The following is a 54,149-nucleotide window of genomic DNA, read 5'->3' as shown; positions in this document are numbered from 1 at the left end:
GGCGATGACCGGCGACGAGCCGGAAGCGGCCTTCGCGCCGGCCCGTTCGAATTGCAGCGCAGGCAGGCCCACGCACGTGTCCTTGAAATCCAGGCGGGCCAGCTCACGCGCGTCGCTCAGGCGCACCGCGCGAAACGCCAGGGGCGTATCCACAAATTTGCTGACTTCCGGCACGTACTGCAGGTAACCGTGGGCGTCCTTGGCGTGCGTGGCCGGTTGCAGCACGACGACGTCGCGGCCCGGAGGGATAGCCAGGTAGGCCACATCGCCCGCCACATCCAGCAGCTTGCCCGGGCCGAGGTTCATGGCCTTGAGCGGCGCGTGCCGGATCATCACGGTTTCGTTCCAGGCGGAATTCACGCGCGTCCATCCGGGCAGGCGGGCGTCCTCGAACCGCGTGCCGTGGGTCCGGTCGCGGTCTGGCTTGTCGGAGATGGGTAGACGCTGCGCGCGCAGTGCACCGTTGACCACTTGCAGATGCGCGAGCACGGTGCTGGCGCTGGAACTGGTGAAGAATGCCAGCACCGCGTCGGTTTCCAGAATGGCGACGGGACCAGGGCAGAAGAACGCGCGGGCTTGCGGCACATTGCTGCCCGGAAAGAGCAGGGCGCCGACGTCCGCGCCGCACAGGCTTTTGCCCTGGAACGTGATGGTGGTGGCGCGCGTCGTCTGGCGCTGGCCGGTATTCCAGTCGCTGCGGCTGCCGGCTGCCACGTCGACGACAAGGCCGTGATTGTCATAGACCACCGCGGCGCCCGAGGGCGCGGCCAGCAGGCTGAGCAGAAACACGAGGGCGCGGCGGCTCGTCATGGGCGGACTCAGAGGATGGCGGGAGGGGTGAATATATACCGCTGAAGCCGCGCCGGTCCGGTTCAGCGTTCGGCCAGCCCGTCGACGTGGATCTGCGCCTGTCCCTGCGGACAATGCTCCACGCGTGCCCGCACCCGGTATACGCGGCGCAGCGTGTCGGGCGTTACCACATCGCCTGGCAGCCCTTCGGCCTCGATCGCGCCCGCGTGCAGCAGCAACGCGTGGTCCGCGTGGCGCAGCGCGATGTTCAGGTCGTGCAGCACCACCAGCGTAATGAGACGGTGCAGGCGCGTCTGGCGGCGCAGCACGTCCATCACGTGGAACTGATAATTCAGATCAAGCGCGGACAGCGGTTCGTCGAGCAGCAAGAGGCGCGGGCGCCGCACCAGCGCCTGGGCCAGCGAGGCAAGCTGCTTCTGTCCGCCTGACAGTTCGTCCAGATGGCGGCTGGCCAGGTGCGCAATGCCCAGCTCGGTGATGACCGCCATGGCGTCCTCCATCAGCGCGTGCCCGGGTTGCCCGTGCCTTCCGGAACGCGCCGCCACCAGCACCGATTCGAAGACGGTCATGTGCACGCCCTTGGGCAGGGCCTGCGGCATGTACATCGCGCATTCGGCGCGGCGGGCGGCGCTGGCCTGCGCCAGGTCTTCGCCGTCCAGCCAGAGGGCGCCGTCCATCACCGGATGCAGGCCCGCCAGCGTCTTGAGCAGCGTGGACTTGCCGCTGCCGTTGGGGCCCAGCAGCGCGGTGACGGCGCCTTCGGTCATGGGGCCGGCGCTGGCGTGGCGTAGCACCGGCCGTCCGCCGTAGCCCGCGGACAGCGCCTGGATGCGTAGCTGCGCCATCGTCAGGGTTGCAGCACCAGCGTGCCGCGCATGTGCTGCGCGTGCGCGGGGAACGAGCAATAGTAGGTGTACGCCTGGCCGGCGCGCAGGCGGCTGACGGGGAAGGTGACGGTGGCCGTCTCCCCGCCGCCCAGCATCGGCGTCTTGGCCAGGATGCGGCCGTCTCGCGGCTTCAGGAAGTCGTTGTTCGCGCCCGCCTGGATGCCGTCCGTCATCACGGCGTCGATGTCCCCGGTCTTGGTCAGCACCCAGTTGTGGCCGGCCTTTTCCTTGCTGTTCTTGCCCGTGTGAATGAGCCGCACGGTAAATTCCTGGCAGCTTGCCGGCACGACGATGTGGTCAGGGCCGAATTGCTTGCCGGGCCGGCCTTCGACGTCGATGCTGCACTCGGCGGGCGCGGCATGGGCCGTACCGGCGATCATCAGGGCCGCGAGGGTCAGCGTCAGGCGGAATTTCATCGGGGTGTCTCCTTGTGCGATGGGATGCCGTCAGGCGCGCTTGAGCGCGCGCACGACGATGGTGAGAAAGAAGGGAATGCCGACCAGCGACGTGACGATGCCGACCGGAATGAGCGCGCCGGGCAGCACGGTCTTGGAAGCCACGGACGCAAGCGACAGGATCAGCGCGCCGGCCAGGGCGCTGCCCGGCAGGTAATAGCGATGGTCTTCGCCTAGCAGCAGCCGCGCGATGTGCGGCGCAACCAGGCCGACGAAGCCGATCGTGCCCACGAACGACACGGCCAGCGCCGCCAGCGCGCTGACGCGCAGCAGGCTGACCACGCGCAGGCGCTTGACGTCGATGCCGAAGCTGGCCGCGCGCTCCTCGCCCAGCCGCACCGCGGTGAGCTTCCAGGCGTCGCGCATCGAAAACGGGATGGCCACCGCCAGGGCCGCCGCCATGACGCCGACCGTCGTCCAGTTGGCGCGCGCAAGGCTGCCCATGGTCCAGAACACGATGCCCTGCAGCGCTTCCTCGCTGGCGACGAACTGCAGCAGCATCACCAGCGCCTGAAACGAGTACACCAGCGCGATGCCAAAGAGCACCACGCCCAGCGTGGACCCGCCGCGCCAGCGCGCCACGCGCTCCAGCACCAGCACCGACAGCAGGGTGCAGGCGAAAGCCGACACGGACACGGTCATGCCGGCCGGCAACGGCGGTAGATGCCAGTCCAGCGTGATGGCGAGCGACGCGCCGAAGGCTGCCGCGGCCGAGACGCCCAGCGTGTAGGGGCTGGCGAGCGGGTTGTCCAGCATGGTCTGCATCTCGGCGCCGCCCAGACCCAGCGCAACGCCGACCAGCAGCGCCATCAGCGCGTAGGGCAACCGGAACTGCCAGACGATGACGCGCGTGCCGGTGTCCGACGCGTCGGGGTGCAGCAGCGTGCGCAGCAGCTCGGGCAGGGACAGCGATGCGGGTCCGCTCGCGATGTCGGCCAGCAGGCTGGCCACGATGGCCAGCACCAGCGCGGCGGTCAACAAGAGGCGCTTGCGCACCGCGCGCCGATACGTGGCGATGGGGTCGCCGGGGACGGACGCCGTGCGTAGTGGCGTAGCGGTGGCGATATCGGTCATGTCGGTCTACTTCGCAGGCGCGGACGGGGGCGTCCAGAAGGCACCCGTGCTGTCCAGGTCCAGGAACTGGCTATACAGCGCGTCCAGCGTGCCTTGCGGATCCAGCGCCGCCGCGCGTTCGGGGTAAAGCCACTTGGCCATCGCCTCGATGGCGGCGATGTTGTAGGGCGAGTTGTAGAAGGCGTGCCAGATGCCAAAGGCGCGATGTTGCTTGACGGCATCCAGGTCGCGGATGCCGTCGCGGGCCAGCAGCGTGGACAGGCTGCCGGCAGAGACCTTGGGATCTGCGCCGGGCCCGGCCAAGAGGCCTGGACGGCCCGGCTCCGACCGGCTGCCCGTGGCGATGTAGACGTCGGGCTTGGCGTTGATGACGAATTCCAGGCTGACGTCGCCGATGGCGCCGGGCAGCACGGGCGCGGCCACATTGACGCCACCGGCTGCTTCCAGCAGGTCGCCAAAGCTGCCGTTGCCGGTGGTGTGGCAGCACGCGGGCCACACGCCCGCCAGCATTTCCACGAAGACGCGCGGCCGCTGCGCCTGCGGCACCGCATCCACCACCTCGCGCACGCGGGCCAGGCGCTCCTCGTAGAACTCAATGTAGGCCTCGGCCTGCGTTTGCCGGTCGAGAGCCTGGCCCAGGATGCGCAGGCTGGGCACCGTGTTGCGTACCGGGTGCTGGCGGAAATCGATGAACACGATCGGAATGCCGGCTTCCTGCAACGCGGGAATCATGGGATTGTTGCGGCCCGGACCGTGACCGCTGACGCTGAAGATCGCCACGTCGGGCCGCAGCGAAACGATTTTTTCCGGGCTGACGCTGGCTTCCGACGTCTTGCCGATCAAGGGAACCTGGGCGGCTTGCGGGAAGCGCTTGACGAGCTGGCTCCAAGAATAGGGGTCCTGCTGCTTGAGCTCGCCTTGCCAGCCGACCACGCGCGCGACGGGATCGTGCCGGTCCAGCAGCGCCATCGCGAAGACAAAGCGGCCTTCACCCAGCAGAATGCGCCGCGGGTGGTCGGGCACCGTCACGACGCGGCCGGCCAGGTCGGTGACCTCGCGTGCATGGGAGGCGGGCAGGGCGCAGAACAGGGCGGCGGCGGTCACGGCCGCACGGAAGAGGGCAATCGGGCGCATGGCGAATCCTTATGGGGCGTTGGCCGCGCGTTGCGGTTAACGCGAACCATTCTTATCGCCGGGCAGTGTCCGACAACCCGTCTCAAGAATTCGTTAAGACGCGCCGAGCCTGTGGTGCAGGCGCTGCACACCCGGCATCCGACACCCGGCATCCCACGCCTCGGCCTCTACAATGTGAGATTGATTGTTGTTCCCCGAGCTGTCTCGCCATGCGCGTTCTCGTCATCGAAGACGACCCCGACATCCTTGCCAATATCACGCATCACCTGACGCGCCGCGGCTACATCGTGGATTGCGCCGAGGATGGCCAGCGCGGCTATGCGATGGCGGCCACGGGCGAATTCGACCTGATCGTGCTGGACCTGATGCTGCCGCGGCTGGACGGTTACGAGCTTTGCCGCCGGCTGCGCACCGAGGCGGCGTGCAACACGCCCGTCATCATGGTCACCGCGCGCGACACGCTGGACAACCGGCTGACGGGATTTGACGCGGGGGCCGACGATTACCTGGTCAAGCCCTTTGCGCTGGCCGAACTGGCCGCCCGGATCAAGGCGCTGCTGCATCGCGCCAGCGGGGCGGGCGCGGCGCGAGTCCTGCGCGTGGGCGACCTGACGCTGGACACGGGCACCCTGGCGCTGGCGCGGGCAGGTCAGCCGCTGCGCCTGCCGCCGTCGCCGCTGCAATTGCTGACCTTGCTGATGCGCGCCAGTCCGGCGGTGGTCCATCGCACGCGGCTCGAAGAGGCGCTGTGGCGCGACTCCCCGCCCGACAGCGACAGCCTGCGCACCCACATTCATCAGATTCGCCACGTGGTCGACAAACCCTATGACACGCCGCTGCTGCACACGGTGCATGGCATCGGTTACCAGTTGCGGGCCGCCAACGATGGCTAATCGCGGCAGACGCCCGGCGCGCCGCGGAGTGGCACGCCACCTCGTGCTGACTTACCTTGCGCTTGCGCTGCTGGTGGCGGGGCTTCTGACCTGGCTGTCGGTCTGGAGCGTGGGCAAGCTGGAAGCCCACCTGCAACGCATCGACATGGGCATGGCGGTGGAACGGGTGCGGGGCGATTTCCTGGCCGGAATCGACCCGGGCCGGCCCAACCGGTTCTTTCATGGCGATCCAGGCGGCGCGGCGTTTCCCGACTGGCTGCAGCCGCTGGCGCCGGGCTTTCACAAGATCGAGCGCAATGGCCGCGTGTGGCACGTGATGGTCGACGACCTGGAGGGACAGCGCTACATGCTGCTGCGCGACTACACCGAGTACGAGCAGAACCAGTCGGCCTCGCACCTGACCGCGGTGACGGGGCTGGCGGCCAGTCTGGCGCTGGCGTTCGTGCTGGGCATCGTGGCCACCCGCCGCCTGCTGCGCCCGCTTGCGCGGCTGGCCGCGCAGGTCAACACACGCGGCGCGCAGCCGCCGCAGACCCGGCTGGCCGAAGACTATCCGCCGGACGAGATCGGCCAGCTCGCGGCCGCGTTCGACTCGACCTACAACCAGCTTGAGCAGGCGCTGCGGCGCGAGCAGCTCTTTACCGCCGATGTGGGGCATGAGTTGCGCACGCCGCTGATGGTGATTTCCAGTTCGTGCGAGCTGCTGCGCGAAGAACATGGTCTGGACGCGGCGGGCCGGGCGCGGCTGGCGCGCATCGAAGCGGCCGCCGCCGACATGGGTGAACGGCTGGACACGTATCTGATGCTGGCGCGCGGGGGCGATGCCGCCGGCCTTTTTCCGCGCGAAAGCGCCGCGGACACCGCGCGCGGCCAATTGGCAGCCTGGTCGCCCGTGGCGCAGCGGCGCGGCATGCAGTTGACGCTGGAGACCGCCGGCGGCGACGAGCCCGCCTTGCTGTTTCCGGCGCCGCTCTTGCGCGCCGTGCTGTCCAATCTGATCCGCAATTCGCTGCAATATGCCGGGCCGCAGGCACGCGTCGCCATCACGGCGGGGCCTGATTTCGTGCAAGTCAAGGACGACGGTCCGGGGATTCCCGTGGAACGGCAGGCGTCGCTCTTCCAGCCATTCGTGCGCGGCGGACAGCCTGACGATGGCAACCTGGGGCTGGGGTTGTCGCTCGTCCAACGCATCTGCGAGCACCAGGGCTGGCGCGTGTCGCTGCATTCGCGGCCCGGGCAGGGTAGCCAGTTCCGCGTGGACCTGGCAGGACCCGCACCCACCCCGGCCCGCTAGACGGCGGCGCCCGCCAGCGCGAGGGGGCGGGCAACACGCCAGCGCGCCAAACAGGGACAAAATGTCTTGGAATAGTAATGTTATTACATTACTATTCTGGCTTTTTTCGCCCGGCGCGCGTCGCCGCGAGTTCCGCATTCCCCATGACTTCTCTCATTTCCCAACCCGCGGCTGCCCGGCTGCGCTCCATCGACGCGCTACGCGGCCTGGTCATCGTCATCATGCTGCTCGACCACGTGCGCGAGACGTTCTTCCTGCACCACCAGGTCGGCGACCCGATGGACGTATCCGCCACGCCGCCCGACCTGTTCTTCTCGCGCCTGATTGCGCATTTGTGCGCGCCGGTGTTCGTCTTTCTGACGGGCCTGTCGGCCTGGCTGTATGGCGCCAAGGCCGGCAACCGGGGCGCCACCGCGGCGTTTCTGGCAAAGCGGGGCGCGTTCCTCATTGCGCTCGAAGTCATCGTCGTGAACTTCGCGTGGACCTTTCAGTTTCCGCCCTCCGTTGTGTACCTGCAGGTGATCTGGGTGATCGGCCTGTCCATGTTGTCGCTGGCGGCCTTGCTGTGGCTGCCGCGCTGGGCGCTGGTGTTGACCGGCGTGGCGCTGGTTGCCGGCCATAACGCGCTCGATGCCCTTCACTTCGCGGCAGGTCACGCCCTGCACGTGCCGTGGGCGGTGCTGCATGACCGCGGCTGGATCGAAGTAAGCGACACGCTGCGCCTGCGCACCTCGTACCCGTTGCTGCCCTGGATCGGCGTGATTGCGCTGGGCTATGCCGCCGGCCCGTGGTTCCAGCCGGGCGCCGATGCGGCCCTGCGTCAACGCCGTTTGTGGGCGGCCGGGCTGGCGGCCGTGGCGGGTTTCGTGGTGCTGCGGGCGATCAACGGGTATGGGCAATCGCAGAAATGGTCGGTGCATGACGACGCGTTGCATACGGCCATGAGCTTTCTGAACATCACCAAGTACCCGCCGTCGCTGATGTTCCTGCTGCTGACGCTGGGGCTGGGACTGTGCCTGCTGGTGCTGATCGAGCGCGCGCAGTCGGCGGCGTGGGTTCGAGCGCTGTGCGTCTTTGGCGCGGCGCCCATGTTTTTCTATCTGCTGCACCTGTATGTCCTGAAAGCGTTGTACCTGGGCGGCGAAGCCATGTGGGGCCTGAACCAGGGCAAGTATTTCGGTGTGGACGGCATGGGCGCGGTGTGGCTGATCTCGATCCTGCTGGCGGTGGCGCTGTTCTGGCCCGTGCGCTGGTTCGGACGCCTGAAGGCGGCGCGCCGCGATATCGCCTGGCTCAAGTACCTGTGAGGCCGGCGATGTTGGTGCGCAAGGGGGCCGCGGGCATTGCGGCATTGATGGCGCCGTGGGCTGCGCACGCCCAGCAGAACGCCGTGACGCTGTATGGCGTCGTGGATCTGAGCATCGCGGGCTTTTCCACGCAGGAGCGCGGGACGGCCATCAACATGCAGTCCGGCGTGCAGTCCGGGTCGCGCTGGGGCCTGCGCGGCAGCGAAGACCTGGGCAATGGCCTGCGGGTCAACTTCCAGCTTGAAAGCGGCTTTCTTGCCAACAACGGCAACTCGGCGCAGGGCAGGCGCCTGTTCGGGCGCGCGGCGTGGATGGGCGTGTCGGGCGGTTTTGGCGATCTTCGGCTTGGCCGGCAGACGTCGGTGTCGTCGGCCACGCTGGCCGACTACGACGCGTTCCTGGCGTCCTACCTGATCACCGGCGCACAGACCGCGCTGCTGCCGTACAACGCCAATCGCGCAGACAACATGGTGGCCTACTGGAGCCCCTCTGTCGGCGGGCTGCGCGCGGGCGTCGATGCCAGCCTGGACTACGACGGCGCGGGCAGCTTCCAGACCGCGTCCACCAACAAGCTATACAGCGCCGCCGTGGTGTTCGACCAGCCGGGCTATTCGATCGCCGCCACCTACGAAGGCGCAAGCTGGGCGGACGGCACGGCGCAATCGGCCGCCATGACCCGGGCAGGCGCCGACCGCCGGCCCTACGCTTACACGCTGGCCGGCCGCGCCACGGTGGATGCGTTCACGCTTTATGCCGGCTGGTCGGTGATGCGCAACGGCTCAACCATCCCGGCGGTCCAGTCACCCGGTCAGCGGGTGTACTTCCCGGGCAGCACGGTGCACGGCGTGATGGCGGGCGCTGCCTGGCGCAATGGTGCGAGCACCGTGATGGCGTCGTGGCAGGGCAGCCTGCCGGGCGGCGGGGCACTAAAGCGCGATGGCGCCACGCATACCCAGCAGATCTATTCGGCGGGCTACGTCTACGACCTGTCCAAGCGCACCAACATGTACGCCATCTACGGCTACATGCGCGGCGCCTGGGACGATCCGTCCTGGCATCAGTCCCAGTACGCGGTGGGCATGCGCCACCGCTTCTGACCACGCCGGCGCACGCCCACGAAAAAGCCGCCTAGTGAAGGCGGCTTGAGGATCTGACGGGGGCGACTATTCGCCGCCTCAGTGCAGGATCTGACTCAGGAACAGCTTGGTGCGCTCGCTCTGCGGATGATCGAAGAAATCGTCGGGGTTGTTCTCTTCGATGATCTCGCCGCGGTCCATGAAGATGACGCGGTTGGCAACCTTGCGCGCAAAGCCCATTTCGTGCGTCACGCAGATCATCGTCATGCCGCTCTCCTGCGCCAGCGTCACCATCACGTCCAGCACTTCCTTGACCATTTCCGGGTCCAGCGCCGAGGTGGGCTCGTCAAACAGCATGACCTTCGGGTTCATGCACAGCGACCGCGCGATCGCCACGCGTTGCTGCTGGCCGCCCGAGAGCTGGCCGGGGAACTTGGCGGCCTGATCCGGGATGCGCACGCGCTCCAGATACTTCATGGCGGTGGCCTCGGCCTGGGCGCGCGACTGCTTGAGCACCCACATGGGCCCCAGCGTCAGGTTTTCCAGCACGGTCAGGTGCGGGAACAGGTTGAAGTGCTGGAACACCATGCCGACCTCGCGGCGGATGGTCTCGATGTGCTTCAGATCGCTGGTCAGCTCGGTGCCGTCGACGATGATCTGGCCCTTCTGGTGCTCTTCCAGCCGGTTGATGCAGCGGATCATCGTGGACTTGCCCGAGCCCGACGGGCCGCACACCACGATGCGCTCGCCCTGGGCGACGTTCAGGTTGATGTTGCGCAGCACGTGGAACTGGCCGTACCACTTGTTCACGTCCTGCAGACGAATGATGGCATCGGACATGCCTGTTCTCCTTCGGGTTTACCGGGCGTGCCCGGTGGCCAGGCGCTGCTCGAGCGCGCGGCTGTATTTGGACATGGAATAGCAGAAGACGAAGTAGATGAGCGAGATGAAGAGATAGGCCTCCACCCCGAAACCTCGCCACGCCGCGTCGGACAGGGCTGCCTTGGCCGCCAGCGTCAGGTCGAAAATGCCAATGATGACGACCAGCGACGTGTCCTTGAACAGGCTGATGAAGATGCCCACCAGCGGCGGGATCACGATCTTGAGCGCCTGCGGCAGGATGATCTTGCGCATCTGCTGCCAGTAGTTCAGGCCCAGCGAATCCGCGCCTTCGTACTGGCCCTTCGGAATGGCCTGCAGGCCGCCGCGCACCGTTTCCGCGATGTAGGCCGCGGCGAACATGATGATCGCGATCTGCGCGCGCAACAGCTTGTCGATGGTGAAGCCTTCCGGCAGAAAAAGCGGCAGCATGACCGACGACATGAACAGCAGGCTGATGAGCGGCACGCCGCGGATCAGCTCGATGTACACGACGCACAGCGCCTTGATCGCCGGCATCTTGGACCGGCGGCCCAGGGCCAGCAGCACGCCGACCGGAAACGCGAAGGCGATGCCGAAGGTGGCCAGGATCAGGGTCAGCGGCAGGCCGCCCCAGCGGGCGTTTTCGACGTAGGTCAGGCCAAACACGCCACCCCACATCAGCACGGCCACCGCCGCCAGGCCCAGCGTCCAGATGAGCGCCAGCTTGCCGTTCCAGAAACGGCGCATGCCGCTTGCCACGATCACCGCGATCAGGATGCCGGTGGCGATCAGCGGACGCCATTGCTCGTCGAATGGATAGGTGCCGAACAGGATGAGCCGGTGCTTTTCGATGATGAACGCCCAGCACGCGCCGCCGGCCGCGCGGCATTCCTGCGCATTGGTGGCGTCAAAACTGGCCTTGATGAAGGCCCATTCCACCAGCGCCGGCAGCGCCATCAAGAGGCACCATGCCAGCAGCACGGTGATCAGGATGTTGAGCGGCGAGGAGAACAGGCGCGACCGCATCCAGGCCCAGGCGCCGCTTTGCGCGCCGGGCGGGGCGAGGTCGGCGCCCAGGGTTTGCGTAGTGCTGCTCATCTCAACGCTCCACCAGCGCGATGCGCTTGTTGTACCAATTCATGAATATCGAGATCGACAGGCTGACCGTGAGGTAGGCGGCCATGATGATGAGGATGCCTTCGATGGCCTGACCGGTCTGGTTCAGCGTGGTGTTCACGACAGACACGATGTCCGGATAGCCGATCGCCACTGCCAGCGAACTGTTCTTCAACAGGTTCAGGTACTGGCTCGTCATCGGGGGAATGATGACGCGCAGCGCCTGCGGCAGGATCACCAGGCGCAGCACCAGCCGGCGCGGCAGGCCCAACGATCCGGCGGCTTCCCACTGGCCGTTGTTGACGGCCTGGATGCCGGAACGCACGACTTCGGCGATGAAGGCGGACGTATAGACGGTCAGGCCCAGGAAGAGGGCGACGAACTCCGGCGTCAGCGTCAGGCCGCCGACAAAGTTGAAGCCCTTGAGCGCCGGCATGTCCAGCGTCAGCGATGCGCCGCTGGCCAGCCACCCGATGACGGGAAACCCGATCAAGAGACCGATGGCCACGCGGCCCAGCCGGAAAGGCTGCCCCGTCGCTTCCTGGCGCTTCGTGGCCCAGTGGCTCACGGCGATGATTGCCACGATGGCCAGCGCCAGTCCGCCCAGCACCCAGTCCAGCGACGCGCCTTCCAGCCCCGGCACCTTCAGGCCGCGGTTGGAGATGAAGACGCCCGGCAGCGGGTTGTGCGCCTGGCGCGGCCCGGGCATGTTCTCGGTGATGAGCGCATACCAGAAGAAGAGCTGCAGCAAGAGCGGCACGTTCCGCATCACCTCGACGTAGACCGAGGTGATCTTGTTGACCAGCCAGTTCTTGGACAGACGTCCGATGCCGATGAACACGCCCAGGATGGTCGCGGCCACCAGTGCCAGCAGCCCCACGCGCAGCGTGTTCAGGATGCCGGCGAAGATGGCGCGCCCGTAGGTATCGGCGGGCGAATAGGCGATGACGGTTTCGCCGATGGCAAAACCGGCCTCGCGGTTCAGAAAGCCGAAACCCGTCGCGATGTTGCGTAGCGACAGGTTGTGCAGCGTGTTGTGCACCAGGAACCAGACGGCGGCCCCGACCAGCGCAAGGGCCAGCGCCTGGTACACCACCGCCCGCGTGGCCGGGTCATTCCACGAAACCCGGCGCGGCGGCCGTGGCGCCGGGCGTTGAGCAATATGCTGCGCCACGGCTCAGCCCGCCATCAACGCGCCGACGGCAGCGGCCAGGCGCTCCATGCCCTGTTCGATGACCTCGGTGGAGGTCGCGAACGAGAAGCGCACGTACGGCGACAGCCCATACGAACCGCCGTCGATCACGGCCACGCCGGCCTCGCGCAGGAAGAACAGGCTGACGTCCAGGTCGGTCTTCAGCTCGCCATCGGGGCCTTGACGGCCGATCAGGCCCTGCACGTTGGCGTACACGTAGAACGCGCCGTCCGGCATGGCGCACGAGATGCCGGGGATGGCATTCAGCCGGCTCACGATGAGATCCCGGCGCTTCTTGAAGATCTCGACCATTTCCGTGACGCTGGACTGATCGCCTTCCAATGCGGCCTGCGCGGCTGCCTGCGAAATCGCGCTGGGGCACGACGTGCTTTGCGACATGACGGTGCTCATGGCCTTGATCAGATCGGCCGGGCCGGCGCCGTAGCCGACGCGCCAGCCGGTCATGGCGTAGGACTTGGACATGCCGTTCACGATGAGCGTGCGGCCGATGAGTTGCGGTTCGACCTGCACGGGCGAAGCGTGCGCCTGGCCGCTGTAGGTGAAGGGCGCGTAGATCTCGTCGCTCAGGATCCACACGTGGGGATGGCGCACCAGCACGTCGGTCAGCGCGCGCAGTTCGTCCGCGCTGTAGACGGCGCCGCTGGGGTTGCTGGGCGAATTCAGGATCAGCCAGCGCGTGCGCGGCGTGATGGCCGCTTCCAGCGTGGCCGCATCCAGCTTGAAGCCTTGCGATTCGGGCCCGGTCACCACGACCGGCTTGCCTTCGCCCAGCAGCACCATGTCCGGGTAGGACACCCAGTACGGCGCGCAGACGATGACTTCGTCGCCCGGTTCCAGGCTGGCCGTCAGCGCGGCCGCGATGATCTGCTTGGCGCCCGCGCCCACGGTGATCTGGTCCATGCCGTAGCGCACGCCCAGGGTCTGTTCGAGGCTGTTGGCAATGGCGGTGCGCAGGCCCACGGTGCCGTTCGGGCTGGTGTAGCGGATGTCGCCGCCCGCGATGGCTTCCTGGCCGGCGCGCGCGATATGCGCGGGCGTGGGCATGTCGGGCTCGCCCAGCGTGAAGTCGGCGATCTCGCGGCCCTGGCGGCGGAGTTCGTCCACGACGATCTTGGCGGCCATGCTGGGCGAGGGTTTGATCTGTTTGAGTCGGGCGTTGACGATGCTGTTCATGGTGATGCTGTGTAAAGAGTGATCTGGCGCGGGGCGGGCCCGCGCGCCGGGGAAATGAAAGACGGCTCCGCGCAAGGCGGAGCCGTGTAGGCCGCGGGTTAGCGCACCGGCCAGCCGTACATCAGGCCGCCTTGCGTCCACAGCTTGTTCAGCCCGCGGTCCAGCTTGAGCGGGCTTTCCTTGCCCATCGCACGGTCATAGCTTTCGCCGTAGTTGCCGACCTGCTTGATGATGTTGTAGGCCCACTTGTCGTCCAGGCCCAGGTTCTTGCCCATGCCGGGCGTCACGCCCAGGATGCGTTGGACGTTGGGGTTGGTGCTCTTCAACATTTCATCGACGTTCTTGGACGTGATGCCGTATTCCTCGGCTTCCAGCATCGCGTTCAGCGACCAGCGCACGACGTTGAACCACTGCTCGTCGCCCTGGCGGACCATGGGGCCCAGCGGTTCCTTGGACAGGTTCTCGGTCAGGATTTCCCAGTCGTCGGGGTTGGCCAGGCGCGTGCGCATGTTGGCGGCGGTGTTGGACTTGTCGTTGGTGTAGGCATCGCAGCGGCCCGATTCCAGCAGACGGAAGTTTTCGTCGTAGTTCTCGACCAGCACCGGCTTGAAGGTCAGGCCGCGGCTGCGGAAGTAGTCGGCCAGGTTCAGTTCGGTGGTGGTGCCAGGCTGCACGCAGATGGTCGCGCCGTCCAGTTCCTTCACGCTCTTGACGTTCATTGCCTTTTTCACGATCAGGCCCTGGGCGTCATAGAAATTCACGCCCACGCCGATCAGGCCCAGCGTGGTGTCGCGGGTCAGCGTCTGCGTGGTGTTGCGCGACAGCATGTCGATCTCGCCGGACTGCAACGCCGTGAACTTCGCCTGGGCGGTCAGCACATTGCCCTTCACCTTGGAGGCGTCGCCGAACATGGCGGCGGCGACGGCGCGGCACATGTCCACGTCCAGGCCGGTCCATTCGCCCTTGCTGTCGAGCACCGAGAATCCGGGGATGCCGGCAAAGCCGCACTGCAGGAAGCCCTTTTTCTTGACGGCGTCAAAGGTCACGCCGGCTTGCGCGCCGGAAGCAACGCACAGCAGGGTCGCCGCAATGGCGGAGCTCAGAAACTTGCGCATGGAGATTTCTCCTGGAGATCGAAAAAAGTTAGGAAAAGCGGAAGGGACGGAAACGGCCAAGCGTGCGGGCGCCGCCCCGGCAGGCCGGGGAGGGCGCGTCGCGCATTCGGACGGGGTAAGGCAATAAGGAGGAAGGGTGGCCGACGGGGCCGGTCAGGCGGTGCGCCGGTGGATGCGCGTGGCGTAGGGGAGATACGTACTGCGGAGGGTAGGAATCGGGCTCATCGGCGGCACTGGTACGGCAGGTCTTACAGTCGCGGAAGACGCCGGCGGTCACGAGGCCAACGTCGTATTACGTTATGCAATAAGACGTATGATGGCAGCCGTCATACAAGTAAACAAGTAAGGGGATTCCCGTAATTGGCATTACGGGCAGGGGGGTAAACGTCGGGATTAAGCCGCCGGCGGATGCGACAGCAGCTTGCGGTAGCGCGCAATGCTGTCGCCCAGATGGCGGGCCATGGCGGCCCGCGCGGCACCGGGATCGCGGCGCATGATGGCGGTCAGGATGGCTTCGTGCTCGCGCACGTTGCGGGTTTCGTACGTTTCAAGTTCTTCGGGCGTCTTGCCGCCGTGCTTGATGTTCAGATCCAGCATCACGTCGCGCACCGCGGCCTTCAGCAGCGCCGGAAAGTGCGGGTTGTTCGACGCGCGGGCGATCGACAGGTGAAATTCGTAGTCGGCCTTCACGGCCGCTTCCATGTCGCGCGTGGCGCGGTTGAAGGCATCGAAGGCTTCCACGATGCTGCTCAGGTCCGAGGCGCTGCGGCGCTCGGCCGCCAGGCCACAGGCTTCCACTTCGAGACCCGCGCGCAATTCCATGATGTGCAGCGCCCAGCGCGGATCCGTCGCGGGTTCGACGACGAAATCGATGGGTTTTTCGCGGTCTTCGGTGACGAAGACGCCGATGCCGGGTTTGCTGACCAGGCGCCCGCTCAGGCGCATGGAGGCCACGGCTTCACGAATGACGGTGCGGCTGACTTCGAATTCGTCGCAGAGCGCGTGCTCGGAAGGCAGCTTGTCGCCGGCGCGGTACTGGCGCGCATCAAGGCGCTTGGTCAGTTCCTCGATGACGAAATCGGTCAGGCGCGAGCGGGGAGGCCGGGCGGGAGTTTGCATTGTCTCTCTTATGGGAAATCGCTGCGGGCAAGGCGTGGCAGCCTTGGCGCAGCCGCAAGTTTACGCGTTCCTGGAATGCCTCGCGGGTGTCCGGCCCATCGGGATTGGCCACGCGCAAAGGACGCGGCCGCAGGAAGCGAGAGGGCCATATGACAACATACGGGGCGGATTCCGCCAACTTTTCTTTGCATCAATAAGCAAAACGCCCTCCATGGGAGGGCGTTTGGGCAATCAGGCAAGCATGGGCTTACTCGGCCCCGGACTTCTTGATCAGGGCGTCCAGCATTTCCATTTCTTCGCCGGTCAGGTCGGTCAGCGGCGCGCGCACGGGGCCCGCGTCGTGGCCCACCAGCTTGGCGCCGGCCTTGACGATGCTGACGGCGTAGCCGGCCTTGCGGTTRCGGATTTCCAGGTACGGCAGGAAGAAATCGTCMAGCAGGCGGTTGGTGGTGTCGCTGTCGCCGGCGGCGATGGCGTTGTAGAACTCCATGGCCATCTTGGGCACGAAGTTGAAGACGGCCGACGAGTAGACGGCAGGCCGCCCAGGTACGAGAAGCGGTCGCCCATCTTGCGGCGGATRCGGACCATSGAYTCGATGTCGCCGATGCCGTCCTTGAAGCCGACCAGGTTGGGGCAGCGGTCCGCCAGGCGGGCCAGGCTGTCGGCCGACAGGCGCGAYTGGGCGCGGTTGTAGACGATGACGCCGATGTTGACCGACTTGCAGACCTGTTCGACGTGGGCGGCGATGCCGTCCTGCGAGGCTTCGGTCAGGTAGTGSGGCAGCAGCAGCACGCCCTTGGCGCCTTGGCGCTCTGCTTCCTGGGCGTAGGCGATGGCAGTGCGGGTGGGGCCGCCGGCGCCGGCCAGGATGGGGACCTTGCCCTTGCAGGTCTGGACGGCGGTGCGGATGACGTCCGAGTATTCCTCGGGGGCCAGCGAGAAGAACTCACCGGTGCCGCCGGCCGCGAACAGGGCGGTGGCGCCGTAGGGGGCCAGCCATTCCAGACGAGCCNGGTCAGGTAGTGCGGCAGCAGCAGCACGCCCTTGGCGCCTTGGCGCTCGGCTTCCTGGGCGTAGGCGATGGCGGTGCGGGTGGGGCCGCCGGCACCGGCCAGGATGGGGACCTTGCCCTTGCAGGTCTGGACGGCGGTGCGGATGACGTCCGAGTATTCCTCGGGGGCCAGCGAGAAGAACTCACCGGTGCCGCCGGCCGCGAACAGGGCGGTGGCGCCGTAGGGGGCCAGCCATTCCAGACGAGCTGCATAGCTCTTGGCGTTGAAATCGCCGTTCTGGTCGAAGTCGGTCACGGGGAAGGAAAGCAATCCTTCCGAAACAATGGCCTTGAGTTCCTGCGGAGTCGTCATGTTGCGCTCATCCCAAAATGGCCGTCGCAGGCGGAGAGGGTGCTTGCGAACGGGATGCGGTGGTAAAAGGTGAGTCATCGTACAACATGATTTTGCCGGATTCAAGGTGTCCACCCAGCGGAAGCGGCATTTACAAGGGGAAACCCGAAATTCCTTTCCGATGCCTTTCAGCGATATTCTCTTGGTTGTACGATAACGTACGGTGCCCGCAGCGGGGCATCCATCAGGCAAAAGGATTCAGCATGCAGGTTGCAGTCGAGCAGACGCCCGTTCTCATCAAGATTCATCCCGACGACAACGTCGCCATCGTGGCCAACGACGGCGGCTTGCCGGCCGGAACCGTTCTGCCCGACGGGCTTCAGTTGGTGGACGCCGTGCCGCAAGGCCACAAGGTGGCCCTGACCGATCTGGCCGAAGGCGATGAGGTCAGACGCTACAACGTGGTGGTAGGCTACGCCGCCAAGTCCTTGCCGCGCGGCAGCTGGATCAACGAGCGCGTCACGACGATGCCGACCGCGCGCACGCTGGAAGACCTGCCGGTGTCCACGCGCGTGACGCCCCTGCCGCCGCTGGAGGGCTATACGTTCCAGGGCTACCGCAACGCGGACGGCACCGTGGGCACGCGCAACATCCTGGCCATCAGCACCACGGTGCAGTGCGTGCAGGGCGTGGTCGAACATGCGGTCGCGCGCATCCGCCGGGAACTGCTGCCGCTGTATCCGAACGTGGACGACGTGGTGGGCATCGAGCACACCTACGGCTGCGGCGTGGCCATCGACGCGCCTGGCGCCGCGATTCCGATCCGCACGCTGCACAACATCGCCCGCAACCCGAATTTCGGCGGTACTTCCATGGTGGTCAGCCTGGGCTGTGAAAAGCTGCAGCCTGAACGCCTCTTGGCGCCCACCGCCATTCCGATCCGCGCCGGCGAAGGCATGGGCGGCAACGGCGTGGAGACGATCGTGCTGCAGGACGAAGAGAACATCGGCTTCGATTCGATGATCCAGCTCATCATGCGCACCGCCGAGCGCCACCTGCAAAAGCTCAACGCCCGCCAGCGCGAAACCTGCCCGGTATCCGACCTGACCGTCGGCGTGCAGTGCGGCGGCAGCGATGCGTTCTCCGGCGTGACCGCCAACCCGGCCGTGGGTTTTGCGACCGACCTGCTGGTGCGCGCCGGCGGCACCGTGATGTTCTCCGAAAACACCGAAGTGCGCGATGGCATCGACCAGCTCACCGCCCGCGCCGAAACGCCCGAAGTCGCCGACGCGCTGATCCGGGAGATGGCCTGGTATGACGCGTACCTGCAGCGCGGCATGGCCGACCGCAGCGCCAACACCAGTCCGGGCAACAAGAAGGGCGGTCTATCCAACATCGTCGAAAAGGCGATGGGGTCGATCGTCAAGTCCGGTTCTTCGCCCATCCACGGTGTGTTGTCGCCCGGCGACCGCCTGACACGCAAGGGCCTGATCTTTGCGGCCACGCCTGCCAGCGACTTCATCTGCGGCACGCTGCAACTGGCCGCGGGCATGAACCTTCACATCTTCACCACCGGCCGCGGCACGCCTTATGGGCTGGCGCAGGTGCCGGTCATCAAGGTCGCCACGCGCTCCGCGCTGGCGCGCCGCTGGCACGACCTGATGGACGTGGATGCGGGCGTGATCGCCACCGGCCAGGCCTCGATCGAGGAAGTGGGCTGGCAGCTCTTTCAGATGATGCTGGACGTCGCCAGCGGCAAGAAGCAGACCTGTGCGGAAAAACTCAAGCTGCACAACGCCCTGGCGCTGTTCAATCCGGGCCCCGTGACCTGATCGCGGATCCGTCCCGTCCGTAGCGCCATCGCAAAAGAAAACCACCGAGAGGAGACAGCCGATGGAAATTGACCCGCAAGTCCAGGCCGGCCGGCGCCGGCTGCTGGGCGCCGCGCTCGCACTGGGGCCCGCCAGCCTCGTGCACGCACAGTCATTCAGTTTCACCCCGCAGCAGCGCTATCCGGATCCCTCGGTCCGGATCCTGGACCCGGAATTCTCCAAGTACCGCATCTACAGCAGCAGCGTGGAGCAGCTGGCAACCGGGTTCCGCTGGCTGGAAGGGCCGGTGTGGTTTGGGGACGGGCGTTATCTGCTGGTTTCGGACATTCCCAATAACCGCATCCTGCGCTGGGACGAGACCACGGGCGAGATCAGCGTGTTCCGCCAGCCGTCCAACTTCAGCAACGGGCTTGCCCGCGACCGCCAGGGCCGCCTGCTGGCCTGCGAGCATCTGACGCGCCGCGTCACGCGCACGGAGTACGACGGCAGCATCACGGTGCTGGCCGACCGCTTCGACGGCAAGCCGTTCAATTCGCCGAACGACATCGTTTGCCAGCGCAATGGCGCCATCTGGTTCACGGATCCGCCGTTTGGGATCGGCGGGCACTGGGAGGGCGACAAGGCCACGCCTGAGCTCCCGCATTCGGTCTATCGCATCGATCCGGCCAATGGCCGTGTGACGCTGGCGCTGGCGGATCTGGCCGGGCCCAATGGCCTGTGCTTCTCGCCCGACGAAAAGGTGCTCTACATCGTGGAGTCCCGCCACCAGCCCAACCGCGTGATCTGGGCTTTCGATGTGGGCACGGACGGCGCGCTGACGAACAAGCGCCTGCACGTCGATGCGCAGGGCCCCGGCGCCATCGACGGCATCAAGTGCGACGAGGCCGGCAACCTGTGGTGCGGCTGGGGCAGCAACGGCTCGGCCGACGCCAAGGCCGAGGAGCTGGACGGCGTGATGGTCTTTAACCCCGCCGGCAAACCCATTGGGCACATCCGGCTGCCCGAGCGGTGCGCCAACTTGTGTTTTGGCGGCGCCAAGCGCAACCGCCTTTTCATGGCGAGCAGCCATTCGCTCTATGCCCTGTACGTGGAGACCCGCGGCGCGGCGTAGGCATATCCCCACCGCGGCCTCACCTGGCCGCGGGACACTTCAACACACATACCAATCAGTGTGGAGACAGCATGAACCCGAGCAAAAGACAGTTCCTGGGCAGCGCCGCGGCGCTTTGCCTGACGCCGCTGGTGCCGGCGTGGGCCCAATCGGCGCAATGGCCGACGCGCCCCGTGCGCATCGTGGTGCCTTACCCGCCCGGCGGCTCGTCGGACATCATCGCGCGCATCCTGGCGCCCCGGCTGGCCGAAGTGCTCAAGCAGACCGTGGTCGTCGAGAACAAGCCCGGCGCCAATGGCAACCTGGGCGCCGGCCTGGTGGTGCAGTCGGCTCAGGAAGGCCATACGGTGCTGCTGTGCGACGTCGGCGCGCTGGCGATCAGCCCGTCCGTCTACACCAAGCTGACCTTTGATCCGTCCAAGGACCTGCGCGCGGTGGGCATGCTGGCGTATTCGCCGCACGTGCTGGCCGTGCATCCCGACGTGAAGGCCGACACCGTGCAGGATCTGGTCGAGCTGTCCAAGAAAGAGCGCATCAACTTTGCCGTCACCGCAATCGGCAGCGCGCCGCACCTGGCGGCTGTCGCGGTTCAGCAGGCGACCGGCGCGCAGTGGGAATACGTGCCGTACAAGGGCGGTTCGCAGGCGGTCACCGACACCATCGGCGGCCAGACGCAGATCATCATGAACGGGCTTCTGGCCACGCTGCCGCACATCAAGTCCGGCAAGCTGCGCGCGATCGCGATTTCCAAGAGCGAGCGCATGAAGCTGGTGCCGGACATTCCGACCATTTCCGAGCAGGGCGTGAAGGGCTTCGAGTCGGGCACGTGGCAGGGCGTGATGGCCCCGTCCAACATGACCGACCCGGTGGCCGCGCAACTGCAGACGCTGATGGCGCAGATCGTCACCCAGCCGGACGTCACGGCGCAGTTGAACGAGCAGGGCGCCGAGATCGTCACCAAGAGCCCCGCGGAACTTGCGCAGTTCTTCGGCAGCGAGCGCGCCCGCTGGGCCAAGGTCGTTGCCAGCACCGACATCCGCCTGGATTGATCGGCCCGGCCCGCGCCTTGCTAGGGGCGGGCGTTCGGGGGCACACTGGGATCGTGTCCGGGCTTCGGTCTGGACCGATTCCCGTGGAGCCTAACGATGAAATCCCTGTTCGCCGCGGCGGCCTTGGGGTCGCTGACGGCGCTGTCCGCCTTGGCAAGCGCGCCCGCAATCGCGCGCGATCCGCTGCCCACGGCGCCAAAGCCGCCCGCCTCGGCGCGCACCATACCAGACACGTGTCTGGGCACCGACTGCCCGCGCATCGTGGACCCGGGCAAACTCAATCGGGACTGCCTGGGCACGTCATGCCCGGGCTCTCGCTATCCTCCCGCGACGGAAACGCCGGTGCGGCCTCAGAATCAACCGGGGCTTAAACCTCCCACGCGAACATGGCTGCCGCCCATGCCGCCGCGGCCTGGCCAAGCCCCCGTGGGCCCGCTGACGCCCGCGCCGGCATTGCCTCGATAGATCCGAAAAGGCCACACGCCGCAGGTATGATGGCTTCCTTGCACCTGATCCACTTCGCCTTGGCCAACGCACGCCGGGCTTCCTGACAACGACATCCCATGAACGACCGCCTGCAGCAGACCCTGCGCCGCTTCGACGCGTACAACGCCGCCGATCCCAATGTGTTCACGTGGGAAGGCCAATCCTGTCCACAGGAGCTGTTTCTTGCGCAGAAGCTGCACGAATGGGTGATGAAGCTGGCGCCTCACGCGTCCGAGCCGCTGGTCCTGGCGTCCCGGTGCCAGCACCTCGGCCGTTGGGAAATCGCGCGCGCCAGCTATCCTGAAGGCCGCATCGGTTACCTGACGTGGCGCAAGGCGTTGGCCAGGCATCACGCGGCAATCGCGCAACAGATCATGCAGGAAGCCGGCTATCCGCAAGAGGACTGCGACCGCGTGGCGGCGATCCTGATGAAGCAGGGAATCAAGCAGGACCCGGACGTGCAGGTGATGGAGAACGCGCTGTGCCTGGTGTTTTTGCAATACCAGTACGAGTCGTTTTATCCCGCTCACGAAGACAAGATCGTCGAGATCCTGCGCAAGTCGCTGCTGAAGATGGATGGCGCGGGGCATCAACAGGCCATGACGCTGACCTATTCGGACCAGGGCATGGGATACATCAAGCAGGCGCTCGCCGCGCTGGAAGCGGCGGCCTAGCAGCCTTTAGCCAGATGCAAACAGGCCTGCGGCAGGCCGGGAATGGATTTCCCGGCCTGCCGCAGGCCTGTATCGCGTTTGGCGGGCTTACTCGGACGCTTGGGGCGTGACGTCGGAGGACGCGACGTCCGCGGGCGTCGCGCCTGCGGCCTTCGTATCTGCGGCCTTCGTGTCCATAGAAGTCGCGTCGGCGGATTGCACACCGGCAGGCTTCACGTCGGCAGGCTTCACGTCGGCAGGCGCGGCGTCAGCAGCGGGTGCCGGCGTTTGTTCGGCGGACGCCTGGGCCTTTTTCTCGGCGCGGGCGCGCGCGGCGTTGCGGGACGCGTTGCGCGATGCCATGCGCTTGGCGTGGCGCGCTTCGTTGGCCGTCACGGCGCCGGCGGGTTCGCCGTTCAGATCCACGCGCGGCGCGTCTTCGACCATGCTGGCCCAGTAGCGGCGGCCATCGCACCACGTCTTGACGGCTTCCTTGATCTGCGCCTCGTCGAGCTGCAATTGCTCGGCGTGTTGCACCAGGTCCGCCAGCACGCCCAGCTTGAGCGGCAGCTTGGGCGCGGGGTTCTTGGGAAAGGCCTTGGGAAAGTGCCGTTGCAGGCGCGAAATGGCGACGACCACGGGATCGACCGGCGTCTCGCGCTTTTCCGGACGCGGCGCACGCTGGCCCTTGTCACCGCCTTGCGCGCGCTTGGCCTTGTCGCCGGTCTGCGGACGCGGACCCTTGGCGGCGCCCTGCGGGCGGCGCGGCTTGTCGGTGCCTTGCGGACGCGATTCGTTTTTCGAGCCTGCCTTGTCAGGCGACTGCTTGATAAGCAATTCCCGGATCGCGGCTAATTGTTCTAGTCCCATGTGCTACACAAAAAAAAGGTTGAGGCGGCGAGCGTGTCCCTGCGCCGTGAAATCCGCTACCCGGAGACGACCACGAGCAGCGCCAGCGACAGCAGGATGCCGAACGCGGCCAGGGCAAACGGCAGTAGTAGAACATACACGCCGCGTTCCTGCCCCCGGCCATGCGCCAAACCGGCCGCAATCGACATCCGAACCGGCGAAAAAAACCCCATCGACGTGCCCGAAACGTGCAGCAGCGCGGCAGCTGCGGGCACGCTCAGGCCAGCCTGAAGCGCTAATGATAGCTGGGATGGCATGAACAGGCTGTTTGGCGCGTTGCCGCTGTTGGCCAGGATGCCGAAGGCGCCGGCCAGCAGCGGCGTGATCAGGATAGTCCAGTCGCGCAGGCTCGCAAAGAGGCCGTCGGCGTAGGCCCGCGATATGCCCGCGCCAGCCAGCACCTCGGCCATCATGGCAAACAGGAATACGGACATGACGGCGTGCCGTCCGGTCATCCAGGCGGCGCGCGCCTGCGTCCTCACCGCGCCCGGATGTCGCTGCCAGGCGGCCAGGACCAGGGCGCCGGCGATCAGCCAGCTTCCGGCGTGCAGAAACGGCATCCACGGCGGCAGGTCAGCATACGGGCGCAAAGCCGCCAGGCCTGCCAGGCCGCGATTCAGGCCGGGCACGAGCCGCGTGGCGACCAGCCAGGCGATAAGGGCGATGTAGGGCAACGCGCGGCGCGCTGCCCGCCGCGCCTCGCTGCGCCCGGGCCGGCGATCCGCCAGGAAGCGCAGCACGATCAGCGGTCCGTACGCGGCGAGCAGTGCCGTTTCCGGTCCCAATAGCGCCGTCGCAGCGGCCAGCAAGGCCAGGCTCGCGGCCATCCAGCCAGCCTCGCGGACCCGCTCGGCGGCCGGCGCAGACAACCCCGCGCGCGTGGCGGTGCGCCAGTACAGCGCCAGCCACACGCCCATCAGCAGCGCGACGGGCACCATGCTGTAGAGCGCAAGTTGCGTGGGCGGCACGCGCGCATAGGCCGAAGCCAGGAGCGTGCCGCTGCCCATCGCGCCCCACGGAATCAGCGTCTGGCTGAGCAGCGCAAACACCATGACCTCGCGGGCTCTGAGGCCGAGCGGACGGATCAGCATCACGGTGCCCAGCATGCCCACGCCGAAACCCGTTGCCGATTCGGCGAAAGGGCCGATCAGGAAACAGGCAAAGAACAGCAGCCGGCGCTTCGCCAGCGCATCGGGGCGCCCCGCGTCCGGCGCGCCGCCAGCCGTGGCGCCGGGTGCCGCGCCCGGCACGTCAACGGATGCGTGCCCCTGCGCCGCCATCTGCCAGAACAGCAGGCCGCCCAGGATGTAGGGGGTGATGATCCATCCGATCCAGAGGCCGCGTTCCAGCGCAACGGCCAGTTGCGAAGGCGCAAAAGGGGCAGGCGCCGCAAACAGCGCGATGGGCAGGGCCCCCAACAGGCCCATCGCCGCCGCAATGGTGGTGTTGACGCGCCCGCTCGCGATTGCGGCGATCACGGTCAGCGCCGGCAGGGACCACAGCAGGTACATCATTGAGGGAACATCCGCATCGCCCGGGTGAAGTCGCGGCGCAAAGCGTAGCAGCCTCTGGCCGCCGCGGGTAGCCATGCGCGCGGCGGAAGGGGATGAGGATGGAAGAGGGCACGGCGCCCAGACGCAGGAACGCCGGCTGGCGCTTGCACGCGAGCCGGCGTTCGGGACCTGGAAGATCAGGCCGGTGACGCTCGGATTACTGGTTCGCGCCGCGGATATTGCCCGCGATACCGCCAGCCGCGCCGCCGATGGCGGCGCCGGTCCAGGCACTGCCGCCCGCGATGGCGGCAATGCCGGCGCCCGCCGCGGCGCCCATCAAGCCGCCCGTGACGGTGCCTTGCTGTTCCTTGGTCATATTGGTGCATGCGGCCAGCGATGCCATCGCAATGGCCAGACCTATCGTGCGGATCGTCTTCATGGCGGCTCCTAGGGGGTGCGTTTCGTCTTCGTGGCGGGCATGACGATCTCGAACCAGATCGTCTCCACGACAGGGCGATCCAATCGGCTCGGATTGGCGGCATACCAGCGGTCGACGGTATCGCGCACGGAGTCCAGCGTCTGGTTCTGAAGACCCATGGAGAACTTGGGCACCAGGGTCTGGGTATCCGGCACGGCACGGCGTTGCTGATAGGCCCTTTCGACCTCAAGGACGTTGGCCATGCCCAGCAGATAGGCCTTCTTGAGATTGGCGTCGGATTCGGTCCAGTGCTTGCCCGTGACGATCGGGGCAGGCTCCGCGGGTGCGGCCGTGACAGCCGACCCGAACAGCATCGAGAGGGCTACGGTCGCTGGGCCAAGCAGGTGTTTTACTCGCATCGCATCGCTCCTTTGGGGAACAAAAGATAGAAAACAACCTTCGCGCGCGATTCGGGCGGACGAACCGTGATGGCCGATCGAAAAGCGTACCGATCAATTTATGCCTGAATGCGTGGGCACGCAAGATCAGATTGGCGGGTGGACCGGACCGATTTGCGCCTTCAATAAGCGGCCGATGGCGCTGCGGCGGCAGCGCTGGGCGCGCCGCGGTCAAAGCTGGCCGCCAGCCGGCGGGCGCTGTTGGCATAGAGCAGGACATCCACGCCAACCGCCACGAACGTGCAGCCCAGCTCCAGGTAGCGGCGCGCCAGGGCGGGGTCCGAGGTCAAGGTGCCGGCGGCTTTGCCGCGCGCGACGATGACCTGCATGGCGCGTTCGATCGGGGCCTGCACATCCGGGTGGCCGGGCCGGCCGCGATAACCCATCGACGCAGCCAGATCCGCCGGCCCGATAAAGACCCCGTCCACGCCCGGCACCTCGCAGATTGCCTCCAGGTTCGACAGCGCTTGAACGGTTTCTGCCTGCACGAGCAGGCAGACTTCATCGTCGGCGACTTCCAGGTAGTCCTCGCGGGCGCTCCAGCGCGACGCGCGTCCCACGGCACTGCCGACCCCGCGGATGCCGTGCGGCGGATAGCGCGTGGCGGCGACCAAGGCGCGCGCCTGGTCGGCCGTGTCCACCATCGGCACCAGCAGGGTTTTCGCGCCAATGTCCAGCATCTGCTTGATGAGGGCCGTGTCAGCCGCCACCACGCGCACCACAGGCTGCGAACGGTAGGGCGCCACGGTCTGCAACGCGGCAAGTGTTCCGCGCAAGTCGTTCGGGGCGTGCTCGCCGTCGATCAGCAGCCAGTCAAAGCCGGCGGTGGCGGAGACCTCGGCCAGATAGGGATCGGCCATGGAGAGCCATAGCCCGACCTGGGCCTGGCGCGCCGCGAGGGCGGCCTTGAAGGGGTTGTGTGCGGGCATGCGTAAAGACTCCAGAAAGGGGGCGGATCAGCTGACGATGCCCAGATGCCAGGGCACGAATTCGTGGTTGCCCAGGCCCAGGGCTTCGCTCTTGGTGGGTGCGCCCGAGGCCGCGCGCAGGATGTGGTCGAAGATGCGCTGGCCCATCTGCGCGATGTCCGCCTCGCCGTCCAGCACCGCGCCGCAGTTGATGTCCATGTCCTGCTCAAGCCGGGCGTACATGCTGCTGTTGCTGGCAAGCTTGAGGGTGGGCGCCGGCTTGGAACCGAACATCGACCCGCGCCCCGTCGTGAAGCAGATCAGGTTGGCCCCGCTGGCGATCTGTCCGGTAACCGCAACCGGGTCGTAGCCGGGCGAATCCATGAACACCAGACCCGCGCGGTCGATGGGTTCGGCGTATTCGTACACGGCCTGCAGCGGCGTCGTGCCGCCCTTCATGGCGGAACCCAGCGATTTTTCGAAGATGTTGGCCAGACCGCCTTGCTGGTTGCCGTGGCCGACGACGCCATTGAACTGCGCGTTGTGCCCGGCCGTGTAGGTTTCCCACCACGCCAGCCGGTCCAGCAGCTTCTGTCCCACTTCCGGCGTGACGGCGCGGCGCGTCAGCAGGTATTCCACGCCGTGGATTTCGGGGGTTTCCGACAGGATCGCCGTGCCGCCATGGCGCACCAGAATGTCCATGGCCGCGCCCAGCGCCGGATTGGCCGTGATCGCCGAATAACCGTCGGACCCGCCGCATTCCAGGCCGATCTTCAGGTGGCTGGCCGGCACGCTGCTGCGGCGCGCGGCGTGCGCGTGCGGCAGCATTTCCTCCACGGCGCGGATGCCGGCGTCGATGGTGGCGCGCGTGCCGCCCGTGTCCTGCATCACCAGGGTGCGTACCCGCGGATCGCCGGCCAGGTTCTGCGAGTCGATCAAGGCGGACACCTGATTGCGCTCGCATCCGAGACCCACGATCAGCACTCCGGCCAGGTTCGGGTGCCGCGCATAGCCGGCCAGCGTGCGCCGCAGGACGTCGAAATGCTCGCTGGGCGAGGACATCCCGCAACCGCTGGTCTGTGCAAACGCGGCCACGCCATCCACGTTGGGATAGGCGGCAAGCCGCTCGGGCGTGAAATGCTGCGCAATGTGGTGGATGACCGTGGCGGAACAGTTCACCGACGCGATGATGCCCACGAAATTGCGCGTGCCCACCCGGCCGTCGGCGCGCACATAGCCCTGAAACGTGGCGCGTTGCGCCTCGGGCACCATCGCGACGGGGCGAACGTCGCGGCAGAACGCCGGGTCCCGCTCGAAGTCGGCCAGCGCAAGGTTGTGGGCGTGCACGTGGTCGCCCGCTTCGATGTCCCGGGCGGCCACGCCAATGACGGCGTCGTACTTGCGCACCGGTGTGCCCGCGGCAATGCGGCAGGCGGCAATCTTATGGCCGCCTGGGACCTGCGCGCGCACGCGCAGACCCAGGTCGGGCACGACCATGCCCAGGGCCAGGGCTTCCCGGGCGACGAGGACATTGTCGTTGGGGTGAAGCCGGATCAAGGGGTTGGCGTTCACGGTGAATCAACCCTTCTGCAGCATTTCTTTCAATTTCAGGCGCGCGATCAATGCGGTCTCCTGTTGATAGACCGAGGCGACATACGCCTGGTAGTCCGGGCCGTCCAGGTACATCACCGGCGCGTCGATGCGGTCGGCAACCTGCTTGAAGGCGTCGCTCTTGACGGCGGTGCGGAACGCATCGCGCAGCTTGCGCTCGACGGCGGGGTCCAGGCCCTTGGGCGCGCCGATGCCATTGGGCGCCTCGACCACGACGTCGTAACCCAATTCCTTCAGGGTTGGGGCGTCCTTGAAGCGCGAGGCGCGCGATTCGCCCCAGGTCGCCAGCAGGCGCAGTTTGCCTGCCTCGACATGCGGCGCCCACGAGCTGGAATCGGCCAGGAGATCGACCTGGCCGCCCAGCACATCCTGCAGCGCGGCCGCGCCGCCCTTGTACGCGATGGCGTTAAACCGCACGCCGGCCGCCATGGCGAACTCTTCCATGCCCACGTGCGTCGCGCCGCCGATGCCGGCGTGCCCGTATGTCAATTTGCCTGGGTTGGCCTTGGCATACGCCACGACTTCCTTGAGCGTCTTGAATGGCGAGGAGGCCAGCACGGCAATGCCGAACGTCTGGCCCGACGTGCGCGCCAGGTAGGTCAGTTCGCTGCGCGGGTCCAGCTGCAACAGGCCAAGTTGCGAAAAGCGCGCGACCGAGATGGGAATCTGACCGATGGTGTAGCCGTCTGGTTGCGCCTGCGACAGCGCCTTTGTGCCGATCATTCCTGATGCGCCGGCGCGGTTCTCGACCACGATGGACTGGCCCAGCACGCCCGAGGCCACCTGGCAAAGCGCGCGCATGGATTGGTCCGCCGTGCCGCCCACGGGCCAGGGGCAGATGAAGGTGATGGGACGCTGGGGATAGTCGGCGGCGCGGGCCGTGGCGGGCGCCAGCAGGCCGACTGCGCCGGCGCCGGCGGCCGCGCCCAGACAGGCGGCGCCGGCCAGGAACCTGCGCCTGTCCAGATCGGGGGTAGGGATGTGCCTCATGTTTTGTCTCCGGATGTCGTTCTTATGGGTCTCGCTTTTATATTCGGGCCCCGGCAAGGCTACGCGGGGGCCCGGACTTATTCTCGTGAGCTTAACCATAACTATCCAATAGAATTGGCGCATCGTTAGATAACGTCGGTGATATGTATCGGCGCCCTGGTATCGGAGTCCTCGATGGCGCATTTGGATCGCGTTTTCCGCTCAAACCTGAAGCTGCGTCACCTCCAACTGGTCGTGGCGCTGGATGAATTCCGGCATTTGGGACGCACGGCCGAGTTCATGGCCGTCAGCCAGCCGGCGGTGTCGCGCATGCTGTCGGAGGTCGAATCGATGCTGGGTCTGGCGCTGTTTGCGCGGTCCGTGCGCGGCACGGAACCCACGGAGGCCGGCGCCTCGGTCGTGCGCTTTGCGCGCGGCGTGCTGGCGCAATACGCGCGAACCCGCGACGAGATCGACGCCGCCGCAAGCGGCGCGGCGGGCAAGACGCGCGTCGGCGCGATGGCCGTCGCGCTGCCGGTGCTGCTGGCGCGGGCGGTGCACGCCTTGAAGGCGCGGGCCGCGCGCGCGACCGTGCTGATCGAAGAGGGCGACCTGACGCACCTGCTGCCCAAGCTTCGGCTGGGCGAACTGGACCTTTTCGTGGGCAGGTTGGAGCCGGGCTATGCCGCGCCGGATCTGCAGACCGAAGCGTTGTTCGAGGAACCGATGGTGGTGGTGGCCGCCCCGGGCAGCAAGGTGGCGGGACTGGCGCATCCCGGGTGGGAAGATCTGGCGGCATTGCCGTGCGTCATGCCGCCGCCGTGGGCGTCATTGCGCGTCAAGCTGGAGCAGCAGTTCCACCAGCACGGGCTGGAACCGTCGCCCGATCTGATGGAAACGTCGTCCTACCTGGCGACGTTGACTTTCATCCGCGAACGCCACGGCGTGGGGTTTCTAGCCCGCTCGGCGGCGAGAAGCTTCCAAGCGCAGGGGCTTTGCCGGATTCTTGCGGTGCCGCTCGCGTTGCCGCTGCCGCCGGTCGGCATCATTACGTTGCGCGAAGCCGGCCTGCCGGCCGCCAGCGCGCAACTGATCGATTGCTTGAAAGCGGCTGCAACGGCGCTGTCGACTGAAGCGGCAGACGGCGCCGGATGAGCCGGCGCGCGTCCGTGATGGCATTGCCGGTGGCGATTTACTTGGCCGCCGTGGCAGCGGCGGGCGCCAGCGCTTGCAGCAGGCGCTGCGCGTTGCCCTGCAGGTCCGCGACCGGGTCGGCGCCATCCGTGGCCAGCACGACGGCCTTGGCGCCGCCAGCTTCAATGGCCTGCGAAAGGGCTGGGGTCGGCTCGCGGTGCAACAGCGCGGCGGCCACGCCGTTGTCCTTCAGCGTGGCGGTCAGCGCAGCCAGCGCCTCGGGCGTCCAGTCCTTGTCGTCGCGTGCCATCGTGTCGACCAGATCCAGATTGAATTCCGCAATCAGGTAGGGCAGGCGTTCGGACAGGCTGACGACCGCGACGTTCTCGGCCTGCGCCAGCCCCGCCTGGCTTTTCGCATTCAGTTCGACCAGCGTGCGCTTGATGTACGCCAGGTTTTCGCCGATGCGCTTTTCGTCGGACGGGGACAGGCGGCCCAGGTCGGCGGCCACGATGTCGGCCATGCGGCCCAGGTTGACGATGCTGAGCCACGGATAGGCGGCAAATTGGCCGCCAGCCCGCGTGTCGCTTTGCAGCGCGATGCCGTTCAGCGCGCCGTCGAGCGGACGCGCCGCGTCGATCTCGACGATGCGGATGTTGGTGCGGCGTGCGTTGGCAAAGAGCGGATCGTCTGGCCAGATGGAACGCAGGCCCACGGCCGCGTCGGCGGAGGCGGCGGCCTTTTGCAGCGCCGCGCCGCCGCGGCCGCTGAAGTAGGACGTCAGCCGCGTGGCCGGCAGGTTGGCGGGCGCCGCACGTTCGACGCGGATGCTGCTGTCCTTGGCCAGACTGTCGGTCAGGGCGAATACGACCGGGTGGGCGGCCAGCACGGTGACTGCTGCAGGCGCGGTGCTGGCGGTTTCGGGTTGCGCGGCGCGGACTGCGCGGCCGGACTTGGCGGCTTCCTGGGCATGTGCCGTGACGGCGGCGCCCAGGGCGGATGCCATCGCCACCGCCAGGGCGGCGCGGCGCAAGGTGACATAACCTGACTTCAGACTCATGCTGCATTTCCTTTCAGACCGGGGACCAGGCTGCGCGCCAGGGCCGCGATCGCAAACAAGATTCCCGCGACCAGAATGATGGCCGCGCCGGAAGGCACCGGCAGTTCCAATTCGATGGGCAACATGATGCCGGCGAGCGTGGCGAACATTGCAAACAGCACCGACATCGTGAAAAACCCCTTGAGCGATTGCGCCAGCATCCGCGCCGCGGCGGCCGGAATCACCAGCAGCGCGCCGACCAGGATGGCGCCGATCACCTTGACCGAAGCCACGGTGACCAGCGTCACCAGGATCACGAACAGGTAGTCCATCGCCTTGACGGGTACTCCGCGGACGGCGGCAAGCTGCGGATTGAAGCTGGCCAGCATCAGCCGGTTGTAGTTGGGCAGCGCCAGCGCCAACGCCAGCACCGCCACGCACGTCAGCACCGACAGGTCGTTGCTGTTGACGGTGAGCACCGAGCCGAACAGCACGTTCTCCAGGATGTGGATGTTGATGCGCCCGGCCAGCACCAGCAGCAGGCTTGCACCCAGCGCCAGCGACACCGACAGGAACACGCCGATCAAGGTGTCCGGCGTGAGACGCGTGCGGTTGCTCAGGAAATTGAGCAGGATGCCGAAGATGAGGCAATAGCTGAACAGGCTGCCATACGGGCCGGTGTAGGGCTCGCCCAGCAGAATGCCGATCGCCACGCCGGTCAGCGCGGCATGGCCCACCGCTTCCGAGAAGAACGCAAAGCGCTTGACCACGACCAGCGTGCCCAGGCCGCCCAATACCGGCCCGATGATCAGGCCGGCGAGCAGGGCGTTGATGACGAAGCCATAGGCCAGCGAATCGGGCAGCGCGCCGGATTCCGCCGCGCGCTGGATGAGTTGGCGCAGGTGATCGAAAAAGGCGTTCATGCGGCGCGCTCCTGCGGCTGGCCGCCCACGCGCGGGCGGGTCGAAAAGAGCGTCAGCAGCCGGTCGGGCGTCAGCACTTGCTTAGGAGGACCGTCGCAAAGCACCTGGCGGTTCAGCCCAGTGACGCGGTCGGCCAGGCGGCCGACGGCCTCCAGGTCATGCTCGATCCAAAGCACGGTCACGCGCTGCGCGCGCCAGCTGTCCAGCAATTGTTCGAACACGCGCACGCCGGCTTCGTCCAGCGCCGACATGGGCTCGTCCAGCACCACCATCGATGGGCTGGGCACCAGGCCCTGGGCCAGCAGCACGCGCTGGCGCTCGCCACCCGACAGCGCGCCCATTCGGCGGTTGCGCTTGTCCTGCATGCCCACGCGTTCCAGCGCGGCGGAAATCTCTGCCGACTTTGCGCGCGACAAGCCCAGGAATGCCGGCTTGCGCTGGCACATCGCGGCCATGAAATCGTTGACGGTCATGGGCAGGCCGCGATCGAACTCCAACGCCTGCGGGATGTAGCCGATGACGCCCGGCCGATCGCCGGGCCACGTCACGCTGAGCTTGCCGCGATGCGGCATCTGGCCCAGCAGCGTCTTGACCAGGGAACTCTTGCCGCCGCCGTTGGGGCCCACCAGCGCGTGCACGCTGCCCGCCGTCACGCTGAAGGCGACATCGCTGAGGATCTCGGTGCGGCCCAGCGTCAACGAGATCTGCTCGAAGGTCAGCGTGGGGCCGGGCGCGCCAGCCGGGTGCGGGCTCACCGGGCCGGTCACGCGCCGGCCTCTTCAATGGCGCGCACGACGGTAGCCAGGTTTTGCGTCATTTCCTTCTCGAACTGCTCGGCGCTGTATTCGCCGTACGAGATGTGCGACAGCGCGTACAGCTTCACGCCGGTTTCACGCTGGATCGTTTCGACGTACGAGGACGGGAAGTTCAGTTCCGAAAAGATCACCTTGACGTCGGCCGCGCGCAATTGTTCGATGGTGCCCTTGAGCTGGGCCGGGCTGGGCTCGATGCCGTGCGCCGGCTCCACGACGGCCGTGACTTCCAGGCCGAATTCGCGCAGCAGGTAGTCGTACGCGCCGTGGATGGTGGCCACGCGCAGGTCGGCGTTGGGCGCGGAAGCCAACTTGCCCAACGCATCGGCGCGCAGCTTGCGCAGGCGCTGGCCATAGGCGCGCGCGTTGGCGGTGTACGCCTGCGCGTTCGCGGGATCGATACGGCCCAGTTCGCGGGCGATGGTGTTGATCTGCGCGATCGAGGCGGTGATCGACAGGAAGGTGTGCGGATTGACGACCTTGCCCGAATCGCCGCCCCCGCGCGCGGCCATGCCTACCGCGGCCAGCAGCGGCACCTGTGCGTTTGCCTCGATCACCGGGATCTTGGGCTTTTCGCTGGCGGCGATCATGCGGTCCGCGAAGTCATCGTGGCCGATTCCGTTGAGCACGACCACGTCCAACGTCCCGATGCGCTTGATGTCCTCGGCGCGAGGCTCGTAGGCATGCGGATTGAAGCCCACCGGAATCAGCGGCACGACCTCGGCCTTGTCTCCCACGATGTTGGCGACGTAGCTGTAATAGGGATGCAGCGTCACGCCGATCTTCAAACGCTTGGCGTCTTCGGCGTGAGCGGGCGCGGTGAACGCGCCGGCCAGCAGCGCCAGCGCGGCGAGCGGCGCGGCGCAGCGGCGCAGGATCTGGGAGAAAAACGAAAAGGCAGACATAAATCCGTAGGCTCGTGTCGGAAGGCGAAGGGGGAGGGCCCGGTCAGGGCTTGTTCTGGCGGGTGACGCCGGCATCGAACTGGGCGGCGACCTGCAGCCAGCCCGCCGCAGCCAACGCGGCATCGTCGGCGCTTTCCGGGACGCGGGTTGCCGCATTCCGGGCCAGCCAGACATCGGCCTGGGCGGGCGCACTGCCGTCATGGCCATGGCCGTCCTTGGCGTGGCCGCCTTCGGCGCGCATCAGGAACGATCCGGCCAGCTTGGCATCCGCCGTCTGCCCCACATACAGTGCTTTGCCCGCCTGACGCTCCAAGCGCCACACGTGGCCGCCGCGCACGGCGGTGCTGTTGTCGGTGACGAAAGGCGGCAGTCCCTGCGCGGCCAGATCGGCGACCGAGGGCAGCGGCTCGCCGGCTTGCAGGGCAAATCCGATTTCCTCGTAGGCGACGCGCAGGTCGGCGTAGATGCCCTGTTCGGCGGGCGTCAGGTCGCGTCGTGCGTCGATCTGGGTGGCGGCGAGCGGCGCGCTTTCGGGCGGCGCTTCGCGCAGTCCGATGTACCCGGCGGCGGCCGCGACGATGACCACGCAGGCGCCCAGCACCGCTAGGGTTTCGTGGCCGGCGCCCGCGGGGCGGATGACTTGTGTGTGCATGCTGCGGTTGGCCGGGGCTTACTGGATGTCGACGTGGTCGATCTCGACCACGTGGCCGGGACCCGCGTCAAACAGGACGTAGAACTCGCCGTTCGGCCGCTTGAACGACATCTTGGAATCCGCGTCCAGCTTGCCCGGCACGAGGATCTGTTCGTCGTAGGAGATGACGTCCATGGTGACGCCGGCCGCGCCGCTGCCGTCGGAGAATCCGCCGGTGCACTGGATCTGTTCCTTGCCCTCGGCCTTGCATTCGGCCATCGGATTGTGTGCCAGGGCCGAAGCGCTGGCGGTCAACAGCGCGCCAAGCAGGGCGGCGCGAAAGCGGTTCGCAAAAACTGCGTTCATCGGGATGCTCCTTGTTTCTTCAGCCACTCGACGGTGGCGGGGGAGGCGGTGGCGATGGGCCACGCCGCCTGGTGCACCGAGCCGTCCCAGCCCTCCGCCGTGATCCAGAGATCGGCGTCCGGGGTGGTGCGCGGAGGAATCGGCACGGTGGCAAAGGCCCGGTGCGGGCTGCCAAAGAAGATCGAGCCCGCAGCGCGCAGGCTGCGCGGCTTGCCCACGCGCACGTAGACCGCACGGATCTGGTCCTTGCAGCCTTCGCATTGGGCCATGGTGAAGGTCTTGACCATGCCGGCCGGATCAGACTTGGGCGGTTCGACCTGCCATTCGGCAAGCTGCAGCTTCCATGGGCCGACCTGCAGGTCGCCGGCGGGGCGCTGGCCCAGGCCCATCGACCCGCGCGACAGCGCCAGGTCATCGAAGTACTTCGGGACGTAGAGGATCGGCAGGATGAGCAGCAGCGCGCTCAGGTGAAAGCGCCAGCGGCGCCAGAGGCTGGGCTTGGGCGCGGCGGCGAGGGTGGCGGTCTTGCTCATTCGGTCACCTCACGGGCGTCGGTGCGGGCTGCGCGGGCAGGGCGCAGCGCCTTGGCGGTGGCTTGCGCGGTGCGCTTGGTCCAAATCAGCAGGCCGCTCAGCGACATCATCGTCAGCAGCAGGCCAAACAGGAACCACACCAGCTTCAGCCAGAATCCGCCGAAGTCGCCGGTGTGCAGCGGCCGCATGGATTCGGTGAAAAATTCCAGGCCGCTGCGATCGGACAGGCGGCGCACTTCCTCGACGGCGCCGTTGTACGGATTGATCTTGGCGTATTGGTACATCAGCGGATAGGCGCCGCGGCCCGAGATGGTGATCGGGTCATAGGCATTGCCGGGGAAAAACACCTGCTGCGTCTCCAGGCCGGGCAGCTCGCGCTCGGCAATGCCGACGATCTGGTCGAGCGGCAGGCGTTTGACGGTGTCGCCGGGCGCGACGGTCGGCACCTGGTCGCGCGCCACGACGGCGGGGACGCCCTGCGTTGAAATCGTGGTGGCCGTATCGAACAGCACGGCCTGCACCAGGAACCAGATCGCGCTGACCGAGATCAGCAGGATGAACCAGACGGACCATAACCCCGACAGGCGGTGGAAGTCGCCCCAGAAAATCCGGGCGCCCTGGCCGACGCGCAGGCGCGGCTTCTGGAAATAGGCGCGCCAGAACCGTTTGTAGACGACGAGACCCGTGATGAGCGACAGCAGCATCGGCACGGACAACAGCGACACCAGGTACCAGCCCCAGCTATAGCCATTCGTGAACGGAATCAACAGCCAGCCGTGCAACGCGCGCATGAACTGGCGCAGGTCAAAGTTCAGGGCAGGGCCTTGAACATCGCCGGTATAGGGATTGACGTAAATGGAGGTGAATCGCGCGCCGGGATATCCGACCGAGGCCGTCAGGGCGAATTGGGATTCCTCGGGCCAGGACAGCCGCTGCACGGAAGCGTCGGGCTCTTGCTTGGCGATGGCGTCCATCAAATCCTGGTAGCCCATGCGCGGGGTATCGGCATCGGGCGCCTGGGCGCGAACGGCGGGATTGATGAGCCAGACGATTTCCTGGCTGATGACGGCGATGGTTCCGGTCGCACAGATGAAGAAAAGGAAAATCCAGATCGGCAAGGCCAGCCAACTGTGGACGAGAAACCATAATTTGGAGCGCGATGGCTTGGCCATTCGAGAACTGTCCGAAGAACGTGAGAAGTGGATCTGGTCCCATTTAAGGGAGGTGTCAGGCGGAATTCTAGCAATAATCGTTCTCAATTGTCTTAGCGACTGGCTTTGGATCCGTCCTGCACCCTCAGCCGCTCTCGCGGCGTAATGACGCCACCGGTGTTTAAAATGCCCCCTTGACACCGAAACCGGCCGCCGTCCGGAACCCCCGCATGCACGCCTTTCCGTCCTCGCCGTCCTTGCGTCCAGCCGCTGCAGCCGCCCTTGCGCGGCTGTTGCTACTGGTGTTGCTGGCCGCGCGGGCGGTGGTGCCCACCGGCTACATGCCGGATGTGCAGGCGCTCAAGCAGGGCCGTTTCGCGCTGGGCTTCTGCGCGGCGGGGGGCGGCGTTTTTCCCGGCATGCCGGGTTTGGCCGACCCGCACGCGCATGCCGGCGACTCGCATGGCCATCACGGGCACCCGGATTCCTCCGGGCACGTCGGCGCCGGTCAGGAATGTCCGTTTGGGCTGAGCGCGCACCCGGCACTGCTGTCGCCGCCAGCCTTGGCGCTGATCCCCATGCTGCTTGGCTGGCGGGTGCAGCCAGCGCCGCAAGCCGACAGTCCGCGGCCCCCCATGCCGGCCGCCGGCCCGTCGCTGGGCCAGCGCGCGCCGCCTCGAATCACCGGATGACATTTCCCGCCGTGCGCCTTGCGCGCACGCTGGCCGCCCCTTGCGGGCGGCGTCCGTTGTTGTCGAGACCCTTATGACCACTGATACTCTGGTTAGCCCCGCCGCGTCCGCGCGGGCGCGGGCCGCGAGCGGCAGCGCGTTTCTCGCGCTGCTCACCCGGCTGCATTTCTATATAGGCCTGTTCGTCGGCCCCTTCATTCTGGTGGCGGCAGTGACCGGCACCCTGTTCGTCCTGACGCCGCAACTGGAAAGCGTCATCTATGCCGACCAATTGCGTACGGACTCCACCGGCACCGCGCAGCCCTTGGCCGCGCAGGTCGAGGCAGCACGGGCGCGAATCGGCCCGGGTCCGCGCCTCTTTGCCGTCCGGCCCGCACCCGGACCGGGTGAGACCACGCGCGTCATGTTCACGCAGCCCGGCATGGGCGACTCCGAATCCCGTGCGCTGTTCGTCGATCCCATCACCCTGGCCATCAAGGGCGACATGGTCGTCTACGGGACCAGCGGCACGCTGCCTTTCCGGACCAAACTGGACTACCTGCACCGCAATCTGATGCTGGGCGACCTGGGCCGCAACTACAGCGAGCTGGCGGCGTCGTGGTTGTGGGTGGCCACGCTTGGGGGCCTTGTGCTGTGGTTTGCACGCCGGAGCCGCGACAAGGCGGCGGCAGCGCGCAGTCCGCGCCTGCGCGCGCGGCGCTGGCACGGGCTGTTGGGGCTGTGGATCGGGATCGGCCTGGTGTTCTTCTCGGCCACGGGGCTGACCTGGTCGAACTGGGCGGGCGCGCGCGTGGACCAACTGCGGGCCCAATTGGGATGGATTACTCCGGCGGTGTCGCTGAAACTGCCGGCCGCCGGATCGCCGGCCGCCGGAATGCCGGCCACCGGATCGCCGGCCGCCGGTTCGCCTGCCGTGCCCGAGGGCGGCGAGCACGCCCATCATCATGGCGGCCAGCATGACCACGCCGCCATGATGATGGCGCCGGACAACGTGGCCTCCGGCTTTGACCGGGTGCTGCAGGCGGCCCGGCAGGGCGGCATCGACAGCAGCCAGCTCGAAATCCGCCCGCCGCGCGGTGAAGGCCAGGCCTGGATGGTGCGCGAGGTGGACCGCTCCTGGCCCACGCAAGTCGACACCATTGCGGTGGATCCGTCGACCTACGCCATCACGAGCCGCGCGGACTTCGACACCTTTCCGCTCATCGCCAAGCTGATCCGGTGGGGCGTGGACATGCACATGGGGATCCTGTTCGGCTGGCCCAATCAGCTCTTGATGGCCGCCATGGGCATCGCGCTGACGGCGATGATCGTCCTGGGTTACCGGATGTGGTGGCTGCGCCGGCCGGCAGCCCCGGCAGGGCAGACGCTGACGCAGGCGTGGCGCGATCTGTCCTGGCCGGGTCGCATCGCGACGGCGGCTGTCGCGCTCGCGCTGGGCTGGTGCCTGCCGGTCATGGGCGTGAGCCTCGCCGTGTTCCTCGTGATCGACGTGTTGCGGTGGATAGTGGCCAAACGCGCTTGATGTGCGTCAACGGGCGGCGCAGATAGCGGGCGGCGGGCCGGATTCGGGGCCGGATCCGCGCTACCATCTGCGCCGTCAAGGGGATCCGATGTACCGATGCGCCGCTGCTGCAAGACGATGGGTTTCGCTGTTCGCAGCGGCCCTGTTCGTCTTTCAGGCGCTGATTGCCTCGGCGGCGCTCGCCGGATCCGGCGGCCCCGGCGGGGCAGGGGGATCCCCGGTCTTCGGCGCCACCACCATCATCTGCACGGCCAGCGGGCCGCGCGTGGTCACCATCGGCCAGGAAGGCGCCTTACCAGGCGCCATCCCAGGCGACACCCCAGGCGCGCACCAAGACGCCACCCCGGAAGCCGCGCAACATAGCGGCGCCATGCCGCACTGCTGCGTCGCGGGGTGCGCCATGCTGGGGGGCGCCTCGCTGCCGGCCTTGTGGCTGCTTGCGTGGCTGCTGCCCACCTTGGCCCAGCCTGACGCGCCGCCCGCTACCCACGATCCTCTCTTCTCCAGTGCGCTCGCGCGGCTGCCGCAGCAGCCGCGTGCGCCGCCATCCGCCGCCTGACGGCTTTCCTCCCTGCATTTCCGGCTTGCATCGCGCCGCCCACCGCTAGCGGGCGCGGCGCCGACCGCTGACGCCTGTCCGCCTGTCCGCTCGCGGCCTGGCCCCCGATCCGTGGGGTCAGGCGCCGGGGCGTGCCTGCGCGCGGCCTTGGCGCACAAGACGGCAAGCCACGACCTCCCCATTCCGCGTTGGACCCGATTCGATATGTGCAAGCAACAGCAATTTCTACGCATGACCTGCATGGCAGCCGCCATGGCCGCCACGTTCTCCGCCGGGGCACAATCCGCTTCCGACGGCGTGACCACGCTCGACCCCGTGGTCATCACGGGCGTTGCGCCCAGTGCGCCCCTGACATTCACGACCGATCCCAAGCTGCCGCGCCAACCGCTGCCGGCCAGCGACGGCACCGACTATCTCAAGACCATTCCGGGGTTTTCGGCCATCCGCAACGGCGGCACCAACGGCGATCCGGTGCTGCGCGGCATGTTCGGTTCGCGCCTGAACATCCTGACCAACGGCACCGCCATGCCCGGCGCCTGCCCTTCGCGCATGGACGCGCCCAGTTCCTACATTTCCCCCGAGAACTTCGACCAGCTCACCGTCATCAAGGGACCGCAGACCGTGCTGTGGGGGCCGGGCGCGTCAGCCGGCACCGTCCGCTTCGACCGGGATACGCCTGCGTTCACCGAGCCGGGCGTGCGCTTTGACGGCAGCCTGACGGGCGGCTCGTTCGGACGCAACGACCAGACGGCGGACCTGACCGCCGGCAACGAGAAGGTCTACACCCGATTCACCGCCAACCACTCGCATTCGCAGGACTACAAGGACGGCGACGGCAGCACCGTGCCGTCGCGCTGGGACAAATGGAACGCGGATGTGGCGCTGGGATTCACGCCGGACGCGGACACCCTCTATGAATTGACCGCCGGCACCGGCGATGGCGAGGCCCGCTACGCCGGCCGCGGCATGGACGGTTCGCAGTTCAAACGGGAAAGCTTTGGACTGCGGTTTGAAAAACGTAACCTCGGCGAAGTGCTGAACCAGGTGCAGGCGCAGCTCTATTACAACTACGCCGACCACGTCATGGACAACTACACCCTGCGCGCGCCCGACCCCTCAAGTTCCATGGCGATGCCCATGGCGTCGGACGTGGACCGGGCCACCTGGGGCGGGCGCTTCGCCAGCACCTGGACCCTGTCGCCGGACGTCAATCTGGAGGCCGGGGTGGACTTCCAGCAGAGCCGCCACCGCGCCCGCAGCGGCACGGGCACGGTGTCGTACCGCAGCCAACCGTGGGTCAAGGATGCAGATTTTTCCAACACGGGTGTTTTTGGCGAACTGACCTGGCGCGCCGCGCCGGACAGCCGCGTGATTGGCGGAGCCCGCGTGGATTGGGCGTCGGCCAAGGATTTCCGCCAAACCACGGGCGGCCAGATGATGCCCATGCCCAACCCGACGGCAGGCGAGCGCCGCGACGACACGCTGCCCAGCGGCTTTCTGCGCTATGAAAGGGATCTGGCGTCGCTGCCCGCCACGGTCTACATCGGCCTGGGCCACGTCGAGCGGTTTCCCGACTACTGGGAATTGTTCTCGCCTAAGCGCGGGCCCGCCGGTTCGGTCAACGCCTTCCAGGGCGTCAAGCCGGAAAAGACCACCCAGCTGGACTTCGGCGCGCAGTACAAGACCGAGACGCTCGATGCCTGGTTCTCCGGGTACGCGGGATACGTGGACGACTTCATACTTTTCAACTACACGTCCGGCGGGATGATGGGCGCCACCTCACAGGCGACCAACGTCGATGCCCGCATCTTCGGCGGGGAGTTCGGCGCCACGTACGCCGTGTCGCCGCGCTGGAAACTCGGTGCGACGCTGGCCTACGCCTGGGGCCAGAACCGCAGCGACGGCCGGCCGCTGCCGCAGATCCCCCCGCTGGAAGCCAAGCTCAGCGCCGCCTATGACGACGGCACCTGGTCGGCCGGCGCCTTGTGGCGCATCGTCGCGCCGCAAAAGCGCTACGCGCTTAATGAGGGCAACGTCGTCGGCAAGGACTTCGGCCCCAGCGCCGGGTTTGGCGTCTTCTCCGTCAACGCGGGGTATGTGGTCAACCGGCAGGTCCGGCTGTCCCTGGGCGTGGACAACCTGTTCGACAAGACCTACAGCGAACACCTGAACCTGGCCGGAAACGCAGGTTTCGGGTATCCAGCGGGGACAGCCGTGAACGAGCCCGGACGCAGCGTCTGGGCCCGCGTCAGTATCCGTTACTGACAACGGAAATGGGTTGGGCACGCTACTTGCTGAAAGGGGGGTGAGGGTTATTCCTTGTCTTATGGAGAAGCATCATGGAAGCTTTCAAGTACACGCCCACCCTGTCCACCCCCCAGCCGATGACCAACGGCGAACGCTGCGCACTGCGCACCCTGGCCGCCGCGCAGCAACTTTTGCACCCGGAACGTCCGCCCGCCGTCATGATGTCGACGGTCGAGGCCGAGCTGGCGAAATATGTAAAAGAGACTTACCGTCCGCGCACGGCGTGGTGAGCCGCGGGGGGCGGGGCGCCGCTGCCCTCGGGCGCCCGTCACTCGATCGGCGCCCGCATGACCAGCGCCGAAACGGTATGGTTTTTCCAGAACACCTGATGGATCCGGGGCAGCAAGGCTTGCAGCTCCGGTTCCGTCGCGCCTTTAAAGGTCACCAGCACTGCCGGCCGGTCGCCTTCGCTGGGGACGCGTTTGACGTGATCCGGCGTTGGAAACCCGTACTTCGTCAGGAAGGTGCGAATCTCGTCGTCGGTGGTGGTTTCCTCAACCTGATTGATGAGCAGCGCTGCCATGGCTGAACCTCCGGGGAAGGGGCGCTTCGCGCGTCAGGACGTGTCGCGTCAGAACTTTTCGGGCACGAACCGGAACGGATGCTCCGGCTGCTCGTATCCCTTGGCCTTTTGCCGCTTGGGTAGCGCAATCTTTTCCCTCGGGCCGACCTTGTAGGGAATGTGTTCCAGCAGATGGCTGATGATATTGAGCCGCGCCCGCTTTTTGTCATCGGATCCGCACACATACCAAGGCGAGATGGCCGTATCCGAGGCCTTGAACATGTCATCCCGCGCCCGTGAATAGTCGTACCAGCGGCTGTACGAATCCAGGTCCATCTTGGTCAGCTTCCAGGTCTTGCGCGGGTCATTGATGCGCGACTGCAACCGGCGCGTCTGTTCCGCCTCGCTCACTTCCAGCCAATACTTGAAGAGCAGGATGCCGGAGTCGATCATCACCCGCTCCACCAGCGGCACGGCCTTCAGAAAAGTGTCGACCTGCGCCTGAGAGCAGAACCCCATGACGCGTTCCACGCCCGCCCGGTTGTACCAACTGCGGTCGAAGATCACGACTTCGCCGGCGGCGGGCAGGTGGGGAAGATAACGCTGCATGTACATCTGGGACTTCTCGCGCTCGGTGGGCGCGGGCAAGGCCACGATGCGAAAAACGCGGGGGCTGACGCGCTCGGTCAGGGCCTTGATCGTGCCGCCTTTGCCTGCGCCGTCACGGCCTTCGAACACGATGCACACCTTGGCACCGGTCTCCTGCACCCATTGCTGCAGCTTGACCAGTTCGGCGTGCAATTGCGCCAATTCCTTTTCGTACTGCTTCTTGGACAATCCGGCCTCTTCGGCCGCCTCGGGGGTGTCCTTCTGCTTTTTTTTGCCGGCCATCGTCGCACTCCGAAAAGTTCAGCCACGAATCAAGGCGCATCGCGGCGCCGCCCGTGAAGTGAATATATTGCCGATTCGATGCCATTTGGGAACGCGTTACCAATGGTTTTATGGTGCCACAACGCAGCCCGTCATGGGAGGCATGCGAAATCAGGCGCAGCCCGGGCACGGCATTTGCTGTTTGCATCCTTGGCCACGCTTCGCTGGCCGCCGCACATTCCAAGGTGACGAAAATGGAACCAAGACATTCCGTTGGGCAGGCATCTTCCCAGGACAACGCCGTGGAAGCGACGTCGACGCCGGACGATCTGCCCGTCAAGCCTTCTGACGGCAAGCCCGGCGGCCAGCCGGTCAAGCCTTCCGACGCTAGCGAGAACGCGCAGGGCAACGAAATCCGCAATGAGGACATGGAGCCGTCGGATGCGTCCGAATCCAATCCCGACCCCGCCGGCTCGCAGCGCTCGTCCTGACCCCGAGGAGAATCGATCATGACCATAAAGACCACTGTGTTGGGTTTGGCCGTCCTCCTGGGCGCCGCGGGCGGCGCTTGCGTGGCGCAGGCGCAGGGCGCGCCGCAGTCCGTGACCGAAGTCCGGGTCGATGTCGCCAAGGTTGACGCCGGCTACCGCGCCTCGAAGATGATCGGGGCGACGGTCTACAACGGCAAGAAAGAAAAGCTCGGCACCGTGGATGATCTGATCCTGGGACCGCCCGACTGGGCGCCTTATGCGGTGTTGTCGGTGGGTGGCCTGCTGGGCGTGGGCAACCACCTGGTGACGGTGCCGCTGTCTCAGATGCAGGTCGCGGGCGATCAGTTCCAGTTGCCGGCGGCGACCAAAGATACGCTCAAGGCGCTGCCCGAATTCAAGTACGCGAAGTAGACGGCGCGGGGCATGCCGCCCCGCACCGCATGACCATCCCTGCCACGAGGAGGCTCCATGCAGATTGAACCCGTCCCCGACACCCGCCCCGCGCCACGCTCGCGGTCACTGGTCGCGCAGCTCAAGGATATCGATGCCCGCCGGCCGGATTTTCCGGGCGAGCATCTGATCGTGCTGGGCGTGGGCGTTCTGCTCATGCTGTCGGGCATGCGCAGCCGCACCATCCTGCGGCGCACGCTGATCACGGCAGCCGGCACCGCCCTGATCGGTCGCGCGGCAAGCGGAACCGGGGGCGTTGCCCGCGTCGCCCGGATCGTCAAGCGCTTGGGCTGATCGCGGCGCAGGAGAATCATCATGGCAGCAAGAACCATATGGAAAGGGGCCATTTCCTTCGGTCTGGTTCACATCCCCGTGGGCCTGCACACGGCCACCAGCGAGTCGGGCGTGGATTTCGACTGGCTGGACAAGCGCTCGATGGACCCCGTGGGCTACAAACGCATCAACAAGCGGACCGGCAAGGAAATCGACAAAGACAACATCGTGAAGGGAGTGGAGTACGAGGACGGCAAGTACGTCATCGTGTCGCCCGACGAAATCGCCGATGCGTATCCCCGGACCACGCAGACCATCGAGATCCAGCAGTTCGTGGACGCCACGGACGTATCCTTCGTCTATCTTGAGCGGCCGTATTACGTTGCGCCCATCAACAAGGGGCACAAGGTGTATGCCTTGCTGCGCGACACCCTGGCCAAGACCGGCAAGATCGGTATTGCCAAGGTGGTGATCCAGACCAAACAGCACCTGGCCGCGCTGATCCCGTCGGGCGATGCGCTGGTGCTGAACCTGATGCGTTGGGGCGATGAGGTCAAGTCGGTAGAAGGGTTGGATCTTCCCAAGGCTGGCGCCAAGAACATGACGCCCAGCGCCAGCGAGTTGAAGATGGCCAAGATGCTGGTGGAGGACATGTCCGGCCAATGGGATCCCGAACAGTACCAGGACGAATTCAAGGCCGCGGTGATGGAGTTGGTGGAGAAGAAGGCGCGCGCCGGCAAGACGGAGACGGTCATCGAGCCGCAGGAAGAGTCGCCCACCTACGCCGATAACGTCATCGACCTGACGGAGCTGCTGCAACGCAGCCTGAAGGGCGGCAAGGGCGCGCCCAAGGCCGCGTCATCGGCGGGCAAGGCCGGCAATGGCACCGCAAGAAAGGCGGCCAAATCCGCGGCCAAAAAGACGGCGGCAAAGAAGGCAACGGCCAAAACCACGGGCAGCGCCAGCAAGGCGTCCGGTAAGACAGCTGCCAAGACCGCGAGCAAAGCGCGCAAGGCGGCTTGATCATGGCCGATTCGCTTAAGAAGTACCGCGAAAAGCGCAACTTTCAAGTTACCTCGGAACCGGCTGGCGGCGGCGAGGCGAATGAGGACGCGCGCGCCTTCGTCATCCAGAAGCACTGGGCGAGCCGGCTGCACTACGACTTCCGTCTGGAACTGGACGGCGCCATGAAGAGCTGGGCGGTGCCCAAGGGGCCTTGCTACGACCCGGCCGTCAAGCGCATGGCGGTTCAGGTCGAGGACCATCCCATTGCCTACAACCAGTTCGAGGGGCAGATTCCCGAAGGCCAGTACGGCGCGGGCAAGGTCATCATCTGGGACGAAGGCAAGTGGATGCCCGTGGGCGACCCGCGCAAGGGCTATCGGGACGGTCATCTGAAGTTCGACCTGCAGGGCGTCAAGATGCAGGGCAGGTGGGCGTTGATCCGCTTGAAGGGCAAGGAAAGCGACAAGCAGCCGCCCTGGTTGCTCATCAAGGATCGCGACGCGTTCGCCCGGCCGGAGCGGGAGTTCAGCGTGGTGGACGAAATGCCCGACAGCGTGGTCCCGCTGCGCGCGGCCAAAGCGCCATCCCCAGATCGGTCCGAAGACCAACCTGAACCTTCGGCCGACGGCCAACGCGCCTTGCCCGGCGTGGCCGCCGATTTGCCGGCGCATCTGAAACCCCAGCTTGCCACGCTGGTGGACGGCGTGCCCCACCACGCCCCGGACTGGCTGTATGAAATGAAATTCGACGGCTACCGGCTGGTGGTGCGGATCGAAGGCGACGACGTGCGCCTTTTTACCCGCAACGGCCACGACTGGAGCGCCAAGCTGCCTCATCTGGTCGAAGCGTTTCGCGCGTTGCCTGCCAAGTGGGCCTGGGTGGACGGCGAAATCGTGATGCTCGACCGCGAGGGCATTCCGAGTTTCCAGGCGCTGCAGAACGCCTTCGACGGCGAGCGCACGCAAGATATCGTCTTCTATGCCTTTGATCTTCCTTTCATCGGGCAACGGGATCTGCGCCAGGAACCCCTGACGGTGCGCCGGGCTCTGCTGCAGCAACTGATGGACACCACCGAAGACGACCATCTGCGATTCAGCGAGGCCCTGGAGGCCGCGCCGTCGGATCTGGTGGCGACTGCCTGCAAGATGGGGCTGGAAGGCATCATGGCCAAGCGCCTGTCCTCCCCCTATGTGTCGCGCCGCACAAATACCTGGGTCAAGGTCAAATGCGCCCGGCGCCAGGAATTTGCCATCGTCGGCTACACGGCGCCGAAGGGCAGCCGCGCGGGGTTGGGCGCGCTGCTGCTTGCCGTGACCGAGCAGGATGGCAGCCTGCGCTATGCCGGCAAGGTGGGCACGGGGTTCGATGACGCCAGCCTGGTGTCGCTGCAAAAGCGTCTGGCGTCCATCGAGACCGGCAAGAAGCCTGTCGCGAACGCGCCCGCCGCCGGTGGCGTACGCTGGGTCAAGCCCGAACTGATTGCAGAGGTGTCGTTTGGCGAGTGGACGGGGGGCGGACACATCCGTCATTCTGTCTTTAGAGGACTGCGGCAGGACAAGCCGGTGCGGGCCATTTCCAGGGAGAAGGCAGTGCCAGTCAAAGACATCGAGGGCGATGCGGGCGCGACCAAGCCGCCCAGCAAAGCCGCGCCCGCCACCAAGGCCAGCCGCGCGAAGGGCGGCAAGCTCACCAATCCGGATCGCGTCATCGATCCGTCCACCAAGCTCACCAAGCTGGACTTGGCACGCTATTACGCGTTGGTGGCGCCGCTGATGCTGGAGCACCTGAAGGGGCGCCCGGTGTCGTTTCTGCGCGCGCCGGCCGGCATCCAGGGCGAATTCTTCTTCCAGAAGCACCTGGAAGCCGCAATGCCGGGCGTGAAATCCCTGCCGGCCAAGCTCGACCCGGACCACCCGCCGCTGCTCGAAGTGCCCACGGCCGAGGCCATCCTGTCCGCGGTGCAGATGAACGTGGTCGAATTCCACACCTGGAACGCGGTCAAGACGTCCATCGGCAAGCCGGATCGGATGCTGTTCGATCTGGACCCGGGCGAGGGCGTGCAGTGGCCCGCGATGCAGCAGGCCGCGAACCTCGTGCGCGTGCTGCTGGAAGAAATCGGGCTGAAAGCGTGGCTCAAGACCAGCGGCGGCAAGGGCCTGCACGTGGTCGTGCCGCTGCGCAAACAGTACGACTGGGACACGGTGAAGCGCTTTTCCCAGGTGATCGTGCAGCATCTGGCGAGGACGCTGCCGCAACTGTTTGTGGCCAAGAGCGGGCCGAAGAACCGGGTCGGCAAGATTTTTGCGGACTACCTGCGCAATGGATTTGGCGCGACCACCGTATGCGCCTGGTCGGCGCGGGCGCGTCCCGGTCTGGGCGTGTCGGTGCCCGTCAAGTGGGAAGAGCTGGACAAGCTGACGGGCGGGGCGCACTGGACGATCCAGGATATCCACGCCCGGCTGGACGCGGGCAACACCCCATGGGACGATTACGCGCCGCAGTCCCTGGCGTCCGCCATGTCCGCCATGGAGTTCGAACCATGAGCAGGATCTCCCTTGTGCTGTGTGGATCTCCCAAGGAGTCGCCCTATGCCACCCCCTGTCGCCCAATCCAGCGTGATGGACTGCCCGGACGGGTATGGAATCGTCAGCCGTGTCCTGCATTGGCTCATGGCGGTGCTGCTGGTGTGGCAGTTCATCAGCGCGGCTGCGCGTCAATTTTTTCCGGACACCCCCATCGAGGACTTTTTCTGGGCGTCGCACACGTCGCTGGGTCTGTTGCTGCTGATCCTGGTCGTCGTGCGCGGCGCGTGGGCCCTCGCCAACCTGGGACGCCGCCCGAACAGCGGCCTGATGGCGGGTTTCGGTCACTTGCTCCTGTACCTCATGATGATCGCCATTCCCACACTGGGACTGTTGCGGGCCTATGGCCGGGGCAGGGGCTATTCGGCTTTCGGCATCCCGGTCTTCAGCCCCCGCGACCAGGAAATCGAAGCGCTGGTCGAGTTGGCCAATGCCTGGCACGGACTGCTGGGCTGGACGCTAATCGCGGCGGCGGCAGGCCACGTCCTGATGGCCTTCCTGCACCGCGGCAGGGACGGCCGGCGCGTATTGACGCGCATGACCCGAGGGCAATGAAGGCCGGCGCGCCGGCCTGCACAGGAGGCAATCATGCAGCGCGATGAGCTCTTGGCACTGATGATCTCGGTGTCCGCGCCGGCGCCCCGGCTGGACGAATGGGACCGGGTGCTTTCCATCTACGCCGGGTACCTGGAAGGCGTCGCACCCAAGCTGTCGGAGAAGGAGCTGGGCAATTTCATTGGCGCGGGCGCCATGTTCTACCGCACCCTGTGCCAGGCGGACGCCTATCGGCAGGAATCCGTGTGGGGGCGGCGCAAAAAGGAAGGATAGCCAGGTCCGGGCACGCCAACCCCGGGGGGCGCTTCGCTTGCGGCATCCGGCCGCCTCGAATGTAAACGTTTGCATGGGTACGGGGCTTGCTGGCCGTTCTGGCACGAAATTCATCCATTCGTGCCAGGAAATGGCTAGCGGCAAGGACAACACATGCGACGCAGACCGGTAAGACAACCATCAAGCCGACCCACCATCACGACACCCACGACCGTTGACGCGAACTTCACATTGGCGGATGACGCACCGCAAAGACGGCTGCCCGCCGTCTGGGCGATCGGCGACGTGCATGGGTGCCGTCCCTCGCTGGACGCGCTGCTCGCCAGCCCCGAAATCGCGGCAGACCCGACCTGCCGGTTCTGGTTCGTGGGCGACCTGATCAACCGCGGTCCCGCCAATGCCGAGGTCTTGCGCCGGGTCATGGCCCTGGGCGACCGCGCGACCGTGGTGCTGGGTAATCACGACCTGCGCGCCCTGGGTGTGGCCGCAGGTTGCCTGCGCCCCGACCCCCGCGACACGTTGGATGATCTGTTCGACGCGCCGGATGCGGACGAACTGCTGGATTGGCTGCGCGCGCGACCACTGATTCACGTCCAGGACAGGCATGTCCTCGTGCATGCCGGGCTCTTTCCCGGATGGGACGTGGCCCAAGCGGTGGCGCTGGCCGGCGAGGTTCAGGATATGCTTCGCGACGATGATTGGCGCCGCCACATGCGCACGCTGACCGGCACCGCGCCGCTGGCGTGGAGCGCCAACCTGGATACGCAGCAACGCCTGCGCTTCATCGCCAGCGCATTTACGCGTATGCGGCTTTGCACCCGCAATGCGGCCCTGGCGCCCGGCGCCAAGTCCACCCCAGGGCGCTGGCCTCGCGGAACCTTGCCGTGGTACGACCTGCCGCGGCGCGCGGACGCCGGCGACACCATCGTTTTCGGCCACTGGGCGACGCTGGGGCTGCTCGTGCGCACGGACGCCGTGTGCCTGGACACGGGCTGCGTGACGGGCGGGCCGCTGACTGCCTACCGGCTCTCCGACCGCAAATTGGTACAGGCCGCGCGCGAAGCGCTCGCCCAGGCGGCTTGAACGGTCACGCGAACAGCCGGTAGGCCACGCCCAGACTGAACAGAAGCGCCGTGCCAATGGCATAAAACGCCAGCGACAGCCAAGCGCTCAGCGGCACGCGCGCCGGCGCTTCGGCCTGACCCGCCGATTGCGCCTCGGGCGAAATTTCATCATTGGCGGCCGTGGGGCAGGGGAGCCGGCCATCCGCGACGTGGGCGGACTGGGCGGCGCGCGCAAGCCCCAGCGAAATCAAGGTGTTGCCGACCGGCGTCGGCGAGAGAACGGGTTCCGGTGAGCTCATGGGAGCCTCCGCAATCAGGGTTAAGTGACGAAAGGCGAAACGCCTACAGCAAGCGGCGTGCCCATGCCCGGCCTTGCGCGCCGGACCGCCAGCCGGACGGTCCGAAGCCGGCCCACTTCCCGTCTCCCTCCCAAACACTTACGATACGGCAGGCGCCGGGCGTTTCCGCCCCGCTTGCCCGAATCGACTGACACGTGACGGCCGCATTTCAACCACGGAGCATTCATGAACGGTTACCCAGATACTCTTCTCCTGATCGACAACGAATGGCGCGAGGCCCGAGGTGGCGCGCGCATCGACGTCGTGAACCCCGCCACCGGCCAGAAGATCGGCCAGGTGGCCAGCGCCTCCCGCGAGGACCTGGACGCAGCGCTGGCGGCAGCGCAACGCGGTTTCGAGACGTGGCGCGACACGTCCGCGCATGAGCGTTGCGCGGTCATGCGCAAGGCGGCCGTCCTGCTGCGCGAGCGCGCGGACAACGTGGCGCGCCTGTTGACGCAAGAGCAGGGCAAGCCGCTGGCCGAGGCGCGCGGCGAAGTGCTGGCGGGCGCCGACATCATCGACTGGTTCGCCAACGAAGCCCTGCGCGTCTATGGCCGCATCGTGCCGTCGCGCAACCCGGCGGCCCAGCAATTGGTCATCAAGGAACCCGTCGGCCCCGTCGCCGCGTTCACGCCTTGGAACTTCCCGGTCAACCAGATCGTGCGCAAGCTGGGCGCCGCGCTGGCCACGGGCTGCTCCTTCCTCGTGAAGGCGCCCGAGGAAACCCCGGCGTCGCCTGCCGCGCTGCTCAACTGCTTTGTCGACGCCGGCATCCCGAAGGGCGTGCTGGGCCTGGTGTTCGGCTCGCCGGCCGAGATCTCCAGCTACCTGATTCCGCACCCGATCATCCGCAAGGTCACCTTCACCGGCTCCACCCCGGTCGGCAAGGAACTGGCCGCGCTGGCTGGCCGCCACATGAAGCGCGTCACGATGGAACTGGGCGGTCACGCCCCGGTCATCGTGGCCGAGGACGCCGACGTCGAACTGGCCGTCAAGGCCTCGGGCGGCGCGAAATTCCGCAACGCCGGCCAGGTCTGCATTTCGCCGACCCGTTTCCTGGTGCACAAGAACGTCAAGGCGGCTTTCGAGCAGGCTTTCATCGCGCACGCCGAAAAGCTCAAGCTGGGCGACGGCCTGACCGAAGGCACCACGCTGGGCCCGCTGGCCAACGACCGCCGTCTGGCGGCGATGGACAAGATCGTCAAGAACGCGGCAGAGAAGGGCGCACGCGTGGCCACCGGTGGGCAGCGCGTGGGTGGCGCCGGTAATTTCTTCGCCCCGACGATCCTGACCGACGTGCCGCTCGAGGCCGATATTTTCAACGAAGAGCCGTTTGGTCCCATCGCGGCGATCCGCAGCTTCGAAACCCTGGACGAAGCCATCCGCGAAGCCAACCGCCTGCCGTTCGGCCTGGCGGCTTATGGCTTCACCCGGTCGATCAAGACGGTGCACGAGCTGTCGCGCCGCCTGGAAGTGGGCATGCTCTGGGTCAACCAGCCCGCAACGCCCTCGGCCGAGCTGCCCTTCGGCGGCGTGAAGGATTCCGGCTACGGTTCCGAAGGCGGTCCCGAAGCGCTTGAGGCGTATCTGGTCACCAAGGCCGTGTCGGTCGTGGGGGTCTAAGCCCGCCGTCTGACCCGGCTGGTTTGGCAACAGGCCGTATCCGAGAAATCGGGTACGGCCTGTTTGTTTCCCGATTCGACGCTCTCCAAATGAAAGGCGCGCTTACGCACCGTTGCCGGTCCGGGCCGCCGACCAAAGGTAAGGTCTGTCCGACAGTTACGTCCCCCGGAGATAGACGCATCGATGTTTTCCTTGCCGCCCATCAAGACCCTTGCCCGGCACAAGCCGGCCGGCTCGGCCATGAATTGGCTTTTGGAGCGCAAGCAGTTCGTCAAGGCGCTGCTTTCCAACCCCTCGGCGGTCGGCGCGGTAGCGCCTTCCAGCGCCGCGCTGGCCGCGGCCATCACCGAATCGATCCCGCCCCGCGCCGGCAAGGTCCTCGAACTGGGGTGCGGGACTGGCGTGTTCACCCGAGAAATGCTGCGCCGGGGCGTGGCGCCATCCAATCTGGTACTGGTGGAGCAGGACTCGGACATGAGCTCCAGCTTGCGCAGCCAGTTTCCAGAGGCGGCCGTGCTGCAGGTGCCTGCCCAGGACCTGTCGCGCGACAGCCATCCTGAACTGCACGGGATCGGCGCGGCGATTTGCGGCCTGCCGCTGCGCAACATGAGCGGCGCGCATCACCACAAGCTGCTTACCGCCGTGTTTGAAGCAATGCCGCCGGGCGCATCCATGCACTTCTTCACGTATGGCGTGAAATGCCCGATCTCGGCGCGCGTGCTCGATGACTGCGGGCTTCACGCCCGGCGCGTGCGATTCGTGCCGATGAACCTGCCGCCTGCCTCGGTTTACAGCCTGAGCCGCTCGCCCTGAGGGCACGGGCGGGACGGGCGCGGCCCATTGAGTGGCGCGCCCGCCCGCGGTACGGCGACGTCGGGGGAGGGCTATGCCATGAAGGTCAGCATGCCGTTGGTGAGGTCGTACATCGACCCGACGATCTTGATCTTTCCTTCCTTTTCCAGCCCCGCAAGAATGGGGCTGTTCTTGCGGATGGCCTCGACGGTGAGCTGAACATTGGTCCGCGCCACCGCGTCCACGAATTGCGCATTCTTGCCGCTGCGGTCGCCCGTGTACTTGGTGGCCTCGACCGCCGGCTTGATCACGTCGAGCAATCCGGTCAGATGGCCGAGCTGAACATTGTCGATCGCGCCGGCCACCGCGCCGCAAGCCGTATGTCCCATGACGAGTATCACCTTGGCGCCCGCCGCCGCGCAGGCAAACTCCATGCTGCCGAGCAGGTCGTTGTTGGAAATGTTGCCGGCGATCCGCCCGTTGAAGGTTTCGCCGATGCCCGTGTCCAGAATGATCTCGGCGGGCGCGCGCGAGTCGATGCAGCTCAGGATGACCGCCGCCGGGTATTGGCCCAGGGCGCTGGACCGCTTCTGCGCAAGGTAATCGTGCTTCTGGGGCTTGCCCGCGCGAAAGCGCGCATTGCCCCGTTTCATCATGTCAATCACCTGGTCCGGCGTCATTGCGTCGCGCTGTGCCTGCGATAACGACGCCGCCTGCGCATCGTTCGGGGCGACTGCCACGCCTGCCATCAGCGCAGCCGTTCCGGCGGCAACGCCCGCCTTCAACCAGCCGCGCCGGTCCAGGTTCAGAGGGTGCCCAGCCATGCAACAATCCTTGATCGCTTCCATGAGGTGTCCCCAAAAAGCAGCCCAAAACGTTAGACCGCGGGACGCGGCTATTCGATGATGGGCCGGCCACACTTGCCGTTTTCACGGCGACAGCCATTCTGTTCCTGTTTGCGGCGGTGAACAATGTTTCTTGTTTTCCCGCCCGATGAGTGGCATAGTTTTCCGCACGACAGGCCCCCGGGCGGGTTCGGGGCGGTTAAGACAGCGAATACGAAAGGTGCCCCATGAGATACCTGTACATCGTATTGATTGTGTTGCTCACGGCGATGGTTCTGTCGTTCAAGGTCCAGAATTTCGATTCCGTCACCCTGACGCTCTGGACATCCACCATCACTTTGCCGACGTCGGTTCTCGTCGTCGGCGTCTACATCCTGGGCATGCTGACGGGCGGCTTTCTGCTCAGCCTGTTGCGCACCGCCTTCCGGGGCGCGGCCAGCCGTCCCGCCGGTCCCACCCCCTGAAGATTCCCCAAGCGCTACCCGGCTAGCCGCCGTGCGTCCGCAGTCAGGGCGCGAACGCGTACTTAGGAGCAATCCCGATGAAAAGGCTATTCCTTGTCTTGTCCACGTGCGTGCTGGCCGGTTGCGCCGGCACGGTCGCGACGAAGAACGATCTGGCCAAGTACGGCACGCCGCCCAGCGATGAAGACCTGTACCAGTACATGTCGACGCTGCGCGATTCCATGCCGCCCACCCGGTATGTCAGCTATCGCGACAAGGGATATGCGGAATCCGTGAAGAAGACCACGTTTGCGGGCGAGGACGGCAAGCCCATGTCGGGTTGGGAGTACGACTTTGACGTGGCTGCCTACGACCAGCTTGGCCCCGACCAGCCGCAGTGGACCGCGCGCCGCGTCGTGTTCTTCAATGGCCGCGCCATAGGCGGCTTCGATGCGAATGGGAAGTTCATGCGCGCCAGCGCCCAGCCATCCGCGGCTGCGCCTGCGCCCGCACCGGCGCCCGCGCCCGCACCGGCGCCCGCGCCTGCGGCCTCGCCGGCGCGTCCGCGCTAGGCCTGGTTTTCCCATTTCCGCCGTTCCGGAGACCCCATCATGCAAAAGCCTCAGCAGGCCGCCCCGCGTAGCCGCCTGACCCTTCTCGCCGCAGGCGGCATCCTTGGCCTTGCCGCCTTCCTTGCCG

At 66.6% G+C, this 54,149-nt stretch carries 58 protein-coding genes and 1 pseudogene (2 of these 59 only partly in view); 27 read left to right on the top strand and 32 right to left on the bottom strand.

The window, feature by feature from the left end; all coding sequences use genetic code 11:
• The 5 genes from ASD87_RS05305 to ASD87_RS05285 all read right to left on the bottom strand — a co-directional run.
• Positions 1-810: the 5' portion of a hypothetical protein gene (locus ASD87_RS05305; RefSeq protein WP_056318075.1), read on the bottom strand. It extends 123 nt beyond the left edge of the window; the window shows 810 of its 933 coding nt (coding positions 1-810); its start codon is at positions 808-810; its stop codon lies beyond the left edge, outside the window.
• A 62-nt stretch (positions 811-872) separates the two neighbouring features.
• Positions 873-1,655 (bottom strand): ABC transporter ATP-binding protein, encoded by a 783-nt coding sequence (locus ASD87_RS05300; protein WP_056318072.1) that lies wholly within the window; start codon positions 1,653-1,655, stop codon positions 873-875.
• 2 nt (positions 1,656-1,657) lie between these two features.
• The gene (gene azu, locus ASD87_RS05295; RefSeq protein ID WP_056318070.1) at positions 1,658-2,113 is read right to left on the bottom strand and encodes an azurin; all 456 of its coding nucleotides are present in this window, start codon (positions 2,111-2,113) and stop codon (positions 1,658-1,660) included.
• Positions 2,114-2,143: 30 nt separating this feature from the next.
• Positions 2,144-3,226: an iron ABC transporter permease gene (locus tag ASD87_RS05290; RefSeq protein WP_056318068.1), complete on the bottom strand. Its 1,083-nt coding sequence runs from the start codon at positions 3,224-3,226 to the stop codon at positions 2,144-2,146.
• Positions 3,227-3,232: 6 nt separating this feature from the next.
• Positions 3,233-4,360 carry an ABC transporter substrate-binding protein gene (locus ASD87_RS05285; protein WP_056318065.1) on the bottom strand — a complete coding sequence of 376 codons (1,128 nt, stop codon included), beginning with the start codon at positions 4,358-4,360 and terminating at the stop codon, positions 3,233-3,235.
• A 209-nt stretch (positions 4,361-4,569) separates the two neighbouring features.
• Here ASD87_RS05285 and ASD87_RS05280 point away from each other — a divergent pair, with 209 nt between their 5' ends.
• From ASD87_RS05280 to ASD87_RS05265, 4 genes are all read left to right on the top strand, one after another.
• On the top strand, positions 4,570-5,253 hold the full coding sequence (locus ASD87_RS05280; RefSeq protein WP_056318063.1) for a response regulator transcription factor: 684 nt from the start codon (positions 4,570-4,572) through the stop codon (positions 5,251-5,253).
• The gene (locus tag ASD87_RS05275; RefSeq protein ID WP_056318060.1) at positions 5,246-6,547 is read left to right on the top strand and encodes a HAMP domain-containing sensor histidine kinase; all 1,302 of its coding nucleotides are present in this window, start codon (positions 5,246-5,248) and stop codon (positions 6,545-6,547) included. Before ASD87_RS05280 ends, ASD87_RS05275 begins: the two co-directional genes overlap by 8 nt.
• Before the next feature lie 143 nt (positions 6,548-6,690).
• Positions 6,691-7,854 carry a DUF1624 domain-containing protein gene (locus ASD87_RS05270; RefSeq protein ID WP_056318057.1) on the top strand — a complete coding sequence of 388 codons (1,164 nt, stop codon included), beginning with the start codon at positions 6,691-6,693 and terminating at the stop codon, positions 7,852-7,854.
• Positions 7,855-7,862: 8 nt separating this feature from the next.
• Positions 7,863-8,951, top strand: a complete 1,089-nt coding sequence (locus ASD87_RS05265; RefSeq protein ID WP_056318052.1) for a porin — start codon at positions 7,863-7,865, stop codon at positions 8,949-8,951.
• 78 nt (positions 8,952-9,029) lie between these two features.
• Here ASD87_RS05265 and ASD87_RS05260 read toward each other — a convergent pair whose 3' ends face one another.
• The 8 genes and pseudogenes from ASD87_RS05260 to ASD87_RS26855 all read right to left on the bottom strand — a co-directional run.
• Complete coding sequence (locus tag ASD87_RS05260) at positions 9,030-9,770, bottom strand: amino acid ABC transporter ATP-binding protein (RefSeq protein WP_056318048.1); 741 nt, start codon at positions 9,768-9,770, stop codon at positions 9,030-9,032.
• A gap of 18 nt (positions 9,771-9,788) precedes the next feature.
• Positions 9,789-10,889, bottom strand: a complete 1,101-nt coding sequence (locus ASD87_RS05255) for an amino acid ABC transporter permease (protein WP_056318045.1) — start codon at positions 10,887-10,889, stop codon at positions 9,789-9,791.
• A gap of 1 nt (position 10,890) precedes the next feature.
• Positions 10,891-12,081, bottom strand: coding sequence for an amino acid ABC transporter permease (locus ASD87_RS05250; RefSeq protein WP_156403380.1), 1,191 nt, complete (start codon positions 12,079-12,081; stop codon positions 10,891-10,893).
• Between the two features lie 3 nt (positions 12,082-12,084).
• Positions 12,085-13,293, bottom strand: a complete 1,209-nt coding sequence (locus ASD87_RS05245) for an aminotransferase class I/II-fold pyridoxal phosphate-dependent enzyme (protein ID WP_056318042.1) — start codon at positions 13,291-13,293, stop codon at positions 12,085-12,087.
• A gap of 98 nt (positions 13,294-13,391) precedes the next feature.
• Complete coding sequence (locus ASD87_RS05240) at positions 13,392-14,408, bottom strand: amino acid ABC transporter substrate-binding protein (protein WP_056318040.1); 1,017 nt, start codon at positions 14,406-14,408, stop codon at positions 13,392-13,394.
• Between the two features lie 393 nt (positions 14,409-14,801).
• The gene (locus ASD87_RS05235; RefSeq protein ID WP_056318037.1) at positions 14,802-15,527 is read right to left on the bottom strand and encodes a FadR/GntR family transcriptional regulator; all 726 of its coding nucleotides are present in this window, start codon (positions 15,525-15,527) and stop codon (positions 14,802-14,804) included.
• A gap of 247 nt (positions 15,528-15,774) precedes the next feature.
• Positions 15,775-16,539 (bottom strand): annotated as a pseudogene (locus ASD87_RS05230) (5-dehydro-4-deoxyglucarate dehydratase); the annotation flags it as partial.
• A gap of 1 nt (position 16,540) precedes the next feature.
• On the bottom strand, positions 16,541-16,891 hold a 351-nt coding region (locus ASD87_RS26855), incomplete at its 3' end, for a dihydrodipicolinate synthase family protein (RefSeq protein WP_235512606.1).
• A gap of 242 nt (positions 16,892-17,133) precedes the next feature.
• Between ASD87_RS26855 and garD the strand changes: the two genes are divergently transcribed.
• The 4 genes from garD (at position 17,134) to ASD87_RS05200 (ending at position 22,022) form a co-directional block, all read left to right on the top strand.
• The gene (gene garD / locus ASD87_RS05220; RefSeq protein WP_056318035.1) at positions 17,134-18,702 is read left to right on the top strand and encodes a galactarate dehydratase; all 1,569 of its coding nucleotides are present in this window, start codon (positions 17,134-17,136) and stop codon (positions 18,700-18,702) included.
• A 61-nt stretch (positions 18,703-18,763) separates the two neighbouring features.
• A complete protein-coding gene (locus ASD87_RS05215; RefSeq protein ID WP_056318032.1) occupies positions 18,764-19,813 on the top strand; it encodes an SMP-30/gluconolactonase/LRE family protein in 1,050 nt (349 codons plus the stop codon).
• 71 nt (positions 19,814-19,884) lie between these two features.
• On the top strand, positions 19,885-20,862 hold the full coding sequence (locus tag ASD87_RS05210; protein WP_056318030.1) for a tripartite tricarboxylate transporter substrate binding protein: 978 nt from the start codon (positions 19,885-19,887) through the stop codon (positions 20,860-20,862).
• A gap of 563 nt (positions 20,863-21,425) precedes the next feature.
• Entirely contained in the window at positions 21,426-22,022 is a 597-nt protein-coding gene (locus ASD87_RS05200) for a DUF4202 domain-containing protein (protein ID WP_056318025.1), read from the top strand.
• 87 nt (positions 22,023-22,109) lie between these two features.
• Here ASD87_RS05200 and ASD87_RS05195 read toward each other — a convergent pair whose 3' ends face one another.
• The 7 genes from ASD87_RS05195 to ASD87_RS05165 all read right to left on the bottom strand — a co-directional run bounded on the left by ASD87_RS05195 (position 22,110) and on the right by ASD87_RS05165 (position 28,788).
• Positions 22,110-22,871, bottom strand: coding sequence for a ProQ/FinO family protein (locus ASD87_RS05195; RefSeq protein ID WP_235512604.1), 762 nt, complete (start codon positions 22,869-22,871; stop codon positions 22,110-22,112).
• Positions 22,872-22,927: 56 nt separating this feature from the next.
• Positions 22,928-24,424, bottom strand: coding sequence for a hypothetical protein (locus ASD87_RS05190; protein ID WP_056318019.1), 1,497 nt, complete (start codon positions 24,422-24,424; stop codon positions 22,928-22,930).
• Positions 24,425-24,620: 196 nt separating this feature from the next.
• Entirely contained in the window at positions 24,621-24,842 is a 222-nt protein-coding gene (locus ASD87_RS05185; RefSeq protein WP_056318016.1) for a hypothetical protein, read from the bottom strand.
• An 8-nt stretch (positions 24,843-24,850) separates the two neighbouring features.
• Complete coding sequence (locus tag ASD87_RS05180; RefSeq protein ID WP_056318013.1) at positions 24,851-25,240, bottom strand: hypothetical protein; 390 nt, start codon at positions 25,238-25,240, stop codon at positions 24,851-24,853.
• Between the two features lie 161 nt (positions 25,241-25,401).
• Positions 25,402-26,208: a 4-hydroxy-2-oxoheptanedioate aldolase gene (gene hpaI, locus ASD87_RS05175; RefSeq protein WP_056318010.1), complete on the bottom strand. Its 807-nt coding sequence runs from the start codon at positions 26,206-26,208 to the stop codon at positions 25,402-25,404.
• 27 nt (positions 26,209-26,235) lie between these two features.
• On the bottom strand, positions 26,236-27,759 hold the full coding sequence (locus ASD87_RS05170; protein ID WP_056318007.1) for a UxaA family hydrolase: 1,524 nt from the start codon (positions 27,757-27,759) through the stop codon (positions 26,236-26,238).
• Between the two features lie 6 nt (positions 27,760-27,765).
• A complete protein-coding gene (locus tag ASD87_RS05165) occupies positions 27,766-28,788 on the bottom strand; it encodes a tripartite tricarboxylate transporter substrate binding protein (protein ID WP_056318004.1) in 1,023 nt (340 codons plus the stop codon).
• A gap of 174 nt (positions 28,789-28,962) precedes the next feature.
• Here ASD87_RS05165 and ASD87_RS05160 point away from each other — a divergent pair, with 174 nt between their 5' ends.
• Positions 28,963-29,922: a LysR substrate-binding domain-containing protein gene (locus ASD87_RS05160; RefSeq protein ID WP_056318002.1), complete on the top strand. Its 960-nt coding sequence runs from the start codon at positions 28,963-28,965 to the stop codon at positions 29,920-29,922.
• 37 nt (positions 29,923-29,959) lie between these two features.
• Here ASD87_RS05160 and ASD87_RS05155 read toward each other — a convergent pair whose 3' ends face one another.
• Genes ASD87_RS05155 through ASD87_RS05120 form a run of 8 tightly spaced genes read right to left on the bottom strand, consistent with a single transcriptional unit; the run spans position 29,960 to position 36,282 of the window.
• Positions 29,960-30,961, bottom strand: a complete 1,002-nt coding sequence (locus ASD87_RS05155; RefSeq protein WP_056317999.1) for a metal ABC transporter solute-binding protein, Zn/Mn family — start codon at positions 30,959-30,961, stop codon at positions 29,960-29,962.
• Positions 30,958-31,863, bottom strand: coding sequence for a metal ABC transporter permease (locus ASD87_RS05150; RefSeq protein ID WP_056317996.1), 906 nt, complete (start codon positions 31,861-31,863; stop codon positions 30,958-30,960). The genes ASD87_RS05155 and ASD87_RS05150 overlap by 4 nt, the downstream gene beginning before the upstream one ends.
• Entirely contained in the window at positions 31,860-32,630 is a 771-nt protein-coding gene (locus ASD87_RS05145; protein ID WP_200952134.1) for a metal ABC transporter ATP-binding protein, read from the bottom strand. Before ASD87_RS05145 ends, ASD87_RS05150 begins: the two co-directional genes overlap by 4 nt.
• Positions 32,627-33,580, bottom strand: coding sequence for a metal ABC transporter solute-binding protein, Zn/Mn family (locus tag ASD87_RS05140; RefSeq protein ID WP_056317995.1), 954 nt, complete (start codon positions 33,578-33,580; stop codon positions 32,627-32,629). The genes ASD87_RS05145 and ASD87_RS05140 overlap by 4 nt, the downstream gene beginning before the upstream one ends.
• A gap of 43 nt (positions 33,581-33,623) precedes the next feature.
• Complete coding sequence (locus ASD87_RS05135) at positions 33,624-34,232, bottom strand: DUF6162 family protein (RefSeq protein ID WP_082586194.1); 609 nt, start codon at positions 34,230-34,232, stop codon at positions 33,624-33,626.
• A gap of 18 nt (positions 34,233-34,250) precedes the next feature.
• Positions 34,251-34,577 (bottom strand): hypothetical protein, encoded by a 327-nt coding sequence (locus ASD87_RS05130; RefSeq protein ID WP_056317990.1) that lies wholly within the window; start codon positions 34,575-34,577, stop codon positions 34,251-34,253.
• Positions 34,574-35,110 (bottom strand): hypothetical protein, encoded by a 537-nt coding sequence (locus ASD87_RS05125; protein WP_056317987.1) that lies wholly within the window; start codon positions 35,108-35,110, stop codon positions 34,574-34,576. Before ASD87_RS05125 ends, ASD87_RS05130 begins: the two co-directional genes overlap by 4 nt.
• Positions 35,107-36,282, bottom strand: coding sequence for a PepSY domain-containing protein (locus ASD87_RS05120; RefSeq protein ID WP_056317985.1), 1,176 nt, complete (start codon positions 36,280-36,282; stop codon positions 35,107-35,109). The genes ASD87_RS05125 and ASD87_RS05120 overlap by 4 nt, the downstream gene beginning before the upstream one ends.
• 209 nt (positions 36,283-36,491) lie before the next feature.
• On the opposite strand from ASD87_RS05120, the gene ASD87_RS05115 reads away from it, so the two are divergent.
• From ASD87_RS05115 to ASD87_RS05095, 5 genes are all read left to right on the top strand, one after another.
• Positions 36,492-36,953, top strand: a complete 462-nt coding sequence (locus ASD87_RS05115) for a DUF2946 family protein (protein ID WP_056317984.1) — start codon at positions 36,492-36,494, stop codon at positions 36,951-36,953.
• 73 nt (positions 36,954-37,026) lie between these two features.
• Positions 37,027-38,475 (top strand): PepSY domain-containing protein, encoded by a 1,449-nt coding sequence (locus ASD87_RS05110; RefSeq protein WP_056317981.1) that lies wholly within the window; start codon positions 37,027-37,029, stop codon positions 38,473-38,475.
• Between the two features lie 88 nt (positions 38,476-38,563).
• Positions 38,564-39,034, top strand: a complete 471-nt coding sequence (locus ASD87_RS05105; protein ID WP_056317980.1) for a DUF2946 family protein — start codon at positions 38,564-38,566, stop codon at positions 39,032-39,034.
• Positions 39,035-39,238: 204 nt separating this feature from the next.
• Positions 39,239-41,299 (top strand): TonB-dependent copper receptor, encoded by a 2,061-nt coding sequence (locus ASD87_RS05100; protein ID WP_056317976.1) that lies wholly within the window; start codon positions 39,239-39,241, stop codon positions 41,297-41,299.
• A gap of 74 nt (positions 41,300-41,373) precedes the next feature.
• Positions 41,374-41,571 carry a hypothetical protein gene (locus ASD87_RS05095; protein WP_056317974.1) on the top strand — a complete coding sequence of 66 codons (198 nt, stop codon included), beginning with the start codon at positions 41,374-41,376 and terminating at the stop codon, positions 41,569-41,571.
• A gap of 38 nt (positions 41,572-41,609) precedes the next feature.
• On the opposite strand, the gene ASD87_RS05090 is transcribed toward ASD87_RS05095, so the two are convergent.
• Positions 41,610-41,864 (bottom strand): hypothetical protein, encoded by a 255-nt coding sequence (locus ASD87_RS05090; protein WP_056317972.1) that lies wholly within the window; start codon positions 41,862-41,864, stop codon positions 41,610-41,612.
• A gap of 48 nt (positions 41,865-41,912) precedes the next feature.
• Positions 41,913-42,734 (bottom strand): polyphosphate kinase 2, encoded by an 822-nt coding sequence (gene ppk2, locus ASD87_RS05085; protein ID WP_056317970.1) that lies wholly within the window; start codon positions 42,732-42,734, stop codon positions 41,913-41,915.
• Between the two features lie 233 nt (positions 42,735-42,967).
• Here ppk2 and ASD87_RS05080 point away from each other — a divergent pair, with 233 nt between their 5' ends.
• The 8 genes from ASD87_RS05080 to ASD87_RS05045 all read left to right on the top strand — a co-directional run bounded on the left by ASD87_RS05080 (position 42,968) and on the right by ASD87_RS05045 (position 49,425).
• Positions 42,968-43,204, top strand: a complete 237-nt coding sequence (locus ASD87_RS05080; protein ID WP_156403379.1) for a hypothetical protein — start codon at positions 42,968-42,970, stop codon at positions 43,202-43,204.
• A gap of 18 nt (positions 43,205-43,222) precedes the next feature.
• Positions 43,223-43,615, top strand: a complete 393-nt coding sequence (locus ASD87_RS05075; RefSeq protein ID WP_056317965.1) for a PRC-barrel domain-containing protein — start codon at positions 43,223-43,225, stop codon at positions 43,613-43,615.
• 57 nt (positions 43,616-43,672) lie between these two features.
• Positions 43,673-43,948, top strand: a complete 276-nt coding sequence (locus ASD87_RS05070; RefSeq protein ID WP_056317962.1) for a hypothetical protein — start codon at positions 43,673-43,675, stop codon at positions 43,946-43,948.
• A 21-nt stretch (positions 43,949-43,969) separates the two neighbouring features.
• Positions 43,970-44,950 carry a Ku protein gene (locus tag ASD87_RS05065; protein ID WP_056317959.1) on the top strand — a complete coding sequence of 327 codons (981 nt, stop codon included), beginning with the start codon at positions 43,970-43,972 and terminating at the stop codon, positions 44,948-44,950.
• A gap of 2 nt (positions 44,951-44,952) precedes the next feature.
• Positions 44,953-47,475, top strand: coding sequence for a DNA ligase D (gene ligD, locus ASD87_RS05060; protein ID WP_056317956.1), 2,523 nt, complete (start codon positions 44,953-44,955; stop codon positions 47,473-47,475).
• 45 nt (positions 47,476-47,520) lie between these two features.
• Complete coding sequence (locus ASD87_RS05055; RefSeq protein WP_056317953.1) at positions 47,521-48,069, top strand: cytochrome b; 549 nt, start codon at positions 47,521-47,523, stop codon at positions 48,067-48,069.
• Between the two features lie 33 nt (positions 48,070-48,102).
• Positions 48,103-48,342: a hypothetical protein gene (locus ASD87_RS05050; protein WP_056317950.1), complete on the top strand. Its 240-nt coding sequence runs from the start codon at positions 48,103-48,105 to the stop codon at positions 48,340-48,342.
• A gap of 231 nt (positions 48,343-48,573) precedes the next feature.
• Positions 48,574-49,425, top strand: coding sequence for a symmetrical bis(5'-nucleosyl)-tetraphosphatase (locus ASD87_RS05045; RefSeq protein WP_235512603.1), 852 nt, complete (start codon positions 48,574-48,576; stop codon positions 49,423-49,425).
• Positions 49,426-49,429: 4 nt separating this feature from the next.
• Here the strand turns inward: ASD87_RS05045 and ASD87_RS05040 are convergent, their stop codons facing one another.
• Positions 49,430-49,705 carry a hypothetical protein gene (locus tag ASD87_RS05040; protein ID WP_056317947.1) on the bottom strand — a complete coding sequence of 92 codons (276 nt, stop codon included), beginning with the start codon at positions 49,703-49,705 and terminating at the stop codon, positions 49,430-49,432.
• A 225-nt stretch (positions 49,706-49,930) separates the two neighbouring features.
• On the opposite strand from ASD87_RS05040, the gene ASD87_RS05035 reads away from it, so the two are divergent.
• Together ASD87_RS05035 and ASD87_RS05030 are read left to right on the top strand one after the other, a co-directional pair.
• Positions 49,931-51,370 carry an NAD-dependent succinate-semialdehyde dehydrogenase gene (locus ASD87_RS05035; RefSeq protein ID WP_056317945.1) on the top strand — a complete coding sequence of 480 codons (1,440 nt, stop codon included), beginning with the start codon at positions 49,931-49,933 and terminating at the stop codon, positions 51,368-51,370.
• A 240-nt stretch (positions 51,371-51,610) separates the two neighbouring features.
• The gene (locus ASD87_RS05030; RefSeq protein ID WP_235512602.1) at positions 51,611-52,183 is read left to right on the top strand and encodes a class I SAM-dependent methyltransferase; all 573 of its coding nucleotides are present in this window, start codon (positions 51,611-51,613) and stop codon (positions 52,181-52,183) included.
• Between the two features lie 71 nt (positions 52,184-52,254).
• On the opposite strand, the gene ASD87_RS05025 is transcribed toward ASD87_RS05030, so the two are convergent.
• Positions 52,255-52,986, bottom strand: coding sequence for a carbonic anhydrase family protein (locus tag ASD87_RS05025; protein ID WP_235512601.1), 732 nt, complete (start codon positions 52,984-52,986; stop codon positions 52,255-52,257).
• 248 nt (positions 52,987-53,234) lie between these two features.
• On the opposite strand from ASD87_RS05025, the gene ASD87_RS05020 reads away from it, so the two are divergent.
• The 3 genes from ASD87_RS05020 to ASD87_RS05010 all read left to right on the top strand — a co-directional run.
• Positions 53,235-53,471, top strand: coding sequence for a lipopolysaccharide assembly protein LapA domain-containing protein (locus ASD87_RS05020; RefSeq protein ID WP_056317937.1), 237 nt, complete (start codon positions 53,235-53,237; stop codon positions 53,469-53,471).
• Positions 53,472-53,548: 77 nt separating this feature from the next.
• A complete protein-coding gene (locus ASD87_RS27180) occupies positions 53,549-54,022 on the top strand; it encodes a hypothetical protein (protein ID WP_056317935.1) in 474 nt (157 codons plus the stop codon).
• Between the two features lie 39 nt (positions 54,023-54,061).
• Positions 54,062-54,149, top strand: partial view of a glycine zipper 2TM domain-containing protein gene (locus tag ASD87_RS05010; protein ID WP_056317932.1) — the 5' portion only. It continues 410 nt past the right edge of the window; 88 of the gene's 498 nt are visible here — the first part of the coding sequence; it begins with the start codon at positions 54,062-54,064; its stop codon lies off the right edge, out of view.

The sequence above is a fragment of the Achromobacter sp. Root170 genome, assembly GCF_001428165.1.
Lineage (GTDB): Bacteria > Pseudomonadota > Gammaproteobacteria > Burkholderiales > Burkholderiaceae_B > Achromobacter > Achromobacter mucicolens.
This window is presented reverse-complemented; position numbering and strand designations above follow the sequence as displayed.

What these genes read in the sequence shown, in the direction of transcription:
- ASD87_RS05300 (WP_056318072.1), bottom strand. Translation starts at nt 1,655, where the DNA reads ATGGCGCAGCTACGCATCCAGGCGCTGTCCGCGGGCTACGGCGGACGG.
- azu (WP_056318070.1), bottom strand. Translation starts at nt 2,113, where the DNA reads ATGAAATTCCGCCTGACGCTGACCCTCGCGGCCCTGATGATCGCCGGT.
- ASD87_RS05290 (WP_056318068.1), bottom strand. Translation starts at nt 3,226, where the DNA reads ATGACCGATATCGCCACCGCTACGCCACTACGCACGGCGTCCGTCCCC.
- ASD87_RS05285 (WP_056318065.1), bottom strand. Translation starts at nt 4,360, where the DNA reads ATGCGCCCGATTGCCCTCTTCCGTGCGGCCGTGACCGCCGCCGCCCTG.
- ASD87_RS05280 (WP_056318063.1), top strand. Translation starts at nt 4,570, where the DNA reads ATGCGCGTTCTCGTCATCGAAGACGACCCCGACATCCTTGCCAATATC.
- ASD87_RS05275 (WP_056318060.1), top strand. Translation starts at nt 5,246, where the DNA reads ATGGCTAATCGCGGCAGACGCCCGGCGCGCCGCGGAGTGGCACGCCAC.
- ASD87_RS05270 (WP_056318057.1), top strand. Translation starts at nt 6,691, where the DNA reads ATGACTTCTCTCATTTCCCAACCCGCGGCTGCCCGGCTGCGCTCCATC.
- ASD87_RS05265 (WP_056318052.1), top strand. Translation starts at nt 7,863, where the DNA reads ATGTTGGTGCGCAAGGGGGCCGCGGGCATTGCGGCATTGATGGCGCCG.
- ASD87_RS05260 (WP_056318048.1), bottom strand. Translation starts at nt 9,770, where the DNA reads ATGTCCGATGCCATCATTCGTCTGCAGGACGTGAACAAGTGGTACGGC.
- ASD87_RS05255 (WP_056318045.1), bottom strand. Translation starts at nt 10,889, where the DNA reads ATGAGCAGCACTACGCAAACCCTGGGCGCCGACCTCGCCCCGCCCGGC.
- ASD87_RS05245 (WP_056318042.1), bottom strand. Translation starts at nt 13,293, where the DNA reads ATGAACAGCATCGTCAACGCCCGACTCAAACAGATCAAACCCTCGCCC.
- ASD87_RS05240 (WP_056318040.1), bottom strand. Translation starts at nt 14,408, where the DNA reads ATGCGCAAGTTTCTGAGCTCCGCCATTGCGGCGACCCTGCTGTGCGTT.
- ASD87_RS05235 (WP_056318037.1), bottom strand. Translation starts at nt 15,527, where the DNA reads ATGCAAACTCCCGCCCGGCCTCCCCGCTCGCGCCTGACCGATTTCGTC.
- garD (WP_056318035.1), top strand. Translation starts at nt 17,134, where the DNA reads ATGCAGGTTGCAGTCGAGCAGACGCCCGTTCTCATCAAGATTCATCCC.
- ASD87_RS05215 (WP_056318032.1), top strand. Translation starts at nt 18,764, where the DNA reads ATGGAAATTGACCCGCAAGTCCAGGCCGGCCGGCGCCGGCTGCTGGGC.
- ASD87_RS05210 (WP_056318030.1), top strand. Translation starts at nt 19,885, where the DNA reads ATGAACCCGAGCAAAAGACAGTTCCTGGGCAGCGCCGCGGCGCTTTGC.
- ASD87_RS05200 (WP_056318025.1), top strand. Translation starts at nt 21,426, where the DNA reads ATGAACGACCGCCTGCAGCAGACCCTGCGCCGCTTCGACGCGTACAAC.
- ASD87_RS05195 (WP_235512604.1), bottom strand. Translation starts at nt 22,871, where the DNA reads ATGGGACTAGAACAATTAGCCGCGATCCGGGAATTGCTTATCAAGCAG.
- ASD87_RS05190 (WP_056318019.1), bottom strand. Translation starts at nt 24,424, where the DNA reads ATGATGTACCTGCTGTGGTCCCTGCCGGCGCTGACCGTGATCGCCGCA.
- ASD87_RS05185 (WP_056318016.1), bottom strand. Translation starts at nt 24,842, where the DNA reads ATGAAGACGATCCGCACGATAGGTCTGGCCATTGCGATGGCATCGCTG.
- ASD87_RS05180 (WP_056318013.1), bottom strand. Translation starts at nt 25,240, where the DNA reads ATGCGAGTAAAACACCTGCTTGGCCCAGCGACCGTAGCCCTCTCGATG.
- hpaI (WP_056318010.1), bottom strand. Translation starts at nt 26,208, where the DNA reads ATGCCCGCACACAACCCCTTCAAGGCCGCCCTCGCGGCGCGCCAGGCC.
- ASD87_RS05165 (WP_056318004.1), bottom strand. Translation starts at nt 28,788, where the DNA reads ATGAGGCACATCCCTACCCCCGATCTGGACAGGCGCAGGTTCCTGGCC.
- ASD87_RS05160 (WP_056318002.1), top strand. Translation starts at nt 28,963, where the DNA reads ATGGCGCATTTGGATCGCGTTTTCCGCTCAAACCTGAAGCTGCGTCAC.
- ASD87_RS05155 (WP_056317999.1), bottom strand. Translation starts at nt 30,961, where the DNA reads ATGAGTCTGAAGTCAGGTTATGTCACCTTGCGCCGCGCCGCCCTGGCG.
- ASD87_RS05150 (WP_056317996.1), bottom strand. Translation starts at nt 31,863, where the DNA reads ATGAACGCCTTTTTCGATCACCTGCGCCAACTCATCCAGCGCGCGGCG.
- ASD87_RS05140 (WP_056317995.1), bottom strand. Translation starts at nt 33,580, where the DNA reads ATGTCTGCCTTTTCGTTTTTCTCCCAGATCCTGCGCCGCTGCGCCGCG.
- ASD87_RS05135 (WP_082586194.1), bottom strand. Translation starts at nt 34,232, where the DNA reads ATGCACACACAAGTCATCCGCCCCGCGGGCGCCGGCCACGAAACCCTA.
- ASD87_RS05130 (WP_056317990.1), bottom strand. Translation starts at nt 34,577, where the DNA reads ATGAACGCAGTTTTTGCGAACCGCTTTCGCGCCGCCCTGCTTGGCGCG.
- ASD87_RS05125 (WP_056317987.1), bottom strand. Translation starts at nt 35,110, where the DNA reads ATGAGCAAGACCGCCACCCTCGCCGCCGCGCCCAAGCCCAGCCTCTGG.
- ASD87_RS05120 (WP_056317985.1), bottom strand. Translation starts at nt 36,282, where the DNA reads ATGGCCAAGCCATCGCGCTCCAAATTATGGTTTCTCGTCCACAGTTGG.
- ASD87_RS05115 (WP_056317984.1), top strand. Translation starts at nt 36,492, where the DNA reads ATGCACGCCTTTCCGTCCTCGCCGTCCTTGCGTCCAGCCGCTGCAGCC.
- ASD87_RS05110 (WP_056317981.1), top strand. Translation starts at nt 37,027, where the DNA reads ATGACCACTGATACTCTGGTTAGCCCCGCCGCGTCCGCGCGGGCGCGG.
- ASD87_RS05105 (WP_056317980.1), top strand. Translation starts at nt 38,564, where the DNA reads ATGTACCGATGCGCCGCTGCTGCAAGACGATGGGTTTCGCTGTTCGCA.
- ASD87_RS05100 (WP_056317976.1), top strand. Translation starts at nt 39,239, where the DNA reads ATGTGCAAGCAACAGCAATTTCTACGCATGACCTGCATGGCAGCCGCC.
- ASD87_RS05095 (WP_056317974.1), top strand. Translation starts at nt 41,374, where the DNA reads ATGGAAGCTTTCAAGTACACGCCCACCCTGTCCACCCCCCAGCCGATG.
- ASD87_RS05090 (WP_056317972.1), bottom strand. Translation starts at nt 41,864, where the DNA reads ATGGCAGCGCTGCTCATCAATCAGGTTGAGGAAACCACCACCGACGAC.
- ppk2 (WP_056317970.1), bottom strand. Translation starts at nt 42,734, where the DNA reads ATGGCCGGCAAAAAAAAGCAGAAGGACACCCCCGAGGCGGCCGAAGAG.
- ASD87_RS05080 (WP_156403379.1), top strand. Translation starts at nt 42,968, where the DNA reads ATGGAACCAAGACATTCCGTTGGGCAGGCATCTTCCCAGGACAACGCC.
- ASD87_RS05075 (WP_056317965.1), top strand. Translation starts at nt 43,223, where the DNA reads ATGACCATAAAGACCACTGTGTTGGGTTTGGCCGTCCTCCTGGGCGCC.
- ASD87_RS05070 (WP_056317962.1), top strand. Translation starts at nt 43,673, where the DNA reads ATGCAGATTGAACCCGTCCCCGACACCCGCCCCGCGCCACGCTCGCGG.
- ASD87_RS05065 (WP_056317959.1), top strand. Translation starts at nt 43,970, where the DNA reads ATGGCAGCAAGAACCATATGGAAAGGGGCCATTTCCTTCGGTCTGGTT.
- ligD (WP_056317956.1), top strand. Translation starts at nt 44,953, where the DNA reads ATGGCCGATTCGCTTAAGAAGTACCGCGAAAAGCGCAACTTTCAAGTT.
- ASD87_RS05055 (WP_056317953.1), top strand. Translation starts at nt 47,521, where the DNA reads ATGCCACCCCCTGTCGCCCAATCCAGCGTGATGGACTGCCCGGACGGG.
- ASD87_RS05050 (WP_056317950.1), top strand. Translation starts at nt 48,103, where the DNA reads ATGCAGCGCGATGAGCTCTTGGCACTGATGATCTCGGTGTCCGCGCCG.
- ASD87_RS05040 (WP_056317947.1), bottom strand. Translation starts at nt 49,705, where the DNA reads ATGAGCTCACCGGAACCCGTTCTCTCGCCGACGCCGGTCGGCAACACC.
- ASD87_RS05035 (WP_056317945.1), top strand. Translation starts at nt 49,931, where the DNA reads ATGAACGGTTACCCAGATACTCTTCTCCTGATCGACAACGAATGGCGC.
- ASD87_RS05030 (WP_235512602.1), top strand. Translation starts at nt 51,611, where the DNA reads ATGAATTGGCTTTTGGAGCGCAAGCAGTTCGTCAAGGCGCTGCTTTCC.
- ASD87_RS05025 (WP_235512601.1), bottom strand. Translation starts at nt 52,986, where the DNA reads ATGGCTGGGCACCCTCTGAACCTGGACCGGCGCGGCTGGTTGAAGGCG.
- ASD87_RS05020 (WP_056317937.1), top strand. Translation starts at nt 53,235, where the DNA reads ATGAGATACCTGTACATCGTATTGATTGTGTTGCTCACGGCGATGGTT.
- ASD87_RS27180 (WP_056317935.1), top strand. Translation starts at nt 53,549, where the DNA reads ATGAAAAGGCTATTCCTTGTCTTGTCCACGTGCGTGCTGGCCGGTTGC.